Annotated in this window: 49 protein-coding genes (2 of these 49 cut by a window edge); 32 read left to right on the plus strand and 17 right to left on the minus strand. The window is 53.1% G+C overall.

What is annotated here, in order from left to right; genetic code table 11:
• From Q31b_RS11880 to Q31b_RS11910, 7 genes are all read left to right on the plus strand, one after another.
• A protein-coding gene (locus Q31b_RS11880; protein ID WP_146599876.1) for a hypothetical protein crosses the window boundary here: on the plus strand, positions 1-1061 show its 3' portion. 208 nt of this gene lie to the left of the window's left edge; 1061 of the gene's 1269 nt are visible here — the last part of the coding sequence; the start codon falls outside the window, past its left edge; its stop codon occupies positions 1059-1061.
• A gap of 84 nt (positions 1062-1145) precedes the next feature.
• The gene (locus Q31b_RS11885) at positions 1146-1505 is read left to right on the plus strand and encodes a hypothetical protein (protein WP_231617496.1); all 360 of its coding nucleotides are present in this window, start codon (positions 1146-1148) and stop codon (positions 1503-1505) included.
• Entirely contained in the window at positions 1495-2397 is a 903-nt protein-coding gene (locus tag Q31b_RS11890) for an SCO family protein (protein ID WP_231617497.1), read from the plus strand. The genes Q31b_RS11885 and Q31b_RS11890 overlap by 11 nt, the downstream gene beginning before the upstream one ends.
• 84 nt (positions 2398-2481) lie before the next feature.
• Entirely contained in the window at positions 2482-3570 is a 1089-nt protein-coding gene (locus tag Q31b_RS11895) for a cytochrome c oxidase subunit II (RefSeq protein WP_146599877.1), read from the plus strand.
• 95 nt (positions 3571-3665) lie between these two features.
• On the plus strand, positions 3666-5402 hold the full coding sequence (locus Q31b_RS11900) for a cytochrome c oxidase subunit I (RefSeq protein WP_146599878.1): 1737 nt from the start codon (positions 3666-3668) through the stop codon (positions 5400-5402).
• Between the two features lie 57 nt (positions 5403-5459).
• Positions 5460-6674 (plus strand): cytochrome c oxidase subunit 3, encoded by a 1215-nt coding sequence (locus Q31b_RS11905; protein ID WP_146599879.1) that lies wholly within the window; start codon positions 5460-5462, stop codon positions 6672-6674.
• 85 nt (positions 6675-6759) lie between these two features.
• Positions 6760-7134, plus strand: coding sequence for a cytochrome C oxidase subunit IV family protein (locus Q31b_RS11910; RefSeq protein ID WP_146599880.1), 375 nt, complete (start codon positions 6760-6762; stop codon positions 7132-7134).
• Between the two features lie 10 nt (positions 7135-7144).
• On the opposite strand, the gene Q31b_RS11915 is transcribed toward Q31b_RS11910, so the two are convergent.
• A complete protein-coding gene (locus Q31b_RS11915) occupies positions 7145-8257 on the minus strand; it encodes a DUF1624 domain-containing protein (RefSeq protein ID WP_146599881.1) in 1113 nt (370 codons plus the stop codon).
• 233 nt (positions 8258-8490) lie between these two features.
• Here Q31b_RS11915 and Q31b_RS11920 point away from each other — a divergent pair, with 233 nt between their 5' ends.
• The 3 genes from Q31b_RS11920 to Q31b_RS28175 all read left to right on the plus strand — a co-directional run bounded on the left by Q31b_RS11920 (position 8491) and on the right by Q31b_RS28175 (position 10654).
• Positions 8491-8949 carry a YraN family protein gene (locus Q31b_RS11920; protein ID WP_146599882.1) on the plus strand — a complete coding sequence of 153 codons (459 nt, stop codon included), beginning with the start codon at positions 8491-8493 and terminating at the stop codon, positions 8947-8949.
• Positions 8950-10023: 1074 nt separating this feature from the next.
• On the plus strand, positions 10024-10437 hold the full coding sequence (locus Q31b_RS11925) for a hypothetical protein (protein WP_146599883.1): 414 nt from the start codon (positions 10024-10026) through the stop codon (positions 10435-10437).
• A 61-nt stretch (positions 10438-10498) separates the two neighbouring features.
• Complete coding sequence (locus tag Q31b_RS28175; RefSeq protein WP_197171387.1) at positions 10499-10654, plus strand: hypothetical protein; 156 nt, start codon at positions 10499-10501, stop codon at positions 10652-10654.
• A gap of 42 nt (positions 10655-10696) precedes the next feature.
• On the opposite strand, the gene Q31b_RS11930 is transcribed toward Q31b_RS28175, so the two are convergent.
• Positions 10697-11488, minus strand: coding sequence for a tetratricopeptide repeat protein (locus Q31b_RS11930; protein ID WP_231617498.1), 792 nt, complete (start codon positions 11486-11488; stop codon positions 10697-10699).
• Between the two features lie 496 nt (positions 11489-11984).
• On the opposite strand from Q31b_RS11930, the gene Q31b_RS11935 reads away from it, so the two are divergent.
• The 3 genes from Q31b_RS11935 (at position 11985) to Q31b_RS11945 (ending at position 30851) form a co-directional block, all read left to right on the plus strand.
• Complete coding sequence (locus Q31b_RS11935) at positions 11985-28547, plus strand: beta strand repeat-containing protein (RefSeq protein ID WP_146599884.1); 16563 nt, start codon at positions 11985-11987, stop codon at positions 28545-28547.
• A gap of 744 nt (positions 28548-29291) precedes the next feature.
• On the plus strand, positions 29292-29471 hold the full coding sequence (locus tag Q31b_RS11940; RefSeq protein ID WP_146599885.1) for a hypothetical protein: 180 nt from the start codon (positions 29292-29294) through the stop codon (positions 29469-29471).
• Positions 29472-29549: 78 nt separating this feature from the next.
• The gene (locus Q31b_RS11945; protein WP_197171389.1) at positions 29550-30851 is read left to right on the plus strand and encodes a transposase; all 1302 of its coding nucleotides are present in this window, start codon (positions 29550-29552) and stop codon (positions 30849-30851) included.
• Between the two features lie 769 nt (positions 30852-31620).
• On the opposite strand, the gene Q31b_RS11950 is transcribed toward Q31b_RS11945, so the two are convergent.
• The 6 genes from Q31b_RS11950 to Q31b_RS28180 form a co-directional block, all read right to left on the minus strand.
• Positions 31621-31896, minus strand: coding sequence for a hypothetical protein (locus tag Q31b_RS11950; protein ID WP_146599887.1), 276 nt, complete (start codon positions 31894-31896; stop codon positions 31621-31623).
• A complete protein-coding gene (locus Q31b_RS11955; protein ID WP_146599888.1) occupies positions 31896-32441 on the minus strand; it encodes a DUF4405 domain-containing protein in 546 nt (181 codons plus the stop codon). Before Q31b_RS11955 ends, Q31b_RS11950 begins: the two co-directional genes overlap by 1 nt.
• Positions 32442-32520: 79 nt before the next feature.
• Complete coding sequence (locus Q31b_RS11960) at positions 32521-34302, minus strand: alkyl sulfatase dimerization domain-containing protein (RefSeq protein WP_146599889.1); 1782 nt, start codon at positions 34300-34302, stop codon at positions 32521-32523.
• A gap of 168 nt (positions 34303-34470) precedes the next feature.
• Positions 34471-34920: a MarR family winged helix-turn-helix transcriptional regulator gene (locus Q31b_RS11965; RefSeq protein ID WP_146599890.1), complete on the minus strand. Its 450-nt coding sequence runs from the start codon at positions 34918-34920 to the stop codon at positions 34471-34473.
• On the minus strand, positions 34910-35371 hold the full coding sequence (locus tag Q31b_RS11970) for a hypothetical protein (RefSeq protein WP_146599891.1): 462 nt from the start codon (positions 35369-35371) through the stop codon (positions 34910-34912). Before Q31b_RS11970 ends, Q31b_RS11965 begins: the two co-directional genes overlap by 11 nt.
• A 399-nt stretch (positions 35372-35770) precedes the next feature.
• Positions 35771-36289 carry a YybH family protein gene (locus Q31b_RS28180; RefSeq protein ID WP_197171391.1) on the minus strand — a complete coding sequence of 173 codons (519 nt, stop codon included), beginning with the start codon at positions 36287-36289 and terminating at the stop codon, positions 35771-35773.
• A 60-nt stretch (positions 36290-36349) separates the two neighbouring features.
• On the opposite strand from Q31b_RS28180, the gene Q31b_RS11985 reads away from it, so the two are divergent.
• The 4 genes from Q31b_RS11985 to Q31b_RS11995 are packed head-to-tail and all read left to right on the plus strand — an operon-like array spanning position 36350 to position 37207.
• Complete coding sequence (locus Q31b_RS11985; protein WP_146599893.1) at positions 36350-36580, plus strand: hypothetical protein; 231 nt, start codon at positions 36350-36352, stop codon at positions 36578-36580.
• A 20-nt stretch (positions 36581-36600) separates the two neighbouring features.
• Positions 36601-36678: a hypothetical protein gene (locus Q31b_RS29630; RefSeq protein ID WP_390622326.1), complete on the plus strand. Its 78-nt coding sequence runs from the start codon at positions 36601-36603 to the stop codon at positions 36676-36678.
• 44 nt (positions 36679-36722) lie between these two features.
• Complete coding sequence (locus Q31b_RS28190) at positions 36723-36863, plus strand: hypothetical protein (RefSeq protein WP_197171395.1); 141 nt, start codon at positions 36723-36725, stop codon at positions 36861-36863.
• Between the two features lie 5 nt (positions 36864-36868).
• Entirely contained in the window at positions 36869-37207 is a 339-nt protein-coding gene (locus Q31b_RS11995; protein ID WP_146600012.1) for a tRNA-binding protein, read from the plus strand.
• Between the two features lie 79 nt (positions 37208-37286).
• Here the strand turns inward: Q31b_RS11995 and Q31b_RS29490 are convergent, their stop codons facing one another.
• From Q31b_RS29490 to Q31b_RS12010, 3 genes are all read right to left on the minus strand, one after another.
• The gene (locus tag Q31b_RS29490; RefSeq protein WP_146599894.1) at positions 37287-37508 is read right to left on the minus strand and encodes a hypothetical protein; all 222 of its coding nucleotides are present in this window, start codon (positions 37506-37508) and stop codon (positions 37287-37289) included.
• Between the two features lie 163 nt (positions 37509-37671).
• Positions 37672-38322, minus strand: a complete 651-nt coding sequence (locus Q31b_RS12005) for a peroxiredoxin-like family protein (protein ID WP_146599895.1) — start codon at positions 38320-38322, stop codon at positions 37672-37674.
• Between the two features lie 206 nt (positions 38323-38528).
• The gene (locus tag Q31b_RS12010) at positions 38529-38861 is read right to left on the minus strand and encodes a zinc ribbon domain-containing protein YjdM (RefSeq protein WP_146599896.1); all 333 of its coding nucleotides are present in this window, start codon (positions 38859-38861) and stop codon (positions 38529-38531) included.
• 333 nt (positions 38862-39194) lie between these two features.
• Between Q31b_RS12010 and Q31b_RS12015 the strand changes: the two genes are divergently transcribed.
• The 3 genes from Q31b_RS12015 (at position 39195) to Q31b_RS28195 (ending at position 41675) form a co-directional block, all read left to right on the plus strand.
• Complete coding sequence (locus Q31b_RS12015) at positions 39195-39590, plus strand: CoA-binding protein (protein ID WP_146600013.1); 396 nt, start codon at positions 39195-39197, stop codon at positions 39588-39590.
• A gap of 464 nt (positions 39591-40054) precedes the next feature.
• A complete protein-coding gene (locus Q31b_RS12020) occupies positions 40055-41362 on the plus strand; it encodes a DUF1559 domain-containing protein (protein WP_146600014.1) in 1308 nt (435 codons plus the stop codon).
• A 145-nt stretch (positions 41363-41507) separates the two neighbouring features.
• Positions 41508-41675 (plus strand): hypothetical protein, encoded by a 168-nt coding sequence (locus Q31b_RS28195; RefSeq protein WP_197171397.1) that lies wholly within the window; start codon positions 41508-41510, stop codon positions 41673-41675.
• Here Q31b_RS28195 and Q31b_RS29635 read toward each other — a convergent pair.
• The 4 genes from Q31b_RS29635 to Q31b_RS12040 all read right to left on the minus strand — a co-directional run bounded on the left by Q31b_RS29635 (position 41665) and on the right by Q31b_RS12040 (position 45537).
• Entirely contained in the window at positions 41665-42585 is a 921-nt protein-coding gene (locus tag Q31b_RS29635; RefSeq protein WP_390622319.1) for a DUF1720 domain-containing protein, read from the minus strand. The two genes, Q31b_RS28195 and Q31b_RS29635, sit on opposite strands and share 11 nt — an antisense overlap.
• Positions 42527-42877, minus strand: coding sequence for a response regulator (locus Q31b_RS12030; protein ID WP_197171402.1), 351 nt, complete (start codon positions 42875-42877; stop codon positions 42527-42529). The genes Q31b_RS29635 and Q31b_RS12030 overlap by 59 nt, the downstream gene beginning before the upstream one ends.
• On the minus strand, positions 42867-44369 hold the full coding sequence (locus Q31b_RS12035) for a two-component system sensor histidine kinase NtrB (protein ID WP_197171405.1): 1503 nt from the start codon (positions 44367-44369) through the stop codon (positions 42867-42869). The genes Q31b_RS12030 and Q31b_RS12035 overlap by 11 nt, the downstream gene beginning before the upstream one ends.
• Before the next feature lie 139 nt (positions 44370-44508).
• On the minus strand, positions 44509-45537 hold the full coding sequence (locus Q31b_RS12040) for a MarC family protein (protein WP_231617500.1): 1029 nt from the start codon (positions 45535-45537) through the stop codon (positions 44509-44511).
• Positions 45538-45832: 295 nt separating this feature from the next.
• On the opposite strand from Q31b_RS12040, the gene Q31b_RS12045 reads away from it, so the two are divergent.
• The 5 genes from Q31b_RS12045 to Q31b_RS12065 all read left to right on the plus strand — a co-directional run bounded on the left by Q31b_RS12045 (position 45833) and on the right by Q31b_RS12065 (position 49252).
• Entirely contained in the window at positions 45833-46246 is a 414-nt protein-coding gene (locus Q31b_RS12045; protein WP_146599900.1) for a hypothetical protein, read from the plus strand.
• A gap of 211 nt (positions 46247-46457) precedes the next feature.
• On the plus strand, positions 46458-47594 hold the full coding sequence (locus Q31b_RS12050) for an alpha-hydroxy-acid oxidizing protein (protein ID WP_231617501.1): 1137 nt from the start codon (positions 46458-46460) through the stop codon (positions 47592-47594).
• Between the two features lie 182 nt (positions 47595-47776).
• Positions 47777-48205, plus strand: a complete 429-nt coding sequence (locus Q31b_RS12055) for an Hsp20/alpha crystallin family protein (RefSeq protein ID WP_146599901.1) — start codon at positions 47777-47779, stop codon at positions 48203-48205.
• 113 nt (positions 48206-48318) lie between these two features.
• The gene (locus tag Q31b_RS12060; protein WP_146599902.1) at positions 48319-48711 is read left to right on the plus strand and encodes an Hsp20/alpha crystallin family protein; all 393 of its coding nucleotides are present in this window, start codon (positions 48319-48321) and stop codon (positions 48709-48711) included.
• Between the two features lie 82 nt (positions 48712-48793).
• Positions 48794-49252, plus strand: a complete 459-nt coding sequence (locus Q31b_RS12065) for an Hsp20/alpha crystallin family protein (protein WP_146599903.1) — start codon at positions 48794-48796, stop codon at positions 49250-49252.
• A gap of 333 nt (positions 49253-49585) precedes the next feature.
• Here the strand turns inward: Q31b_RS12065 and Q31b_RS12070 are convergent, their stop codons facing one another.
• Both Q31b_RS12070 and Q31b_RS12075 read right to left on the minus strand, forming a co-directional pair.
• Positions 49586-50503, minus strand: a complete 918-nt coding sequence (locus Q31b_RS12070) for a DNA integrity scanning protein DisA nucleotide-binding domain protein (protein WP_197171409.1) — start codon at positions 50501-50503, stop codon at positions 49586-49588.
• Positions 50504-51724: 1221 nt separating this feature from the next.
• Positions 51725-52558: a metallophosphoesterase family protein gene (locus Q31b_RS12075; RefSeq protein ID WP_146599905.1), complete on the minus strand. Its 834-nt coding sequence runs from the start codon at positions 52556-52558 to the stop codon at positions 51725-51727.
• Between the two features lie 100 nt (positions 52559-52658).
• On the opposite strand from Q31b_RS12075, the gene Q31b_RS12080 reads away from it, so the two are divergent.
• The 7 genes from Q31b_RS12080 to Q31b_RS12110 all read left to right on the plus strand — a co-directional run.
• Complete coding sequence (locus tag Q31b_RS12080; RefSeq protein WP_146599906.1) at positions 52659-53537, plus strand: diacylglycerol/lipid kinase family protein; 879 nt, start codon at positions 52659-52661, stop codon at positions 53535-53537.
• An 89-nt stretch (positions 53538-53626) separates the two neighbouring features.
• On the plus strand, positions 53627-54046 hold the full coding sequence (locus tag Q31b_RS12085) for a TraR/DksA family transcriptional regulator (RefSeq protein WP_146599907.1): 420 nt from the start codon (positions 53627-53629) through the stop codon (positions 54044-54046).
• 23 nt (positions 54047-54069) lie between these two features.
• On the plus strand, positions 54070-54819 hold the full coding sequence (locus Q31b_RS12090) for a TVP38/TMEM64 family protein (protein ID WP_146599908.1): 750 nt from the start codon (positions 54070-54072) through the stop codon (positions 54817-54819).
• Entirely contained in the window at positions 54816-55754 is a 939-nt protein-coding gene (locus Q31b_RS12095) for a phosphatidate cytidylyltransferase (protein ID WP_146599909.1), read from the plus strand. Before Q31b_RS12090 ends, Q31b_RS12095 begins: the two co-directional genes overlap by 4 nt.
• On the plus strand, positions 55751-56350 hold the full coding sequence (locus tag Q31b_RS12100; RefSeq protein ID WP_146599910.1) for a CDP-alcohol phosphatidyltransferase family protein: 600 nt from the start codon (positions 55751-55753) through the stop codon (positions 56348-56350). Before Q31b_RS12095 ends, Q31b_RS12100 begins: the two co-directional genes overlap by 4 nt.
• Positions 56351-56466: 116 nt before the next feature.
• The gene (locus Q31b_RS12105; RefSeq protein WP_146599911.1) at positions 56467-56781 is read left to right on the plus strand and encodes a hypothetical protein; all 315 of its coding nucleotides are present in this window, start codon (positions 56467-56469) and stop codon (positions 56779-56781) included.
• A 188-nt stretch (positions 56782-56969) separates the two neighbouring features.
• Positions 56970-57671, plus strand: the 5' portion of a protein-coding gene (locus Q31b_RS12110) for a S1C family serine protease (RefSeq protein ID WP_146599912.1). It continues 165 nt past the right edge of the window; the window shows 702 of its 867 coding nt (coding positions 1-702); its start codon is at positions 56970-56972; its stop codon lies beyond the right edge, outside the window.

Here is a 57671-nt window from a genome sequence, read left to right on the forward strand (position 1 = left end):
GGGCGACCTTCTTTGTTTTGATCCAGCATCTGTGTCGGGCCGGGTGGAGCGTGGTGGTTCGCCGTGTTGCTGAATTGATAATGATCATGTTGGTTCCCTTGGCGTTCTTGTTCATTCCCATCTTGGCAACGCTTTGGATCGGTGAAGGAACGATCTATAAGTGGGACGATCCCGGATTTGCTGAGCACCATCATCTCAGTCCCGAGACGTGGGACAATAAGCTGATGTACCTGAACCCCGAATTTTTCACCGTTAGGTCGGCTGTCTATTTGTTGATTTGGGTTGGACTCGCGGTTTACTTTTTTCGATCCAGTGTTCGCCAGGATGAGACGGGTGAAATCAAGGCCACCGAACGGATGCAAAAATGGAGCGCTCCTGCGCTGATGTTGTTGTCGTTATCGATGTCGTTTGCGATGTTCGACTGGGTGATGACATTGGCTCCGATGTGGTTTTCGACCATGTTTGGTGTCTACATGTTCGCCGGTGGCATCTTAGCTGCACATTGTGCGATCGCCGCCGGGACCTTTGTGCTTCAAAAGACAGGCGCTTTGCGGGACGAGGTGACCGTGGAACATTATCATGACCTGGGCAAATACATCTTCGGCTTCGTCTTCTTTTGGGCCTACATCGGGTTTAGCCAATACTTGCTGATTTGGTACGCCAACATTCCTGAAGAAACGGTTTGGCTTTTCGATCGCCAAATTGGGGTTTGGGCCTGGGTGTCGTTGGCCTTAGTGTTCTTTCATTGGATTTTACCGTTTATCAGCACCATGAGCCGACACGTTCGCAGACGGCCGCCGTTGGTGTTTGGATGGGCCGTATACATTTTGATTTTGCACTACGTAGACATTTACTGGTGTGTGATGCCGGAATTATTCACCGGCGCGGATGGTGCCATGCAAGCGGTTGGCGGAGCAATAGGGATTTTTGCCAGCATATTAATGGCTGTCGGCATGGCGACATTGATGTTGGGCATGATGCTGAGAGTGGCTGGCCAGACTCGAGTGGCTGCGTCACGCGACCCACGTTTCCGAGAATCCTTGGCATTCGAAAATATCTAAATCAAGCAAACAAATCACATTTGTTCCTTGTTTCTATTCCTGTTTGACTACAATTCCAAATAACTAGCCTCCCAATCATTCGCTATGGCTCATTACGACGACCTCAACACGAAACGCATTTTCGCCATCGGCGCGATTTCGGTTCTCGTTACAGTGATGACCGCGCTCGCGGTTCAAGTACTGTACTTCGCCATGGCCAAGTGGCAGATTGAATCGATGAGCGACAATCAGTACCGACGCCAAAACCAATTCAACGCGGAGCAAGAAGCGCAAATCACCGCGTATGGCGTCGATGAAATGAACGGTAACATCACGATCCCGATTGATAAAGCGATCGAGTTGGTGGTCCAAAATAGTACATCAGACGATAAGGCAGAAGACAATGCTGCTAACAAAAATGCTGTGGAAGAAAACACCAATGACAAGAGCGAAGATGAAGCGTAACTTCGGCTCGGATCACTTTTCGCTCCCCATGCCGATCGTGGTTTGCATCATCGTGGGCTTGTCGTTTTCAGGGTTAAATAGGGCATCCGCCCAAACTCAACTGCAAGACGGAGCAGACGTACAGCTAAACAATTCGTTGCCACCCGAAGCGGTGGGCATCACGGTTGACCAGAACCTTGGGAATCGCATACCGCTCGACTTAGCATTGACGGATTCATTGGGGCGGCAGGTCACCACGGGCGATTTTTTCGATGGTAAAAAACCGACAATCGTCACGCTGAATTACAGCAGTTGTCCGATGCTTTGCAGTGTTCAGCTCAACGCGCTCACGACGTCGCTTAATGAACTGAAGCTAAAACTCGGTGAAGACTTTCGCATTTTGACGGTTAGCATTGATCCGGCCGAGACCCCGGAAATTGGAAAAAAGACAAAGAACAAGTATATCGAGCAATTGTCAGCTCAACCCGGGGCCGACGAAGGCTGGGAGTTTTGTACGGCGACGCAGCCAGTGATCACCCGTTTGGCAGACATCTTGGGTTTTCGATATCGCTATGATGAAAAAACGGGCGAGTACAACCACCCGGCGATGTTGGCGTTCGTTTCGCCTGAAGGAGTGATTTCTCGGTATTCCCTGAGTATTGATTTCCCGCCAGATCAATTGAAGTTGGCCTTGGTCGAAGCAGGCGAGGGGAGTGTGGGATCGCCAGTCGATCAGTTCATTTTATGGTGCTACAGCTACGATTCGAGCAGCAATAGTTATACGCCACAAGCTTGGCGAATGATGCGGGCCGGCGGAGCGCTCACCATCGTTGTCATGCTGGTTTGCTTGACCCCTTACTGGTTTGGGCGACTACGGGCACCGAAACAGGCGCGGACTGAACACTTGGCATGAAGTCCCGCGCCGAGCTTCGAGATTGTCAATCCTAGAATCCATTCCATTCCATTCAAATATCTTTCGAACGACTGAACATTGACTATGTTACCTGCCGCCTTTTCACTCTTAGCCGATTACACCGAGGACTATGCTTGGTTCCCTGATTCAGCATCGACGTTTTCCGAAGGAGTGGATTCGTTGTATTACTGGATCACAGGGATTGCGTTTTTCTTTTTCGTGATTGTGATCGTTGCGCTCTTTTTCTTTGCGTTGAAGTACCGCAAGGCAAAAGGGGAAAAGGCAACGAGTCAGGTATCGCATAACACGCCACTTGAATTGGCATGGTCGGTGATCCCTTCGATCTTCTTGGTCGGAATGTTCATTTTTGGTGCGAAGGTATATTTGGATATGCGGACGATTCCCGACGGATCGTACGAAGTCGGGGTCCAAGCTTTCAAATGGGGCTGGACGATGGATTATGGCAAGGGAACCTATCACCCTGAATTGCATCTTTTAGTGAACGAACCAACGAAGTTGACGATGCGCAGCAGCGACGTCATCCATAGTTTGTATGTTCCTGCCTTCCGAGCAAAGAAGGACGTGGTTCCTGGTCGCTACAATTACATGTGGTTCGAGCCGACCTTGGTAACGCCCAAGGTGAGTGATGAAGAGTTGGCCGAAGCAACGAAAGAAGTGGAAGAGAGTGGAGGCACGTGGGATTATGACAAATACCAATTCACACCCGATGGCTACAAGTTTTACGATTTGTACTGTGCCGAGTACTGCGGTGAAAACCATTCCGAAATGCAGACCGTGGTGGTGGTTCACGAAACCCGCGAAGACCTTGAGGCTTGGGTGAAGAAATACAGCAGTCGGGGCGATAACGTTTCCCTCGAAGCTTACGGTGAACAACTTTACGAGCGTCGCGGTTGCTCAAGCTGCCACAGTATCGATGGTTCCCAGCGAGTTGGCCCTTCCTATCAAGATGCTTTTGGATCGACGCGAGCGTTTGCGAGCGGCCCTTCGGCTATGATTGACGAAAACTACCTGCGAGAATCGATCTTGTATCCGAAAGAGAAAGTTGTAGCTGGCTACGCGCCCGTCATGCCGAGTTACAAAGGACAACTGAGTGATGACGATATCGATTCGTTGATCGCTTACATTAAATCTCTTTCGTCGGCGGGCCAGTAACGGTCGCGGCGAAGGCAGCAGCAGAGAAGAATTATTTACCAGCACAATCGTGGATCATTGACGCCGCCACCGCGTTAACTAAAGAGGTATTGAATATGTCAGCAGGAACAACGTTGCCAGCAGGAATCGTTCGCGATCCCGGCTTTCCGACTCAGAGTGAAAACTATCTAACAAACTCCAAGGGAGTGCTTTCTTGGATCTTTACGCTCGATCACAAGCGGATCGGTGTGATGTATCTAATCGGTGTATCACTCTCTTTCCTACTCGGTGGCTTGTTGGCACTTGCGCTGCGTTGGCATTTGGTTGATCCCGATGGCGCCTTGTTTAGTAACGCCATTTACAACCAAGTGTTCACGCTTCACGGCGCGATCATGGTCTTTTTGTTCATCATCCCGAGTATCCCTGCTGCACTCGGTAACTTTTTGGTGCCGGTCATGCTCGGTGCGAAAGATGTTGCCTTCCCAAGGTTGAACCTAAGCAGTTTTTACTTGTGGATTTTTGGTGCAATCTTCTTCGTTTTGGCTCTTTGCGGTAGCGGGCTTGATACGGGATGGACGTTCTACACGCCTTACAGTACGACCACCGATACATCGGTCATCCTGGCCACGCTCGGTGCTTTCATTCTCGGCTTTAGCTCCATCTTCACAGGGCTGAACTTTATCGTCACGATCAATACAATGCGTCCACCAGGAATGACGTGGTTCCGCATGCCGCTGTTCTTGTGGGCAACCTATGCGACCAGCATTATCCAGGTACTGGCGACTCCGGTACTCGGTATCACGCTACTATTGTTGATCGCGGAACGGACGATGCAGATTGGGATTTTCAATCCCGAGTTTAATGGCGACCCGGTCACCTACCAGCACTTTTTCTGGTTCTATAGCCACCCGGCTGTTTACATCATGATCTTGCCAGCATTTGGAATCATCAGCGAAATCATCAGCGTTCACAGCCACAAGCATATCTTCGGCTATCGCTTTATCGCATACTCTTCCATCGCGATTGCATTGCTCGGATTCTTGGTTTGGGGACACCACATGTTCACCGCCGGAATGAGCGACATGACAACCATCATCTTCAGTGCTTTGACGTTCACGGTTTCGATTCCGTCCGCGATCAAGGTGTTCAATTGGTTGGCGACGATGTACAAGGGATCGATCAGCTTGACGACGCCGATGTGTTACGCGATCTCGTTCATTTTCTTGTTCACGATCGGTGGTTTGACAGGACTGCACTTGGGCACATTGGCAACAGATCAACACCTTCACGACACCTACTTTGTCGTCGCTCACTTTCACTATGTGATGGTGGGAGGAACACTGGTGGCGTTTCTTGGCGGGTTGTTTCATTGGTGGCCGAAAATGTTTGGTCGGATGTATAACGAAACTGGCGGACGCATTTCCGCTTTGTTGGTATTCCTCGGTTTCAACTTGACATTCTTGCCACAATTTGTACTCGGTAGCCGTGGGATGCCACGCCGCTATGCAACCTACGATCCCGAGTTTGCATTCTTGCACACGATGAGTACGCATGGTGCGACGCTGCTCGGCTTCGGACTTCTTGTGGCGCTTATCGTCTTGTTGAGGTCGCTTTTCAGTGGTCGCCGAGCGGTAGCAAACCCATGGGGCGGAGCGACGTTGGAGTGGAATTGCACAAGTCCACCACCGTTCTATAATTTCGAGCGTGCTCCAATTGTCGGCGACCCATACGATTTCCACGATATCGAATGGGATGCAGAAAACGAACGTTATGTTACGATTGAGCCCGAGCGAAAATTGGCACCGGAGACAATACCGGACGAGGCTCCTGCTCATGCAGGCGGTCAAAACTAACGCTGCCTCGATCTCCTCTCAATTTACCATTTATTCATCTAAGCTGTTTCCAAACTCATGTCGACTATTGAAGCCAAACCTGCTGGGAATGATCCTGAGTCCGTCAATCACGGAAGCGATGCTCACGGGGACCATGACCACGATCATCCGTCTTTTTTGGCGCACCATTTCGAGACGCCGGAGCAGCAGTATGACAGTGGTAAGTTGGGGATTTGGATTTTCCTAGTAACGGAAGTCCTGTTCTTCAGCGGTATGTTTTGTGCCTACGCAATGTTCCGTATGCTTAGTCCTGAAGTCTTCGAAGGATGTAGCCAATTCTTGAATACAAAACTCGGTGCAATCAATACAGGCGTGTTGTTGTTCAGTTCACTTACGATGGCTTGGGCCGTTCGTTGTTCGCAAACCGAGGAGTACAAGAAGCTAACCGGAATGCTGGCCGCGACATTGTCATGTGCGATGGTCTTCTTGGGTGTCAAAGCCATTGAGTATTCCCATAAGTTCAATATGGGTATATTGCCAGCGGGCTTTTTCCAATACGACCCAGCCCATCCTCACATCGAAGACGGACCGAACTACTTGATGTGGCTTTGTCTACCATTCGCTTTGTTTCTAGTCGGAATTGTGGTTTGGTTAGCGGTCGCATTTTTCCAGGGCGATAAGTTCAAGGTTGCGGTACTCAAGCCGCTTACGGTCGTAGCACTTTGCTTCTTCGTCGGCGTTGGTTTAGGGATGTTCCTCGAAGACGGTTCAGGCGAAAGCCACGCAGCCTTGCATGATGAGATCGGCGAACATGCAGTGGATGATCACCTTTTGGACGAACCGATCGACGTGTTAGCATCCTCAGACCATCTGTCAGAGGAAGTGACCCTGGGCCAAACCGAGTATGGTGTCGTTGAACGTTTGGCTGGCGATACCACCAACAGTGGCTTGCTGGGCGAACTCAATGCTCGTGCCGCACAGGCCGAAATGGCCACCGGCTCTGTGATACTGAACAAAGATGGCGGGGTCGATGCAACGATTCACGCCACACCTCGCGACTTCCTGACCCCCAGTCGTGCGGGTGTGTTCTTCAGCATCTACTACTGCATGACGGGCGTTCACGCCATCCACATTTTGGCTGGTATCGGTGTCTTGATTTGGTTGTTGGTTCGCTCGGTTCGCAATGATTTCAATCGCCAGTACTTTGGTCCAGTTGACTATGTCGGTTTGTATTGGCACTTGGTCGACTTGATCTGGATTTACTTGTTCCCGCTTCTGTACTTGATCCGTTAGTCGTGCGTTTGGCATAGCGAACCAAACAGAGCCCGACATTGACAAACTTTTTCAATCACCACGCAATCCTTTTTAGATGCAAACCATGTCTGACCACGATCACTCTTCGACTGACGATCATCGCGAAGGTTACAACTTTGCACATCCGATGCCCGTTCCGATGCTTTTGACTGTCTTTTGCATTTTAGTCTTTTTGACAATCGTTACCGTTGCACAGGCCAGTTTCGATTTTGGCAGTATTGATGTTGCGATTGTGATGGGAATTGCGACGATCAAGGCGATCATCGTGGCCTTGTTCTTCATGCACTTGCTGTATGACAAACCGTTCAACTTAGCCATCTTCCTATCGGCATTTGTGTTCGTTGGTTTGTTCGTAAGCTTGACGCTAAGTGACAGTTGGCTGACGTCGAAAGATTTCATCCCCGTCGATGATGCTGTAATAACATCGACCGTCGAATAGGCGACGCCGCCTACATCATGCGAATAAAGTAGTTGCCACTTCGACTGCGAACGCCGTAGAACCATTTACAAAGTGGCAACATGATGCAAAGCAAGACGGCGGTTGCCAACAACGTTTCAAGGATACCACCATCACGATAGTGGAAATCAAAGCGTTTGATGAACACCCCTAAAAACGCCAAATGCACCGCATAGAAAAAAAGTGGCACTTTGCCTGGGATGCTAAACACCGATAAAACTTGCGGTGCGATCCGGCCCATTGCAATGAATAGGGTCACCATTGATACGACAGCTGCGAAAAACCATAGGCTCATAAACAAACTTGGCGGGTACTTCTGGTCCATAAAAAAGGTCCACGACCCCACTTCGCAATAGGGCAAAATGTTTCCGTAACCTTGCATCAGCCGAATCAGAATCGCAAGTAGGAAAGTGGAGACGGCAACCACCAAACTTTTGCGGATTCTTTCGGAGTCCGTCGTCCATCGCTGTAGCCAGCATGTCGCCATCACCGATCCCAGAATCGCCATCGCAAACCAAGGTAGCAACGGATACTTGTTGAACGTTCCTGAATCAATGAATGTCTGCATCAAGACACGTTCTAACGTTGATTCATGGTCATACGGGATTTTCAATAGAAACGGATGAACGGCGAGGATGAATGCTGCCAACAAAAGCCGATAGTACCACCGCCAATGGATAATCAGTGTGAGGCAGATCATGGAGAGCCCAATACACGAGATCACTCCAAGATGCCACGGCTTGAATACTCGGAATCCACCCCACGAAGAGTTGACCCACGTCATTTGAACGACGATTAGAAAAAGGCCTCGTTCGATGAGACTCACACCTGCCTGCCATCGGGATGTTCCCTTTGCAATCCGACGGTCATAAGACCACCAAACCATTGCCCCGTTCATCATCAAGAATCCAGGTGCGCAGAGATAACCGATATAGCGAAGTAGGCATTGGGCTTGAGAGTCGAAATGAGGGGCCAGAGGATCGAGATCAATCCAGACGGAATTGAAGTAGTAGGAACAATGTCCCAGCAGCATCAGCGTGCCGATAAAACCTCGAAATTGATCGATGAACTCAAAACGTTGCTTTTTGACCGGTTTATCGTTCATCAGCTTTCTCTGCGGAGAAGTGCGTGTCAGAGCTTGGAAAAGTCTCACTACTCTCGCTGAAAATCGGAAATGGCGATAGTGGACCTGACGACGTCTGGTGACCCATCGATTGGGCTAACATCCGCCACCGATTCTCGTATTCGTCAAATCGATGGGACACCTTCGACGTCCTTGATTTCGACACCCTTGTTCATTGGAAATCGGTTACAATTCGGGTGGAGGACTTGTTGGACATGAGTACCAAAGACTTGCTCACTGGTTTGCAAAACCGCTATCTTCAATGGCGATTCGGTGCGATCGATGACGATGGGCCAATTGGTAAACGTGGCGAACAGGCGGCAGCTCGTTATCTGCGTCAAAATGGATTGCTGGTATTGGCCGAGAGCGAATCGGATCGAGCAGGTGAGATTGATATCATTGCGGTTGAACCGAAGAAGCGACTCCTCGTCTTTGTTGAAGTCAAGACACTTGCGACAACGAAACCGGGACATCCGGCAGACCGTGTCGATGAAATGAAACAGGGACGGATTACTCGCGCGGCACTACGTTATTTGAAACGCAAAAACTTAGTCGGCAGCGCATGCCGATTTGATGTCATCGCCATTTGGTGGCCCAACGAATGGGAAGGCCCTCGGAAGATCGAACATTACGAATCGGCCTTCGAAGCAGTCGGCGACTTTCAGATGTATTGAGCCGTTAGCTTTGCCGTTTCGCGAGTCCGGCCTTGAGCATTGTGGCGGTTTGCAGATCGCCAATTCTTTCGAAACACGCGATACCATATTGGTCGATTGGGATGCAGTAGTGGGGATTGGTAATTTCCGCATTCTATGCAATTAGCATAGCGGGTCGATAGCATCGTCTAAGACTGTCTGCTGTAGGCGTCACTCCTATCTCCGAGCGGAATAAATTATTGGAATTATTTTGACCTCGTTCCGTCGCCTGCTCATACGTGGGCGTCGATGGAAACCAATCATCACAGGCTAGATGCCTATGCTACGTTCCGTCGCCTGCTCATACGCGGGCGTGGATTGAAACCAACCATCACAGGCTAGAAGCCTATGCCACGTTTCGTCGCCTGCTCATACGCGGGCGTGGATTGAAACCAACCATCACAGGCTAGAAGCCTATGCCACGTTTCGTCGCCTGCTCATACGTGGGCGTGGATGGAAACCAATCATCACAGGCTAGAAGCCTATGCCACGTTTCGTCGCCTGCTCATGCGCGGGCGTCGATGGAAACCAATCATCACAGGCTAGAAGCCTATGCTACGTTCCGTCGCCTGCTCATACGTGGGCGTCGATGGAAACCAATCATCACAGGCTAGATGCCTATGCCACGTTCCGTCGCCTGCTCATGCGCGGGCGTGGATGGAAACCAACCATCACAGGCTAGATGCCTATGCCACGTTCAGTCGCCTGCTCATACGTGGGCGTCGATGGAAACCAATCATCACAGGCTAGATGCCTATGCTACGTTCCGTCGCCCGCTCATACGTGGGCGTCGATGGAAACCAATCATCACAGGCTAGAAGCCTATGCCACGTTTCGTCGCCTGCTGATGCGCGGGCGTCGATGGAAACCAACCATCACAGGCTAGAAGCCTATGCCACGTTTCGTCGCCTGCTCATGCGCGGGCGTCGATGGAAACGGATAGCTGGCATGAACCTTTTTTATGCCACCAAGACGCGGCGGGTTGCAAAGTAGCATGGGTGGTAAACCGGCAGTATACTGACGGTTTACCGCCCTTTGCCTTATGGACCGATTGAGATGAGTTTCGGATCAACTCCCCCACATTCCTATCCTTACAGACCGCTGAATCAAGACGTTGGCAATCCAGGTTATGGCACCTATTCGGAAAGGTTGAAGCACTCGGGGCTTGGGATCGTTTCTTTCTTGACCGCGATTTGTATGGGCTTTGCATTGTTCGCATTGATCGCGGTCGCAGCGATCATCGAAGGCTCGAATCCAGGCGGGATGGACGAGGAATCTGCATCAGCGATCATCGTCGGGTTGTGCGTCTTTGCGATCATCGGGCTAACCTTTTTAGGGCTGGCACTCGGATTTGTGGGCATCTTCGCCGCGAATCGAAACCGGATATTCCCGATTCTCGGCGTCATGTTCAATGGACTTTTACTGTTGGCAATCACCGCATTGTTTCTTATCGGCATTGCGACTGGATAGCTTTCAGAATCTCGGCGAAGCCGACTCGAGTCTTCGGTTCCAATTCGATAGAATCAAGACGATGATGGATGCATTCAACGGATCACCGGGACCGCTGGGGATGAATCGACTGCGTTTGCGATCCTTACCGGATTCGGTCGCGACGGCGGAACGGGCGATGCGGATGGCGGTTGTGGGTGAAAGCGGCGGAACGCGGCCCGATCGGCACGCAGTCTAACGAAAGGAAGCGACGCAACTCCCAACTCCCAACTCCCAACTCCTACCTGCGAATAAATCCGCTATTGTAGCCAACGGACGGTTGGGTCGCGATTTGACTGGAGTTATCTAGCCCGTTTGGCAGCGATGGATCTGCCATCGGTTGGGCGTTCAGGGTTTGATTGATCGCGGCGATACGAGCGGCAGCGGCTGGCTGCATATTATTGATCGCCAGCGAATGCTGATAATTTTGTAATGCTTGACGCAGATCGCCCGATTGCTCTCGCATTCGGCCGAGGGCTAACCATGCTCGCGAGTTGTTGGCATCGATTTGCACGGAATCTTCTAAGTATTTTAGTGCCGTCGTCATGTCACCCGATTCTTCGTACAAGCGAGCCAATTCGACTCGTGGTTCGGCATAATTCGGGTTTTGGCTGGCCCAATTCTTCATCAGAGCAAATGCTCGATCGGTTCGGCCCGTATCCATCAACAAAACAGCCAATCCACGGTGACATTCGACGTGGTTCGGATCGTGGTCCAAACATTGGTTGTAAAGGGCTTCGGATTGCTCCAAGAGTTCGGCTTGCCCGCGCTGATTGCCCAATCGGTGCGTCGTGGCAGCCAAATTGTAGTAGCCGTCTGCATTTTGGGGGTCGGTTTCGATCACTTTCTGGAACTGCTGAAGGGCTCCGGTGTACTGTCCTTGCTCGTAAAGGCGGGCTCCTTGAGCGTTTTGGCCGCTCGCCGCCCATTGGCAACCCGAAAAAACGACAACAGGTAGACAGAAACACAGCATCACAGCCGGTCGGAAAATGCGGTGTGTGTTCGTTTGATAACGGCATTTTTGTCTAGTCATCTGACATGTCATCCTGACGCGAGAGGCATTTCGGCGCGAAACCGGGAAAATAGCTGGAGTAAACCGAACACACCATTCGGGTGGTTCCTTCCAAGCGACTTTGAGGTTGCTTTATAGAGGACGATAGCAAGGTAGCGATTCAGCACGCAATAGCGGAACTTTTGACTGTATCGATTCGTCAAAGGGGGCCGAGAGCAGGGGGAAACCGACTTTACGCATAAAAGTGACTGCAAAATCGATAAAGTCTCTACTACAGACGATTTTCGTTGCTTGCTGACAATCCACAATTAGAATCCGAAGCAGGCTCTGCCTACAAAACACCCAAAAGTCTTTTTTTACCCAAAGCACTTAGATTAACGCTCCGGGTAGTTTTAGTCGATTTCAGCTTCCATGCAGGAATCGCGTGAAAGCTTGCGAGAAGGTAATTGAAGTCGAGTTTGCAGAATCCCACGTCCCAACTTAGCCAGTCAATTGGCACTGAACACGAGGCTGTTTGATGACAAACCGTAAATCGAGCGTTCGAGACGGTATCCAGAAGAGCATTCGAAATATGACGGGTCGCTTGCGCGCCAAGCGTCGTCGCAGCGAACGCCGTTTGCTAACGGAAACCCTAGAATCGCGTCAATTATTGGCCGGTCCCGAGCTTATCGGGATTCAAAGTGACGTCGCGACGACCGAGGGGAGTCTTTTCAATGATTTTGAGACACTGCGTACCGATTCGTTGCCGTTGGGCAATGTGGTTTTATCTCAATCACCCAACGAATTAACCTTTCGGTTTGATGACAATGCCAACATCGACCCTGAATCGCTCGCTGGCATCACAATCACTCGCGCGGGTGCGGACGGTTATTTCGAAGCCGCCAGCGCTGTAAATGATTTGGGTACCGGTACGGAATTGCTTGAATACCGAGCGACTTCGAGCGGGTTGTCAGGAAACGGAACGACGATTTTGTATCGCCAGCAAAATCGCGGGAATACGGGCACCCCCGTCACGGCGACCGTCGATACGTCGGGCGCTGCTCCGATCATTACGCTCAGCCTCAACAGTGCCTCGGGACGGCCTGCGACGTTGGGGGATGTGGTTGGTTTCATCAACAACACCGCATCGGTGAATCGTTACATCACCGTCCAGCAGCTATCGCCTGCTTCGGCAACGGCAGTGGGAACGACGGTGGATACAACCCGGTCGGTCGTTTTGCAGGGTGCGAATGCGTCACAAGCGGTGACCGATTTAGGGACGGGTGGATCGGTCAGTGTTCGTTTGGTGGCCGCACAAACGGGTGCCACAGGAACCGGAACCACAGTCGTTGTCACACCGCAAGACTTTAACGGTCCGGGCTTACCGCGAGTCTTGGTCTCGGGCAAAACCGTCAGCATCACGGTCAACTCCAACGCGACCTTTGCAACCACGGTCGATCAGTTTATCGCTGCGATCAACTCGAACTCGCTGGCGAGTGAACTTGTAACCGCATCTCTCCAGATCGGTTCAGGTTCCACTTTGATGGGCAATCGAACCGTATTCTACTCGCCACTGGTCCTCTCCGGCGCCAGTGACGAAGTGCTGACACCGGGTTATGTCGGGTTGGGTGAATCGAACCGTGAAATCGTTTTCCGTTTTGCCGAAGCGCTTCCCGATGATACCTATCGGATCGACATCAGTGCATCGGGCACACTTGGGCTTCGCAACGAAGACGGCGAGTACTTTAACGACGGAACCAGTGTCACGGGACAATTCGTGGTTGATGGTGGCCCGAAGATTTTAGCGGTTGTCCCGCAACCAGTGACGCGAAATACGGATGGCACGCTCGCCGTCGCATCCAACGTTGTGGAAGTTCATGTCGACGGTGGTGATATCGATCAAGCGACCTTGACGAATCGGAATTACTATCGCTTGATCTACACGCGTGACACGTTGACCACTCGGGATGATTATGAATTGCTTCCCAGCGCGGTCACCTACAATCCAATCACCAAGATCGTTCGCCTCGAATTCGCAAATGCGCTTTCGCGTGTCGCTGATCCATTGAATCCTGGTCAATTTATCGACGGAGCGGCAAGGCTGAGGATCGGGTCGAGTGAACCGATCAACATTGCTCCTAAAGAGCTCAGTTTCCAAACCGATGCACCGGATAGTTTTTCGGACGCGTTCAATTTGAATAGCCAATGGGCGATCAGTTCAAATCCCAACGCGGGCATCCAATTGGCACAGATTTCGGGTGAGATCAGCAACACCTCCGCCTACGAATTGGAATTGCCCGGTGGGTCCGATGTACCGGGCATTCGCGACATCCGTCCTGATGATCCGTCACGATTAGAGCGAACGATTCCACTCGACGTATTGCGTCTCGGTGCGGACAACGAAGCGGGAATCACCGAATTCCAATACGATTTCGTCGACAATTGGCAGGGTGACGACCCGAACAAGCCGGGGATTGATGAATCCAAAACCTATTTCAATCTGATCACCGAACAACAGAAAGCTCGGGTTCGCGAAGTACTCTCACTGTTTAGCGAATACCTGGGCGTCCAGTTCATCGAAACCAGCGGTGGTTTGACCAGCCAGGCGTCGTTCTCGATCGCCGTGGGTGAATTGTATGGCGCCGATGCTAGCGTCAATAGTGCCGCCGCCCTTCGTGACGCCGACGGCAACGCGATTCTCAATACTCCCGAAGCCATTGTCCTAGCGACCCGCGACCGCAACCTTGATGGCGTCGACGATTTAGCAGTACTCGATTTCCAGGACTTCGATCCATCGACGATTGATCAAATCGGCGGGGAGTTTTTCCGCGGTGCTTTCCTGGCCGTTGGACAGTTGCTCGGATATGGCTACGCGGACAGTTTGCCACAACCCGTTACCCAAAGCACAGCTTCGGTATTGAATCCCGGGACCGACAATGAACCGGCCTTCCCGAGCGTGGCGGATATTGTCAACGGACAATACATGTACCGTCCCGAGAGCAATGACATCGACCTCTATTCGTTCACGCTCGATCAGCAGGGTACGATTAGCATTGAAACGTTGGCAGAGCGATTGCCGACGTCCAGCCTGCTCAACACCGCCCTGCGTTTGTATGCGGTCGATGGCGATGGCTATGTGGAGATCGCCGCGAACGACGATTACTTCAGCAACGATTCACTGATCGAACTCGAACTTGAAGCGGGCACCTATGCCATCGGCGTTAGCGCATCGGGCAACACCACCTACGATCCAACGACAGCGGGTAGTGGCTACGGCGGCTTAAGCGAAGGCACGTACCAATTGAACTTGGGATTTCGAGCCTCTGCTGCCGACGCGATTCGCGACACCGCCGGCAATGCGATTGACGGTGACCTTGATGGAACACCGGGCGGACTATTCAATTTCTGGTTCGTCCCCAATGATCCCAACACGACTCTCTATGTTGACAAAGCGGCGACGAATCCCGATTTAAACCGAGCGACCTCCAACCCGTATTTGAACATCGATGACGCCATCCGTGATGCCCGCCCTGGGGATACGATTCGTATCGTTGGAAACGGTGGTACCGATGGTGACCTGAGTACCGTGGCAGACAACTTGGCTTATGAAATCGGCCTTGACAACCGCGGTATCGCGCTCGCTGACGGTGAATCGTTGGTCGCGCCACAAGGCGTCAACATCGTTGTCGATGCTGGTGCGGTTTTCAAAATGCGTCGTAGCCGTGTGGGCATCGGCAGCACCTCACCGCAGGTCGACTTGAGTAACTCGTCTCTACAAATCCTCGGCACCCCGACGATCATCGATTCGTTCGGTCGTCCTGCGTTGGATGACGATGGAAACGAGATCCCCGGTAGCGTCATCTTTACGAGTTACAACGATGACTTGGATCCCGATCAACCCGACAGCGCCCGCGAAGGGGATTGGGGCGGTATCGACTTCCGAGGCGACATCGATTCAGCGGATGAATCGCGAGTGAACCTGGAAGACCAAGGGATTTTCCTGAACCATATTCAGTTCGCGGATCTTCGCTATGGTGGTGGACAAGTCTCGATCAACGGCCCGCAAGTCGCCATCAGCCCGATCGATATGGCAGTGACACGGCCCACGATCATTAACAGCAGCATTCGCTTGTCAGCGAATTCTGCGATGTCGGCGACTCCTGATACGTTCGCGGAATCGCGATTTACCCAAGAGCAATTGTCGGGTGTCGATTTCACCCCTGATATCAGCCGCGTGGGGCCGCACATCCGCGGTAATACGATTGCCGACAACTCGATCAACGGGTTGTTTATTCGTGTCGCCACGCGAACCGGAAGTGTCCTGCAACCGCTAACCGAAACCGCACGATTCGACGATACCGATATCGTCCATGTCTTGACCGAAAACCTTGTCATTCAAGGAACGGCTGGCGGTCCGATCCAGAGCATCGATGCTCCTTCGAGTCTGCTGATCCGCGTGAGTGATTCCGACACCGCAGGCATCCCGCTTGAAGGTGAAGTGTTGTCGGGTAGCTATCAGTATCGGGTTACGTTTGTTGACTCGTCAGGCCGCGAATCGGACCCAAGTTTGGCGACCGCCACGTTTGATCTTGAGGAAGACGGTGCGATGCGGCTGACGGGACTACCAACGGTTCCTGCAGGTTCGCTGTTCAGCGCTCGTCGACTCTATCGAGCCACGGTCGCTGCCGACGGAACCGTAGGCGAATTTCGACTCGTGGGATCATTGAACGCCAGTCAGACGAGTTACATCGACGCAGCCGTCGCGGGAACGGACTCACTTCCCGAAGCGGCGCAGAACATCACCGCACGTTTGAATCCAGGCTTGACGATCGATCCAGGCACGGTGTTGAAGATGAATCGGGCACGCATCGATGTGACGCTCGGTGCACACTTCTACGCCGAGGGAACCGAGCAACGGCCGGTCGTGATGACCAGTTTGTCGGATGATCGCTACGGTACCGGAGGAACGTTTGACAGCGACGACACAGCGAACTCGGAATTGACGGCCGGTGATTGGGCGGGGCTATATATCGGTTACGGGGCAACCGCCTCGATCGACCATGCCGTCATCGCGGGCGGAGGTGGAACCGCAACGATTCAAGGTGGCTTCGCTAGTTTCAATGCCATCGAAGTTCATCAAGCGGACCTGCGTTTGGCCAACAGTCGGTTGGAACAGAATGCGGACGGTCGTGGCTTCTACAACACGAACCTTCCCGACCGCGCCGGACACGGCGATAACGAAAGCGGTACGGTCTTCGTCCTGGCGTCTCAACCCGTTATTGTCAATAACGATTTCATCGACGGCCTAGGGCCAATGGCCTCGTTCGATGTCAATAGTTTCTCGTTCAATGAGGTCACCGACTACGGACGTTCGACCTACACGTCAATGAGTTACAGCGACAATGACGATTCGGACCCAATCAGCTCTGTCTCATCCATCGGTAACAGTGGTCCTTTGGTACAAGACAACCGGATCTCCGGTATCGTGGATGAATCGGATGACGATGATGACGACGATGATGAGGATGACGACGATGATATCGTCGCTGCCACGTTCGGGCTTAACGGGATGGAAGTCCGTGCTGGGCAAGTGACGACCGAAGTGGTTTTTGACGATGTCGACATCGTCCACATCGTTCGCGGCTCGATCGAGGTTCCGAACCAATACATTTATGGCGGACTTCGTCTCGAATCCGATGCACGCGGCAGTTTGGTAATGAAATTCGAAGGATCCGATGCCGGCATCGTCGCTGGGGGCACGTTGGCCACCGCTGAAGATCAGTTCGTCGACATCGCCGACCGCATCGGCGGCAGTCTGCAAATCGTCGGCCATCCCGACTTCCCCGTCGTCTTGACCGCATTGGTCGATGACACGATCGGCGCGGGCTTTACCCCCGAAGGACTGCCTGCTCTTGACACCAACAACGATGGGATTCGCACTTCGATTCTGACAAGCGAAACCGCTGGCGAAGCGACACCAGCCGGTCTTCCCGTTGGACCTCAATATGATCGTACCGATATTGAAGTCGACAACGGAACCACCATCGATAATGACATCGATCAAAATGTGGTTGGATTCTTTGAAGCCACCGTTGAAAGCGGATCCGCAGTCACTGACATTTTGGTGACGGGTATCGATCAAGCAACCGCCACGCAACTCGATCAACAAAACTATGCTTTCTTGGCAACCACGATTGTGGACATCGATCTTGACTCTGGGTTCGCCAATCCCGCTCCGTTTACGTTGGCGGAAACGACCATCACTCGCCCAGCGACTTTGGTGAGTCCAGACCGAGTGGTCAGCGAGGGATTGTTTACCGACTTATCAGAAGAGGAGGATGGCGAACGACAATTCCAGTGGATCGCGTCGACGTTTATTCTTGACAATCGTTCGATGATGTACACGACCATCGATATCATTTCCGTCGATGGACGCGATATTAATGCGGGTGCGGTCCGTAGCATTCAAGTGACTAGCTACTTCACTCACGGTGCAGGTGCAGGCGGTCAAGACACGCTGTATTCGGTCGGTGACCCAGGCGAATTCAATTTCCGCGCCTACACAATCGATGGTCAAGATCGCCTCGGTTTCTCGCATGGCGGTATTTATGAAGACGACGGCTACAACCAACTCAATGCAACCTTTGATGGATGGGCCGCGGACAACGCAGACCAGTTGTTGACGACGATCAACGCCGAGAACAACACCCCCTCGGTCAGCGGGTCGATCGGTACCGGTTTGCCGGAAATCACAACCGATCCACTGTTCCCCAACGCCAATGCCGCTTACGGAGTCGATGACATTGGAACGGCGTTCACGTGGTCGTTGGTCGCCAACGAAGATCGTGCTCGATTTACCAGTTTTATCGAATGGATTCCCAGCGATCCAGCCGATCCGTTTGTTCCTGAATTGCCGATCAATATAGACGGCAGCGGTTCATGGGACGGTGTGACCATCCGTGAAGCTGCCGACGACCGAAACGTCGCTAGTACAAGCGAAAATGAACCCAACAACGTCGGCTCGTCGGATACCAACCCCACGCCCGGCCGATCGCAATACCTCGGTGAATTAGCCCCCAACGAATCGTCCGGCGATGAAAACCGCCGGCTTGGTTTCATCGTCGATGGATCGATCAGCAGTACGGGCGATGTCGATGTTTATTCATTCATCGGCGAAGCCGGTACACTGGTTTGGCTTGATATCGACCGCACCGATTTGAAGCTCGACACGGTGATTGAGTTGATCGATGCGAATGGCAATACGTTGGTTTTATCGGACGACTCCTTAGCAGAATCCATCGGCACCAAGAGCCGGCTGACATCGTCGGATGGACGGTTCGATGCAAATAATGCTGGCAGTTTGAACCGACTCGTCAACGATGATCCCAGTTTGACGACTGCGGATCACCAAGATTTGTACTCGGTCAACCCCAAGGACGCCGGAATGCGGCTGGTGTTGCCTGGCGAAGCGGGACAACGCAACCTTTATCACATTCGCGTTCGCAGCAGCAGTGTCGCATCAGGTGCCAATGGTTCACTCGTTGTTTCCGGGCAAGTCCAAAGCGAGCAACTTAGTTCACTGCGCCGCGGATTGACCTCCGGCGGCTACCAATTGCAAGTCCGTCTGAGTGAGACCGATGAACACGCGGGAACTCAAGTTCGTTTCAGTGACATTCGCTATGCCGTTAACGGTGTCCAAATCATCGGCGGACCGTTGCACAGTCCGTTGGCTGGCGACGAGTACGAAGTCGAGGCTCCAAACGACACTCTCGGTAATGCGCAAATCATAGGACTCTACTCGACCACCGTGGACAACGCAGGCACCGGAGTCGACACAGGAACCGATGACGAAGATATCGACGACGAAGACATCGACGACGAAGATATCGATGACGAAGATATCGACGACGAAGACATCGATGACGAAGATATCGATGACGAAGATATCGACGATGAAGACATCGACGATGAAGACATCGACGACGAAGACATCGACGACGAAGACATCGATGACGAAGACATCGACGATGAAGATGCCGACGACGAAGATGCCGGGGACGATGCAGCCGCGGCGGGCGACACATTGACAGCCGCTGGACCTTTACAAAGTGATCGACTTAGTAAATCAATTGGCGGTTCACTTAGCGGAATTGACGATGTCGACTGGTATCAGTTCGATGTGAATTACACGAACTTGACGCGTGATAATGCCGCGTTGTATTTAGCGACCGCGTTCGACTTGGATTACTCTGACGGACTTGCTCGCGCCGATACCGGCATTTATGTGTTCAACGAAGCAGGCGAATTGATCTTGATTGGTTCGGACAGCAACATTGCCGACGATCAACCGATTGGCAGTGCGGACGCCTCTGATTTATCGCGAGGTTCGTTCGGTTCGGGCGACCCCTATATTGGAGCAAGCGAACTCGCTGAAGGAACGTACTTTATCGCTGTAGCGAACCAGCAACGTATACCGGCGCAGCTCGATCAATTCACCAACCGCGACACCACGAACCCGCTGCTTCGGCTTGAGCCCATCGACTCGGTCACTCGAATTGTCGAGCAGAATTTCGACAATTTCTATCCTGGAACCGCAACGCTGCCGGACGTCGAAGTTCTATTCGACCAAGACTCGATCATCGATTATACGTTCGACGATGTGTTGCTCTATGTGAACACGGGAACGAGTTTGATCATTGTCAATCCGTTTACCGGCGTTCAGTACGGAACGGTCGGCAACTTTGGTGACGAGATTCGCGACATCGCGTTCCAAGCCAACGGGGAATTGTTCGCTTACACGGGATTTGACGATCGTGCTCCCGCAGACGACGCTTGGTCGTACGTCCGCATCAACACGGAGGATGCGACGCTAAGTGATGCAATAAGCGTGGGTGCTGGGATTGTGACCTACCATGACCAAGCGGTTGAACAAGACGCAGGCGGCGATGCTGGACCGGTGATCTTGCAACAGATTCTCGATGTCGAAAGTAACGACGGGATCGAGGTTGAGGCGATTACGATTCGATCGCTGTTCGGCACCGAAACGGGCTTCTTTGTCGGCAACCGTCCGCAAGATCGCCAAGGTTTGGCCTACACAACGAACATTCTTTATCAATTCAACGAGGACACCGGAGAAGCGGTTGGAACGACTTTCGACCTGTCTCTCGAAGACGCTGGTTCAGGAACGGCACCTCGTGAAATCGGGCAAATCAATACGGAAGCTCCTGTCGGTGCTCGCTCGACTCAGCTGGGCTTTACCGATGCGACAGAAATCAATGCGTTTGGCTTGAATGCTCCGAGCATTGTCGACGGCGATCGGTTCACGATTACCAATACCGTCGAAACGGTCACATTCGAGTTCGACCAAGGTTACACCGTTGTGGTCGGAGACGCAGGGAATGTATTGATTGGCGATCGAGTTTCGATCTCCATGCCGGGTGAATCGGCACAGACCTTCGAATTCGTCACCGACGCAGCCAATGTCACCGTTGGCAACATCCCCGTCGTCATTGACGCTACCCTCGGAGCCGAAGCGTTGGCAGGACGTCTTGCCGATGCGATTCGCAGCGAAGGTATTTCGATTTCAGCCGAAGGCACTCAAATGTCGCTGCCGGACGCTGAGAACGTCACCGTCCTGGCAGACATGACCTCGAGCCTTGTCCTGCAGGGGACACCGGGTGTTGAGGACGACAACTATGCGATCACGCTGTATCCGACCGATACCTCCGCCACAATCGCAAACCGAATCGTTGCCGCGGTCGAGCAAGCAAACGCGTCTGGGGATTTGCCAGACATTCAGGCCATTGTGCCAACCGGTTCGGCCAATGCACGTTCGGTGCTCATCACCGGTGGTTTCTTAGGCGATATCGCCAATAGCCAAGCGAGCCAACCGACCGGCAACCTAACCGCTGGCGGCGTTCCAAATGGTGGGCTAATCACCGGGATCGAATTGGTTGACGGTAACCTTTACGCCGTGTCCAACACCGGTGGATTGTATGTCGTTGGCAGCGGATTCCTTGGTGCCGGCACCGGCAACAATAACACGATTGCCAACTATGTGACCACCGCAACCGACTTGATCGGCATTAACTTTACCGGTCTGCGAGCAGGACCGGCCAGCGTGCAAGATGGCGAACTCAGCCAAACACTGTTCGGCATCACGGCAGACGGAACCATCTATGCATTCAACACACAGGGCGAACTGCAACCCGTGTTTGCGGGCGGACGATCGTCGATTCGCACCAACGTCAGCGGTTCATTAGGGCTTGACTTCAGCACGCTCGACTACAACCTGTGGCACGTTACGTCTACCGAACCGAGTACCACGGGTGAAGGACATGGCACCAATGCAATCCATAGCGGAACGCGTGATGATTACTCCGGCGGAAATTCATTGGCGTTTAACTACGAAAACGCTGCCTTCGCAGGCAACTACGCGCCCGGTGAGGTTCCGGTGCAATTGGGTGTCAACAGCAATCCGCGACAAGACGGCCAGGGTGTTGATGGAACCTACAATTTCCCCGGTGGTGCTAAAGGCGTTATTGAGAGCAATGCCATCGACCTGAGCGGCGTTTCAAGCAAGGACTTGCCGACGCTGTACTTTAGCTACTTCCTCGAAAACGACGGATTCGATGATGACGATACAACGGTAGGGTTGTTTGGCGATGACCGTGACTCGCTACGTGTCTACGTCATCGATCAATACGGCGTCGAGCATCTTGTTGCGACGAACAACGAAGGACGGGGTGAATCGAGTTTTGATGACGAGTTCGACGACCCGGCCGAACTCGGCATCTACGATGATGACATCGATACCGAGGTCCAACAGCTATTCGACAATGCTGACGGTAATTGGCGTCAAGCTCGTGTACCGCTCGGAGCGTTCGCTGGACAATCAGGACTTCGCCTACGCGTCGAGTTCGCCAGCGCCGGAACGACGCAAACAACAACCAACGTGCTCCAAGCGGTTTCCGCCGAACAGTTGGTCGAGAATGAGCAAATGGTGATCAATGGAGAAGTGTTCTCCATTGACTTCGCTCCCGCAGTAAGCACACCGTCGGGCCGAAATTTGGCGAAAGCATACGCAGCCGATAGTGCAGCGGTCGCCGTGATTACAGTCGATGGGCAAGACTATGTTCTCAACGATGGGCAAAGACCGGTCGCCGACGGGCAAATCAGCGTCGATCTGTTGGCATCACAACCAGCCGGAACCACGCTTGATACTCTGAGTGCAGCAGCGATCGCTTCGCTCGTAGCCGACACAATTGACATGACTCGTTTGGTTCCGACCGGAATCGAGTTAGCCGTGCAATACTCCGATCCGGATGCATTGTATGTGATCGAATACTCCGGCCAAGAGTATGCTCTCAACGATGGCACTCGTGTCATCGGCATTGAACAGGTTCCTGTCGATCTGACAACGTTCAACCAACCGATTTTCACATTGACGAAAACGCAAATTGCGGAATCGCTGAGAATCGCCGCGGGGGTTGCCGAAGCTCAGTTCAATGTCGCTGAAAACGTCAATTTCTCGGATGCATCCGATGCGGCAGGGGTCACCACGGGACGCAATGACGTGTTGTTCAGTGCGACGCAGTTGCCTTATTCGGGCGGCAATTCAACCATCTTTGGAAACGGACGTTTCGGCTCCTTCGATTCGGGAGGCAACCTCACGAATTTGAATGATGTGGACATGCTTCGCGCGGAAGTGACTGCGGGAACGACGATCACGGTCGACGTCGACTTGACTACCAACCCCTTAATCGGAGCGAACGTTCGATTTTTCGATTCAGCAGGCTATGAACTCGATTCGGTCACGGATGTCGTTAACGGCACCGTCCAAATCACAGCTACCAGCAATGATGCGGTGTATATTGGCTTGAGCGGTTTTGGAAACGAAACCTATGACCCTAACATCGCGGACAGTGGGACGGTTGGCCAAACCGATGCCTATACGGCAACGGTGAAATTCACCCTTCCGATCGGCGTCGTAACCGACGGCAACCTGATCGAAATAGCTGGTGCATCGTCGATCGCAACATCATCCGACACCCTTCTACCAACGAGCGGTCAGGAAACACTCGACGGAAACTCGATTCGAATTAGCCGATCCGCTAACGCAGACGAAGTGGCGACGGCCATGGGAACGGCCATCGCAGATCGATTCACTGGCGGTGACCCGTCGATGGTGCCGGTCTCCGGATCAAGCATTCGTATCGCTGGATTGACGATCGATGACTTCGGTCCATTCTTCAATGCCAATGATCGCTATGGTGATTTGTTTGGTGCGGGCGGCATCAGCGGCGGAATCGAAAATGATTTCCGTGGTGCATTCCTTGACGATTTCATCATCGGTTTCGCCGAGCGTGGCGAATTGGTCACCGACGCGAATCCAATCGGTGCGAACGAAGCCTTTGTCCCCAACGGGTCGGTCAACTTGACCTCGCCCGTCCAACCGACGCAGCCAACGGTAACAGGCTCCTATCAATTGGAAATTCGTGATGCAAGTGAGTACGTCGACAGCGCTGCCGCAGCGACATTCCGCACCTTTGCAACGAACGATCGATTGACGAGTGGATACACGTTGACGGCAATGCCTGGCAGTATGGTTGTCGACGGTGCGACCTTTACCGTATCGGGTCTTGGTTCACCGCTCACGTTCGAGTTCGATATTTTTGATGCGTTCGGCGTCAGCGATGGACTCAATAGCGGGACTTCACAAACCGCGATTCGGATCAGCGAATCGGCAACGGCAAACGAAGTCGCCAACGCCGTCCTCAATGCTCTGCGCAGCAGTACGGTCAGCCAAATTGTCGATATCTCAGCAACGGGAGCGAACGGCAACCTTGGTTTCCAACAATCGCAACCCGATACCATCGCCTTGATGGGAGATAGCCGCGTCAATGTCTATGGCGACGTCATCATCACCGCAAACGATGGAGCATTTGCGGAAGTCGAGCTATTCGACCTTCGCGGGGACGAAAACCGTGACCGTAGTGACCAGGGTGTTATCATTATCGAAAACAGCCGCTTCGTGTTTAACTCCGATGCTGGCATCGATTTGAATCGTAGTTCGGGAACGAGTGTGACTGGCGTCGACGAAACCGATCTGAGCGCCTCGGCAATCGTTTATCCTCGAAACCTAGTCGTTCTGAACAGCGAAAACTTATTGCCAGGCGTCGTGGTACAAAGCAACGTGTTGGCCTTTAATGCCAATGCGGGTATCCGCATGACCGGACTTGGCGATGCCGGCGGAACACAGCGTGATCCAATCTGGTTCGATCGCATTGTGAACAACACCATCGTCGGAGGAAACGTGAACGAAGCAGCCGAGTCGTTCCCGGATGTGTACAACGATACGGTCTTTGATCACGGTGAAATCTCCTTCGCCGATTCGGTGATCAGCTTTACGGCTGGAGCCAATGTCACCCCAGGGTTTGATGATCCCACCCGAGCACTCGGTGTACCCGATGCAGGTGGCAGCGGGGTTGAACCGACCGATGGTGAGTTCACCACGTCACTTGGGCGACGCGGGACAATTACCGTTGCATTTACCGACAACTATTTGACCGGTAGCGGCGACGCGCGGCCTGACTTGATCGTGTTTGAAACCGGCTCGATTGAAGGAGTCATGGTCGAGGTCAGCCGCGACGGCAGCACCTTCATCAACGTGGGTATCATCGGCGGTATCGACTCGACCATCGATTTGGACTCAGCTGGCTTCGGTGCTCATGACCGCTTCGGATTCGTTCGCTTGACGGACCTAGCCCAAGGCACACTGACGACCGGAGCCGTCGGTGCGGACATCGACGCCGTCGGCGCACTTTCAACCGTTGCTGCGGACATCTACATCCCCGGTAGCCAAGGTGTTGTGGTCCAAGATGGTGCGGCACCGACGATTTTGAACAACGTCATTGCGAACACCCAAACCGGGCTAGCAGTTGATGACGCGAGTTCAAAAACGGTCATTGGTGGAACCAGCTATTATCGCAACGCAACCAATGCCAGCAACAACCAAGTACAAGAGAACGGTTTTGATGCTCAATTGATTCCTTCGGCTCAAGAAGTCTTTATCGATCCAGTACAATTGGTGTTCACACCGCGTGCCAGCACGCCCGTCATTGACAGCTCGATCGACTCGCTTGAAGATCGCCAATCATTGATTTCCGTGAAGGGAGCGATTGGACTTTCGCCGAGCCCGATCATCGCACCTCGGTTTGATGTGAACGGTCAATTGCGAGTGGATGACCCCAGCGTCGATACGTCGACCGGTTCAGGCGAAAGCGTGTTCAAGGATCGTGGTGCCGAAGATCGTGCCGATCAAGTTGGACCACGTGCGGTTCTCGTGACGCCACGAGCCCCGGATATTGGAATCGATGGCGGACTTGCTGTTACCGCGATTGGTGACATCTACACCTCGTTCGATATTCAATTGATCGATGGTATCGCACCGGCCGACCCAACACCGGGCGTTGGAATCGATGATTCAAGCGTGACCGGGGACGCGATCCTGGTCACACGTGACGGCGAGACGCTCGTCGAAGGCGAAGACTATCGATTCGGTTACGATCCATCGAACAATGTCATTCGTTTGACACCGCTCGCCGGTGTTTGGATGAGCGACTCGGTCTACGTGATCCGTCTACTCGATTCAAGCGATGCCGTCCTCCGCGTCAGCGAAGGATCGACCTATAGCGATGGTGGTTTAACGACCGTGATCGGACTCGACAACTCGTTCACAACGCTTGAAACCGACACCGGAATCAGCATTGTTGTTTCTCCTGACTTGTTCGGCGAGGACATCGAAGGGCAGTCGATCGAGATTTTCGATGGTTCCCGAACGGTTACCTTCGAGTTGATTACCGAAGGTGAGGTGTTTGGCGACACCGTTGGTGTCTTGGTTCCTGAGACGTTTAACGTCGAGCAAATCACGACCGCGTTGTCCGATGCGATCAACAATGCCGGCCTAAACGTGACGGCGAACTCGCTTGACAATCGCATTCAGTTGCTCGGCTCATCGACATTGACAACAGCGGTGCCGCTAACCGATGCGTTCACCGTGACAGTCACCACTACCGACATCCTGATGTCCTCTGACTTGGTTGGCTTGGCCGACGGCGAAACGGTCTTGATCAGTGACGGCGTCGATTCGGTGACTTTTGAATTCGATGACGATGGTGTTCAATTGATCGCCGATAGCACTTTGGTGCCTGTGTTGATTACCGATTCGACGCGTCAATTGGCTGAAGCCCTCAATACAGCGATCGCAACGACCACTTTGAATGTGACCGCGACGACGACGGACAACCGAGTTACCTTGTTGGCCGATTCGCCGTTCGCGATCGCGACGGCCAGCAGCGAGGCCATTCGCATTGTCACCACCATCGACGGCCCGACAATCGGCACGTCGGTTGGCTTCGGCATTCGCGTGCCTAACGACGGAGCGGCTCTTGATGCCTCGGTTGTCGATGGTCAAACCTTTACGATCCAAGCCGGTGCAGATCTCGTCAAAACGTTTGAACTCGATTTCGGCGGCGGTGTGGTTAACAGCGGAGCGACCCCTGTGGTCATTTCCGCCCGAACACTTGACGCTGTCGTCCTTGGGCTCAACAACGCAATCGGCGGTGCGGGTCTCGGACTCAATCCAGAAGACGCAGGTGATGGGCGAATCACGCTTGGCGGAAACGCAAACTACTCACTCGACTTGAGTGGCTCGACGTTGATTCAAATCGCATCACCGGGGCAAAACAAAAACGTCCCGGTCGTCATACCGATCGATGCAACGACGGCTGAAGTCGCAGAACTTTACAAGGCCGCGATCGATTCAATCCCCCTCGCGGACACAACCGTCGAAATCGTCGGCGACCGTTTGGTCATCGACGGAATCGCCACCATCACCGGAACCGGAGCATTGATTCAGCCGATCATCAGCGACGATGTCGGCAACCAAATGCAAAGCAATAATGACGGAGGAACCACCGAACTGGTTATCTTTGTCGGCGGTAGCTCTGACTATGCCGACGCGCCCGGCAGCAATTATCAATCGGACGCGACAGCACACAACATCATCGACAACTTGTATCTCGGTCGCGGCGTCACACCCGATACCGAAGCCAAGCTATCCAACGCAGATCGCTTGGATGATGGCGTACGCTTCACCTCGGCCATCCAGCCTGGATTCTCGACCAACTTGTCGGTCGATATCAATTTACCTGCTGATTCCAGCGACAACGTTGGCATCGCAGCACCAGGGGTGTTCTACTTGGACGCCTGGTTCGATTGGAACCAAGACGGAATCTTTGCTGCGAACGAGGCTTATCAATTCGGTTCGAATGGCTCAGGACGACTTGAAGTCGGTGTGGGGGCCGGTAACTCGATCTCGATCGCGGTCCCAAATACCGCTCTATCCGGAACCACCTACGCACGTTTCCGAATCAGCGAGGATGCGACAATCGACTCGACCGGGTTTGCAACCAGCGGTGAAGTCGAAGACTATTCGATCTACGTCGGGAACAACCCGTATCGCAATCCAACCAACCGTAACGATGTCAACAACAGCGGCGAAGTCACCCCGCTTGATGCTCTCCAGATCATCAATGCACTCGGCCGAGCTGGCTCGGCAAGTATCAACTTGTCTCAAACACCGCTTCCAGCTGACCTGCCATTGTTCCCCGACACCAACGGCGACGGATTGATCACGGCATCGGATGCACTCAATGTCATCAATTACTTGAATGACACTCGAAACACGTTCGAAGGCGAAATGGCTGGACAGGGTGAACAGATTGCACCGCAATCCACTGCCTCCTCGTCACGCTACGTCCCGATGGGTGAGGGTGTGTTTGCATCAGGTGCGACGGCTTATGGTGATTTGCTAATCGAAGAAGCCTCTAAATCGACCAAGACAAACGCCGTCGAATCCTCCGAACCGATGGCCGAGTTGAGCCAAGGTCAAAACCCAAGCCAAAGTGTGTTCGATTCTTCGGCTGTCATGAGCGTCGATTCGGTGGTCGATTTGATCGCCGAAGACACCGCATCGACAAAGGAAGATGAAGACGCTGTATCGGTTCTCGACCGACTGTTCGCAGGGCTTGAGCAATAATCAGCAAATGTAGGCTCGGTCTCGTCGCCGCTCTCGGGCGACGACGACCCGGCAAGAAAACGGGACAACGATGATTGTCGCTTAGTGGATCTTGTTTTTGACGTGGCTGGGGCTTCCAGCCCCAGTTGAGAAGTACGCTGCGGCTGGAAGCCACAGCCACGAAACACGCAGCCTACGGCTTTTTGCAAAATGCTCTAGTGGATCTTGTTTTTGACGTGGCTGGGGCTTCCAGCCACGGTTCAGAAGTACGCTGCGGCTGGAAGCCACAGCCACGAATCACGCAGCCTACGGCTTGTTGCAAAATGCTCTAGTGGATCTTGTTTTTGACGTGGCTGGGGCTTCCAGCCCCGGTTCAGAAGAATGCTGCGGCTGGAAGCCACAGCCACGAATCACGCAGCCTACGGCTTGTTGAAAAATGCTCTAGTGGATCTTGTTTTTGACGTGGCTGGGGCTTCCAGCCCCAGTTCAGAAGTATGCTGCGGCTAGAAGCCACAGCCACGAAACACGCAGCCTACGGCTTGTTGAAAAATGCTCTAGTGGATCTTGTTTTTGACGTGGCTGGGGCTTCCAGCCCCAGTTCAGAAGTATGCTGCGGCTAGAAGCCACAGCCACGAAACACGCAGCCTACGGCTTGTTGAAAAATGCTCTAGCCCGGATTATTCACGAGACACCAAACAAAAAGGGCCTTTCTTGCGTCTAAGTGTTTAACAACAAAGCACTTTCGACAAACAAGGAAGACCCTTCATGAGTTTACAGTCTGCGCAGCAATTTGTCTTCGGCTTTTGGGACAATAAACCGATCGAATTTGAGCAAGTCGAGGAGAATCTATCCTCCGATGGCGGACTGATCGCCTTCTATCAGCTCGATCAAAAACTCGGTGTAATAAACGAGCTGAATCACGAGGATTCGCTCACTTGGTGTTAATGGTCGTAACCAACAATTTGGACATCGTGGTTCGACAATACATGCGAAAGAAGCCTCATGAATTCTACTGCAATCTCAATGTCAAAATCAATTCTTTTAGATCAACAAAACCAAAATACATCTGATGCCGTCAGAATCGTTAACGTCGCCTTCGATGTTGGCAGTGATTCGCTGTTTTGGGCCATGGAATTCTCGGGGAAATCAATCAGTGGCGAGTGTGAGAACAACAGTTCCGAAATACGCACAACGCTCGAAGGTATCCGCAACGAAGTCCAACAACACGGTGACTGTCAACTTCGCGTCCTCTGTGAGTCAACGGGCATCTATCATCGACGACTCTTGCAGCTGGCCGATGAACTCGGCATGCGAACCGCGTTAGTCCATGGAGAAGCGGTCGCCAAGTACCGCACCATTCAATTCGCCGATCATGGCAAGACCGACCAACGAGATCCGAAAGCGGCTTTGACGGTTGCCAAATTTGGCAAACTGATCAAAGACCGTAAGCTTGGGAAACACTACGCGCAGCTGCGAGAACTTCATCGGTTGGTACTCCGCTGTGAAGCCCGCATCAAGGTTGCTAAATGCGAACTGCACGCCGACTTGAGAACTCTGTTTGCTGATCTTCGATTGGACAAGTCGGTGTTGTACGGACCGACCGGCCGTGCGCTGATTGAACAGTTCGCTGGCAACCCGCACGCGATTGTTGCGGTGGGCGAGGAAGTCTTCTACGCACGAATGAAGTCTTGCAGTAAGAACACCAAAACGGCGACTCTGAAAAAACTTTGGCAAGCCGCTAACGATACGGCAAGCAATCAAAAGGATCACTTGTCCGCCACACTTGCCGAAATCCGAGCCACCGCCGTTCGGCAACTTTATGCGGAAATCACGGCATTTTCGCAGCGGCAACGAAAAATCGAAGGTCAAATGCAGGAGCTTTACCTGACGCTTCAAACTTCCGATCCGCGGCTTCCAGGTCCACGCAAGGGAGTCGTCACGCTTCGGATGCTCTCGCGTTTGGTCGCCGAGACCGGACCGCCGGATGATTTCCGCAGGCTCTCGCAGTTGATGCGTTATGCAGGGTTGAACTTGTGTGAACGTCAAAGTGGCAAATGGCGTGGGCGGACGACGATCAGCCGTCGCGGCCGCAGTGAACTACGTTACGTGTTGAACTTGATGGCGATTCCGCTGGTCGGTCGGCAGAAGCTTTTTGGCGACTACTACTGGAAGAAGAAGGACGCTGACAAAATGCCGGGGCAGAAGGCGAATGTTTGCGTGATGCGAAAGATCTTGAAAATGTTTTACGGTTGGTACAAGAGTGGCGAGCCATTCGATCCGGAGCGTGTCTTTGTGATGGCAAGCGAGCACGCTAAAGCGGCCTAGACGAAACGACCAGCAGCAATCACTTTTAAGAAAACGAAAACCTAGGGAGGAACCTCTTCGACCCAAACACTGAACCTTGGCGACCGGTGATGACCACCATGGCATTATCAGTTGGCATCTGCCCAACATGATCGGTGCACATTGACCAGGCGAGCGAGCCTGAGTCCCGTCACACCGGTCGCTTTTATCCTTCGACATGGCCAATGAGTAAGATCAAGTGATTGCTCCAAACGAGAGCCCAAACGCGAACTTTGCCAGTCTAGGATTTGGTTCAATGTGTGAGCCGAAGCAACGAATCAGCGAAGTGCACACACTAAAAATCAACACAAAGTTGCGCGCAAAAAGGGGAGGAGTCAACTCCAAGTTCAAGCATGGTCCGGGCTTCAGCGGCTTAACGCGAGCTCGAAGTATCGGCTCGCTTGCCGCTAGGGCGCTTGACAAGCAAGCGTAAAGCGATCTTTTGGTTCTCTTTTCTTGGTTTGAAGCGAAAGTGTAAAGCGGTTTAGTAGGACACCGCCACTTAAGTATCGGTGGCATCCTGCCGCCGGAATCCGGAACGTTAAACAATATGTCGGCGGAATCCGGAACGTTAAACAATATGCCGCCGGAATCCGGAACGTTAAACAATATGCCGCCGGAATTCGGAACGTTAAACAATATGTCGGCGGCAGGATGCCGCCGCTACGTGCTAAGTGGCGCTGTCGTATTAGACGACCTGAGCGGCATCTCGTTTCTAGGTCATCCGTGTCTGCTCCTTGGCAATGCTGGTTTACTTTGTGCGAAATCGGCTGATCAAGCCACGAATTCCTAGCGTGACCAGCGCGGGGACACCCATAAGGATTGAAATTTTCAGGAAGGGTCCGATGAAGCGGATTGCTCCACGGGGACCATCGCCCTCGAAACCGCCACCGCCCGATTCCGAAATTCTCGCCCTCATCCCGGCGGCCCATTGAGTCTGATCAAGCGGAGCTATCAGAAAGATGACAAACGCCGAGGCGAGCATGATGATTAAAATCGGCCGAATCGACTCACGTAACGTTGGCATTACAAGTCACTCCCTTGCACAACACTGGCTCGTGTGGGTCTGCGTAAAACGTACCTCCTAAAGTTCGTCACAATCCACTTCCAGTGCATTGCTAAATGAACGCCAATCACAAGCATCAGAAGATTGGCACTGATGTCATGGAGAGCTGACCAAAATGGGTCGATCGTGAGATGTATGCCCAGTGCGGGTAGTGCAGCTTCTGAAATGACCACACCTGTAAAGGTCGCTGTCACAAAGAGAAAAAACAAAAGCCAGTCCAGTAGATAGTTAAAGCGTACGTCACCCGGAATCCGCGTCAGAAAGCGTCGAGTAATGCTGACAATCCACTTCCAAGCGAAGATGAGATGCAGGAATAACGGAATGATAATCAGGAAGCTCGCCCATTCATGGATCGCAATGCCGGTCGCCTGCGGGGCGAGTACCAGCACCATGCCAATAAACATGCAGAGATCAAGCCAAACACGTAGCTGCGTGCCGCTTGCTTTTCTCTTGCGAGTCGTTTTGGGTCCCGTAGCGTTGATTCTGTTGTTCCTTACTTGTTGCATCCGTTATGGTTCCACGAGGTATTTCCGCAAGGAGCTCGCAGGATGGTTTTCATCTTGTCTATTTCCTTTGCCAATCAGGTTAAAACAGTGGATGTTTGCTTACGCTGTCCTTCAGTTTTACGGACTGAACGATGGTCCAGTGTTCGTCGATCTTTCCAGCGTCGTTGAAACGGAAGACGTGAACAACGATCTGGCGCGCGGGGAAGCCGTCGTCCGCCTTGATCTCCCTATGGGTTTGCAGATAGACGAGGTCGCCGTCGGCCGCCACGTTCTTGAATTCGACTGTTGATTTGGGACGGTTTTTCCACGGGGGATAGGTTTCCAATGCCTCGACCAGGGCATCAAAGCCATCACCGATCCGCGGATCATGCTGGATGTATTCGCCCGCAAATTTGCGGGCGGCTTCATAATCGCGGTCGCCCATCACGAGTTGGATGAAGTCCATCGCCGCCTTCTTGTTGGCCTCGCTTTTTTCGACGGCTTTCACAGGCATCTTTGCCTTGCTGGCGGGACCGGCTTCCGCACGCAACTCGCGGGCGACGGTGAGGTAGTAGTTTCTGGCGGTCGCGTTGACCATGTCGCTGGCGAGTTTGGTCAATGCGTCTGCTTTGATTTGCTTCGCGTCCTTGTCATCTTTGTTGATGGCAAGCAGGTGATCGGCGAGTTGTGCAGCCCATTGATTGTCGTCGGCGGCCAGCGCGTCGCGAGCGGATTCCAATAGCTTGTCGGTTCCCCCGGCCAGTTTCGCAACACGGTCCGCTTCAGCCTTGGGAGGTAACGGGAACAAGTTGGATGCGTTGCCGTCGAACCAGCCAAGGTAGTTGCTAAACGTCTGGCGGACGCCCCATTCAGGATGCCCGTAAAACGGCTGCAAGTAATCATTGCTCGCCAGGTGTTCGGGAAGCTGCACGTACTCAACCAATTCATCCGGTGTCAGACCTTTGTTGATGCCTTCGACCGTCTTGTCGTGCACGAACTGAACCGCGTCGCGATAGTCGTTCAGAACCCGTTTGACTTCATCGGCTCCCACGACCGGAAGGGTGTGTCCACCGACCAGGGCGTCGGCGTTATGGTCAGCCAACTTTGAAAGCGTTTGTGCCCACCGTCGAGTGATGCGATTGGGTGTACCTCGAATGGCATACAAATTCGGAAAGGATCGGTAGAAGGTGTCTCCAGCGAACAGAACCTTGCCGTCCGGATACCAGACGGACACTCCGTCGTTGGTTTCGCCGGGTGACGAGATGAGTTCCAGTTCCACGCCCGCAACGTTGATCGTCTGCCGGTCGACTTCAAGAAAGTGGGTCGGATTCGTTCCTTCACCGGATGAGAAAACGGCACCGCCGCGTTTCGGATAGCGAACGGGCGCGACACCGTTGTTGATTCGTAGCTCCGGCGGCAGCTTAAATCCCGCTTGTCTTGCACCTCGCACGTTTTGATAGGTCAGTCCGCCCGCTTTCCACGGTCTCGCTTCGCTACCAAAATTGATGTGTGCCCAAATCTGAGGCCGTTCGTCGCCGAGAAACGCCGGTGCTCCGCCAGTGTGGTCTCCGTGCGAGTGCGTGTAGATGATGGCCTTGACTGGTTTGTCGGTAATCTCGCGAAACTTCGTCGCGATTTTTTCCGCCGCTTCACCCATCATCCCCGTATCAACAATGATCACCCCGTCATCGCCGACAATCATCGAAACGTTGGAAACACTGTACCCGACCGCGACGTAGACATCATCAGCAACCTTGACGATCTGCTCAGTGAATTGTGCGTTTTGGTTTCTAAGTCGCTGCGTTGCGTCGTTCGCTTCCTGTGCTTGAATTGAACTCGCACCAAGTAACAAAAGGCAGAGCGTACGGATAAGTTTTTTCACGAGATTGGTCCTTCGAGAAAGTTCTAGCGGAACAACGCAAGCAAATCGGTTTGACTCGACTGATTGTTTAACGCCAAGCCATAGGCGACCGCTTATGGAAAAGCTGACGCCTTCGGCTAAGCGTTAAACGATTCAATCGACAGCCCGCTTGCGCCCTTCCGCTACAGGTTATTTGATTCGTTCGTTTGTTAGGTTCTTCTGCATCTTTCGCAGAACGTTTTGCGTCGTTTCTAGTTCCGACTTCGAGACGCCCTTGAGCGTGGTTTTTCGCAAGTCGTCCAACAGGGGCAGGACGGTTTGAAGTTTCTGCTCGCCTCGTCGAGTCAATCCGACCTTCACGATACGAGCGTCTTCGCTCGATTCGCTCCGCTCAACGAACTTCTGCTCAACGAGTCGATCCAGCTGGCGTTTCACCGTCGTGGGATCACGAATCATCAACAACGCCAACTCGCTCATGCTCAGCGGCTGGCCGGCATCTGACAGAGTGATAAGCGTTTGGGTTTCCTCCGGCGAAAACGGCCAACCCGCGTTCTTCAACACCGCCGCCATTCCCGCACGAATCTGATATGCAACTCGCCCGATCGCGAACCCTGGCGACGATTCAGCATCAAAGTGCATCTTCGCCTCCAGCCAACTCGGTGGTTGCGGTACTGGTTGGTCCGGCAAAGATTGGGCGATACCAGTCAAAGTAGCAGTAGAGCAGAAACACGCATGCTGCAAAGTCGGGAAGCCCGACGACGACGTACTTGTGAGCGAAAAAGGTCACATACAGCAAGATATTGAACGCATAGGGCAGCGACATCAGGACCGCTAGCGGAGCAGTCCGCGGGAAGAACATCAGTCCGCCAGCGACCGTTTTAAACAAGCCTACCCAGAAAATCAGATAGCCTGTCTTCTCGATCGCAATCATGAATTGGCCAACCTCATCCGGTGTCTGACCCACGGGATAGCCGCGCATGGCGAACCCCATCGTCATGATCCCTGTCCCGAACAGGAACAGTGCGAAGAGTATCCGTACGACGAAGGCGAGGCGTGGAAGTCGAACGCTGCGTGTTTCAGATGGAGCCATATCACTTGGTTGATGTGAGTTAAAGTTGCACGTTTGTTTTTATCACTCACGGGGATAGACCACGTAAGTCTAGTGCCTGTATTCTACAGCTAAATATCGACTAGTCAATGCTGGCGGAGAAAAAGTTGGGCGTGGCCTCACTCGTTCCAGTATTTCGGGTCGTCTAAGGCACTAGAGCAACGGACGGTTTCTTGGCAATTCTCAATCGTGCCGGGCGTCCGTTCCGCCACCATCCACGCGACTGCGTTTTGAGGTGAGATCGGGTAGGTTGCTTGAAGACCTTGGACACAGGCGGGCTTGAACCCGAAGCGAGAATCCTGTCCTTTGAAACGCCGAAAGATCTCGGCCGGTGGTTCAAGGTGAATCACGCCACCGAAAGTGAACGGTGGGTGAAGGTATTCAAGAAGAAGTCTGGGATTCCGAGGGTGACTTGGGACGCTCTTCCGTTTGATGTAAAAATCCCACATCGTAGAGAATTTTCCAGGATCCGTCATTCTGCTTTTCCCAAATATGCAACGCTTTAAATCGGTCGGTCGTGAATATATCGTAGGCGATATTGCCCTCCACTCTTATCTCAAGATACTCTCTGTCTTTCTTCCAGTCGTTATTGGCAACCGGCGTGAGATTCCCATCACTTTGAGCCGCTCTTTCCCGGCAAAATTCCGTAATATCCTCACGATCCCACACATACGGTTCCGTATGCAAGCGCTTGGCATTGTCAGCAAAGAAGCTATCAACTTTCAAGAAGTCACCCGCCGCCCAAGCCGTTTCATAGCCTTCAATCGAAGTCATCAGCAAGTCCATCTCCGCATCAGCGTCCATCTCCGCATCAGGGGATGAATCATGGCAACCGCTATCCAATAGTGTGGTCAGTGCTAGGATCATTGATAACGCTGCCATCATTTTTTTTGTCTTCACTTTTTGTCTCCAATTCAATGACTTTCATACCCTTTCCATTCGGCCACCAAAACGCCGCAATTGCGAAATATACAAACATTATCCGTCTGGGGGCAGTGCCATTCGTCTCGCTACCCGCACGAGAATGACACACGTGGCAAGGGAGAAAGCGGAATGGGGCGTCGGCTACCTCGCACAGCGGTCCATCGCGTATCGCTGGCGAATATCAAGAACGACGCGTCCGAGGAAATCCTCGAGCTTTCCGAGCGTCGGTTGGATGATGGGCACGACCTGATGAACGGCACGAATTGATGAACAAGGCAATCGGATGGATGCTTCGCGAAATCGGCAAGCGTGATCCGTCTCGATTGGAAAATTTATTGGGTTCTTCAGAAGCATTTGTGGGTTAAAATGAAGTTGCGGAAGCCCGTTTTTGAAGAAACATGCCAAAACGATGCCGCGTTACTCAATTGAAAAGCTATCGAGGGAAAACCGAACGAAATGGATAAATCATTGCCCCGCCTACAATCCCTACACCATGGTTGAGCGTCGCGTCGAAGGAGTGCTCGGCACCTTGATGGAGGAATCGAAGTGAACGAGATGGGAATCATTACTTGGCAAGAGTTTGAAAACGTTGATCTGCGAGCCGGCACAGTCACGGCGGTCGAAGATTTTCCGCAGGCTCGCAAACCAGCCTACAAGGTCACGGTCGACTTTGGCCCTGAGATTGGCGTGAAACGCACGAGTGCGCAAATCACAGTGAACTACACCAAAGAGGAACTGGTCGGCCGGCAAGTGATTGGCGTCGTGAACTTTCCACGCAAGCAGATCGGTCCAATCATGTCCGAGTTCCTAATCGTCGGATTCTATCGCGATGACGGATCGGTCATCCTAGCGGTCCCAGACAAGTCAATCTCCAACGGTGCAAAGTTGGCGTGAACGAAAAGCTGAGTGGTGCAGGCGATGGGCAAGCAACCGGATCGTCTATGGCGAATTGGGCGAAGAGCACGCGATGGATTTAGTCGCCAATCGTGACGTTGGTTAGCGGCCGGGCGCAAGCCCTCCGGTTTTGAAATGCTCTACCATGTGGGATTGGACGGCTAAGCGTATCGACGATAATAACGCCGTCATCGCCAACAATCATCGACATATTGGCTCCGTGCAACCCAACGGCGGTGAAAATGTTGTCGGTAACTTTGCTTACTTTTTTCTCGAGCGGATGGTGCTGTGCATTGAGCATTCGGAAGCGCCCTCTCGAGCTCCAGTTGCGTCTGCCTACCCGCGATTCAGGTGGTTAGCACCGTACGGACCAAAAGAACAATGGTTCTTCAACTTGTGTTCATTGCATTGTTCTTCTGTATGTCCGAATTTGAATGTGTCGCGTCAAGGAAAGACCGGGCGGGTCATGCAAGATCACGCAAGGCGGTGACGATCTCATCGGGCTCGGCTCGTTTCCGATAGTCGACGTCAACGAAACGCCATGTCACGACACCTTGCCGATTAATCACGAAGGTTGCGGGGATTGGCAAAACGCTTCCGTTTCCGCCGTTGATGTCGGCCAAGTCCAGCTTCCGATCATTCCGCATGTGATTGAGAATCATGTCGGGGACTTTCCACGCAACTCCATACTCAGCCGCAACGCGAGCGTTCAAATCCGAAAGCACGGGGAACGCTAAAGCCTCTTGTTCGGCCTGCGAAAGCGATTCATCAGGCACCTGCGGACTGATCGCGACAAGCTCTGCTCCCAACGACTGAATGTCGGGTAATCGCTGCTGCATCGCTCGCAGTTGCAAGCTGCAATACGGGCACCAGCTACCTCGGTAAAATGTTACAACAACCGGCCCGTTGGCCAGCAACGTTGACAACGATACGGATTCACCGCGAGGGCTCGGCAGTTCGAAGTCAGGAGCTTTTCTTCCGACCTCGATCGCGTTGTCACCCGCCTGAAACGCATCGGCAGATGACAACAGTTCGTCGACTCGTTTCGCAAACTCTGGATTGTTCTTCCGCGTGTTGGCGAACTTCTCTTCGGTTTGTTCTCGTAGAGTGGTCATTGGTATTTCCTTGAGGGACTCTCAGGATGGTTTTCATCTTGTTTATCTCCTCTCCAATTGGTTTCGAGTCGTGGGTGTTTGCCAACGCTGTCTTTCTATGCCGCTGGGCTGCATCATTCGCTTCCTGGGCTTGGATTTGAACGCGCACCCAGTACTAAGAAGCTGAGAGTCGTGCTAGGTGGTCCCGTCACCTGAAGGCGATAACATCAGGCCTTCTTGACAAACTCGGATTTCAGCGACATCGCTCCGATACCGTCGATTTTACAGTCGATGTCGTGATCGCCGTCGACGATGCGGATGTTCTTCACTTTCGTGCCACCTTTCACGACGCCACCATTGAACTTCAGGTCTTTGATGACGATGACAGAGTCGCCGTTTTCAAGCACATTGCCGTTCGCATCGCGAGTCGCCTCCTCTTCCGCGGCAGCCGCTTCGTCGGCCGGCGACCATTCGTGGGCGCATGTTGGGCAGACAAGGAGTGGCCCATCTTCGTAGGTGTATTCGCCGTCACATTGCGGGCAGTTGGGTAGATCGCTCATTCGTTCGTTGCTGGAGGATGTTCAATGAAATGTTGCGATGATTATCCCTTTTCGCGGTCGTTTGACAAGGCGATTGAATCCGAGGCGAAGGCGTGAGCGTTTATCCGATTGGTTCAATCCAATGGATCGTGTTCTCAAGCATTTTCGTGTTCTCAAGCATTTTCGGGGCCGTTGTGGGACAAGCTTCTAGCTTGTTAGCGGTTTGATATCAGGCAAGGGTGCCTGTTCCACGCGGGGCGCACCAAAAATCGGACTGTTCAAAACGTTCTTTTCGGCAACAATAGCTTGCCTACAAACAGAACTCCGCTCAATCCAGAGAGTCCTCCTGAAATGATGAATAACCGTTTGCAACGTTTCCTCGCCGCAAAAACATATGCCGTCGCCGGCGCATCGAATCGGCAACACAAATACGGCAACCAAGTCTTCCGTGCCCTGATCGCCGCTGGCCGCGAGACCTACCCGCTCAATCCCGCCCAAGATGAAATCGAAGGGCACCGAGCGTATCCGTCGATCGCCGATCTGCCGCTTGTCCCCGAAGCGATCTCGATCATAACGCCGCCGGAGGTCACACGGCGAGTGATCGCCGACGCGATCGCCGCTGGCGTGCAACACATCTGGATGCAACCTGGAGCCGAAGACGAGCAGGCCAGCGAATCGGCACGCGCGGCCGGCATCAACGTCATCGACGACGGCAGCTGCATTCTCGTGCTATTGGCTCGTCAATCATGACGGGCGACACTGTAACTCCTCTCTGCGACGATCGTTCTTGAAACCGGAGCCGTGCGTTGGCTGTCGACCGTCGGTTTTATCTGTTTGATGATTTCGCATTTTTGGCCGCGGACATTTGCCTCGGAAATTAGACGATGACCGCTTGGCACCCGCACCCAAACGCCGGCGACGATTTAACCCACTGCGGTAGCGGGCAGCATGAGGTCGGGCATTGGTAGCAGCCGAAAGTTTGTCAAACCTTGTGTTTTAGGCGTCTGTGTGTGATATGCGGGCGTTGCGTGCCTGTTATTCAAGCAGTTGTTTAGCAGGACAATCCCTAGAATTGCTGCAAAGGGAAATCGCTTACCGTTGTCAAAGTGGCCCAGTATCTGCTTAAGGGAAGACGTGACAAAAATTACCTCATGCCTCGTTCGATGCATGGGAACCCTTCCTTCCAAACTGGAAAAACTCTAAAGATGTTTAGTATGTACTGCCCTGCGGCACTGGTACCCTCCCCCGCGACCATCGATCGGATACCGGGGCGGGAAGTCAAAGTCCGTCGCGGTTTTACCCTTGTTGAATTGCTTGTCGTGATTGCCATTATTGGCGTTCTGGTCGGCTTGCTGCTGCCAGCTGTGCAGGCTGCTCGTGAGGCGGCGAGACGCATGAGCTGCAGCAACAATGTGAAGCAACTTGGCTTAGCCGTTCACAACTACCATTCCACCTACAACCAGCTGCCTCGCCAGCTCGGTGGTACGAATGGCTATTTTGATAAGGGCAGCTCTGGGGGAAACAACCTCCGACGCTATGCTCCTGGAAACAACGGTGGCGAACTTTCGGCTTTGGTTGCATTGACTCCGTTCTTCGAGCAGCAAGCGTTATGGGAGCAAATTTCCAACCCATATCAGGTCAGCGAAGGAACGGGTGCTGGGAACGTTTACCAGCCGATGGGTCCTTGGCCCAACCGGACTCTCATCGAATCGGTGAATGCTGCCAGTGGTCTTTACGATCCTTGGATTACCAATATCCCCACGTTGAGATGCCCGAGCGACCCAGGCATTGGTCTCCCTGGCCAAGGTCGTTCCAACTACGGCATTTGCATGGGCGATTCGATTGATCAGACGATCGGCAATCTCTACCACCCTTACAACGGTTCGTTCTACGCAAGTTCGACGACGATCAGTAAGAATCAGGCATCGACTCGCGGTATGTGGCAGCCTGAAATTGACAACAAATTCAGGGACATGATGGATGGCTTGTCCAACACGATTGCCATGGGTGAATTCGTGACGGACAATGGTGATAACGATAAACGAACCGCAGGTGTCAAAGGTGTTTCGGTCAAGTTGGCCGGTGGCGTACGAGGCTGCGAATCTTACGTGGATGCGAATCGTCCTCGTTTTTGGGCGAATACGACATCGATTCTCAACAGTGGCAACGTCGAATGGAGACGGGGTTTGCGTTGGGCGTCTGGGTACGCAATCTTCTCCGGCATCTTCACGATTCTGCCACCAAACCGCGAGATTTGCTACGCAACGGGCTATGTTCAAGGCGATGGTATCCTGCCACCCAGTAGCAACCACCAAGGTGGCTGTCATGTCTTGATGGGCGATGGTGCCGTTCGTTTTATCACCGACTCGATCGACTCCGGCGATCAGAGTCGAGCGATGGTTGCTCTAAGCAGCGTCAATGGCGATGCAACTCTCTCTGTCCCCGGTGCTGCCAGCCCCTTTGGTGTCTGGGGTGCACTCGGAACTCGTTCTGCAAGAGAAGTTATCTCCACGGACTTTTAGTCTCTGTGGTTCAGCTTCGCAGCGACTTGAAACAGGTCTTGTTTTCGCGAGCCGAAGTTTCTTGTCCCTTGTCTTTGTCCTCTCTTCAGGTGCCAGCCGATATGTGGCTGGCACCATTCCCTTTTCAATCGAAAGAATTGATCGTATGAGATTTGTTATCGCATCCATAATGTTGATTGCGTCGGTCAGCGTGATGGGCTGCCAAGAAAAAAAGCCCGAGGTTTCTTATGATTCATCGGACGTCGAAAGGTATTTGGACGACCACCCTGAGTTGAAAGAGGAGCCAGCGAACTACGATCCTGCTAACAGTTAACAGTCGCTTCACGGAAACAATCGGGGCTCGCGACGATGGGAACGACACCGATGCTACCCCTTTGGCGAACTTGTCGAGTGCCTTGCCAACGCTTGACTTTCGTCTTGACAAGAGAGTGGCTGGGGCATCTTGCCCCAGTATGCTGCGGCTGGAAGCCACAGACACGAAAGATGCCTGTCCCAGTATGCTGCGGCTGGGAGCCACAGACACGAAAGATGCTTGCCCCAGTAAGCTGCGGCTGGAAGCCACAGACACGAAAGATGCTTGCCCCAGTATGCTGCGGCTGGAAGCCACAGATACGAAAGATGCTTTCCCTAGTATGCTGCGGCTGGAAGCCACAGACACGAAAGATGCTTGCCCCAGTAAGCTGCGGCTGGAAGCCACAGACACGAAAGATGCTTGCCCTAGTATGCTGCGGCTGGAAGCCACAGACACGAAAGATGCTTTCCCTAGTATGCTGCGGCTGGAAGCCACAGACACGAAAGATGCTTGCCCCAGTAAGCTGCGGCTGGAAGCCACAGACACGAAAGATGCTTGCCCCAGTAAGCTGCGGCTGGAAGCCACAGACACGAAAGATGCTTGCCCCAGTATGCTGCGGCTGGAAGCCACAGACACGAAAGATGCTTGCCCCAGTATGCTGCGGCTGGAAGCCACAGACACGAAAGATGCTTGCCCTAGTATGCTGCGGCTGGGAGCCACAGACACGAAAGATGCTTGCCCCAGTAAGCTGCGACTGGAAGCCACAGACACGAAAGATGCTTTCCCCAGTATGCTGCGGCTGGAAGCCACAGACACGAAAGATGCTTCGTTGTGACAAGACGCTCGTTCGTTGGTCCGACACCAAGAGAACCTCATTCACGGTGGGGGGGCGACGCGCTACGCTTGATCGCAGCGTCGAGCTCCGCTGCACCAAAGGGTTTCACTAGATAGTCGATGATGAATTGGTTTGGCAGAGCGGATGGTCGATCAAGCGATGAAATCATGATGATGGGAACCGAGTATTGCTTGGCAATCTTTTCGACCGCTTGTATCCCGTCGAGTCTCGGCATCATAACATCGGTGATAATCAAGTCGGGTGGGTCTCGCTCGACAAGTTCAAGCAACTCGACTCCATCAGCCGCTTGACCGATTAGATGGTGCCCCAATCGTGGCAAGAGTCGTTCGAAGTATTCACGGATGTCTTGCTCGTCATCAGCGATCAAGATTCTTAGTGAGCAAGTGGTTGGCAACATGATGTTTGCGTGGCAGCGAAATGAGAAACTCAGCCCCCCCGCCCTCACCGTGTCCAACGGTGATACGCCCGCGGTGGGCTTTAAGAATACGTTGGGCAATCGCCATGCCTAAACCGGTACCCTTGGGTTTGGTCGTAAAAAAAGGCTCAAATATTCGGTTTTTTTGATCCACGGTCAGTCCAGGCCCATCGTCTTGGACACGGACGCACAATCCAGGCGCCCCATCGACGTCCCCATCAGCACACTGGATCGTGATACAAACGGGATCGCAACAAGCGAAAAGCGTATTTTCAAACAGGTTGCGAAAGACTTGTTCCATTCGAAACGTGTCCAGCTCGCAGTTCAAGCTATCGCAGTGGATCTCCTCGACGATCGTTGCCTCTCGGCCCGATCGAAGTGGTTCCAAATTGGCCCATGCGTTTCGCCAGGTCTGTGCGATACTGCACACACACGGTTCGAGCGGTAGTGGCGCAGCGAAGCTGCGCAGTTCCTCGAACAGATGTTGTAAATCATTCTTGGCGCGGTCGATTCGATCGAGCTCCTTTGCACCTTCCGAACCAGCTTGGATCTCAAACCCCAGCATATCCACACCGACTTGGATACGTTGCAGTGCATTGCGACTCTCGTGAGCGATTGCGGAAACCATTTGCCCCATCGCCGCGAGTCGTTCGGTTTGCAACAGTTTTAGGCGTGCGTTGGATAGTTCCGAAATATCCTTCGTAATGGCTGAGGTCCCAATGACGTTTCCGTCAAGGTCGCGGATAGGAGATACGGTGAGTGAAATGGAGATGCGTCGCCCGTCCTTGGTTAAACGCTCCGTCTCGAAGTGATCGACTCTTTCTCCGCGGCAAACCCGATCAAGAATATCAGCAAATTCGTCAACATGGTCGGGTGGAATGACGATCGAAGCGGGTTGCCCAATGGCCTCTTCTTCGCTGAAACCGTAGATCCGTGTACTGCCTCGATTCCACGTTTCGATAATGCCGTCAATCGACGTTCGGATGACGCCATCCTCCGTCGAATCAACGATTTCGGCGAGTCGCTTAATGGATGCGACATCTTGAAAGCGTTCGATCGCAATGGCAGCTAAGTCAACGCAGTCGGACATAAACGCATGGTCACAGCTCGCTGTCGCTTGAGGATCACAGGCATACATCGCAAACGTGCCTAGAATCTGACCTTTGCTTGAAACGATCGGTGCAGACCAACTCGCACGCAGGCCAGCCGTTTGTGCAAGACGCGGATGGGCGACGCTTGAATTGACCAACTCGATTGAGGCGAGCATGTCTGGGGACAGCTCTTCCGCGAACTCGATCAGCGTGTCAAGGATCGTGTCTAGCGAGGCTCCGCCAGCGAGCTGTTTTAGCACCCGCGTATGACCCTGAAGTTGCTTCTGGGTCCGAAATGGCTCGACCGTTGGGGACCAGGTTTCCGAGGCATGCAGGTCATCGATTTGCGGCATCACGTATACCTCCCTAGAGTAACCACGAAAAGTAACCACGAATGAACGCATGTCGTTGAAAGCGTGATGAGCCCATTGTTACATGGTGTGTGGATAATGCAAGGCCAACTCAGGGCCAGCGAACGAGGCGAGACGGTTCCTATGGGTCTGATTCTGCCAAAGGAAATTTGGATCGAAAGATTGCCGGTGGCAACCGTTCGACGCTTGCCGACGCGGCGGGGATCGCCGGGTCACGATTTTCGTTCCACAATGCATGCGTTCCATCAAAAATAAACTGAACGGCGATGGCTGCCAATACCAAGCCCATCAATCGCGTCCCGATATTGATCCCCGTACGACCAAGTAAAAGTCCGATTGGATCGGCTAAGCGTAGCGATATCCAGACGCACAGTCCAAGCGCGACACAAACACCAATCATGGCTAAATGATCAAACATCGTATCATTGCGATGCGCAAAGATGATCACGGTACTGATGGCACCAGGACCGGCGATGAGTGGGATCCCCAACGGTACAGCTCCAATGCAATCTTTGTCAGCCGCTTCAACCGTCTCTTCCTGCGTGTGCTTCATCGAGCTTTGCTGTGCCTTCAGCATCGAGACGGCGATCAACAAGATCATGATACCGCCACCAACTTGAAACGCGGGTATGCTGATTCCAAAGAAATTCAAAATGCGTTCACCCACAATAATGTTAACCGACAAGACGGCAGCAACCGTGACCGACGCCAGTAGAGCCGCGCGTCGTCGTTCATGAGACGTATACTCTTTGGTTAGAGAGAGAAACAACGGAATTGCGCCAACTGGATTGGAAATGACAAAGATGGCTGCGATGAATTTGACTATTTCGATTTGCATGATTTCTCCGTAGCACCGTGCTCCCTCTTTGACTGTGTTGCTGTCGCGGTCAAGGTCCACCGTGCAACGTTGCCAACAAGCGGTAGTCGATCGGCCAACTCGTTGCCGTTCCGTCGTCGTTGGTCCAGCGGCAGCGGCCAAGGAAACCCAAACCAAGGTGGGCGGATTTGGGCATTTAGCGCAAGGGACTGCGACATTATGCACACGGTCCATCTCGGTTCGTTCAAAGTCAGGTTCTCGTAAGCCCGTTGTCGCAACCGCCAAATGAACCCCGACATCGACCGAGCCGCAGACTCGATCAAAGAATACCACATCAAAATCTCACCGATCAGAAACCTAGGGTGACACGGTGTGAGTCGACGGCCACCGAGCCCACGCGTTTCCGTAACCAAAGGGTATGCCACGTTGTCTCTCTTCGAATTGCTCGTTTTTTGTCGTTCCGTTGCCCACCGGTTATCCCTTGGAAGTCTCGTAAAATGCCAGGACCGAATGCGGGTGAGAACCGGTGCTGCGAATGTTGCAAACAATATGCCGACCGCGGTACGCAGCTTGCTGTGAATGAGATTCCGAAACAATTCTCTTCCCAACGACTTATGGAATACGCACGATGACCACTATCACATCAGCCATTGCCCAATCCCATGCCGATCATCGTTACTGGCAAAACGATTTAGACACATGGGCCGACGACGTTGCCAACTGGAAGTCGGAACAGTCCGACGCATTGAAAGAGTTGAAGAAGATCGCAGATGAGATTTACGAACACGGCGAGTCTCTGGACGAGCACAATGAAAAGATCGCGACGCTGGCAAGTGCGCTGCACGCACACGAGAAAGCGCTTGCCGAGTGTTTGAAATCAGGCATCGAAGGAGATATGGACGCGGATTTGAACGCTCACCATGAAAAACAAGCCGTCGACCATGCTCATCAACGCGAGGCGCACGAGCGCATCAAAAAACATCACCACCAAGCGATGGCTCAAGTGGCGATCTTGAGAGCCGCCATGGAAGCGGCGATGTGATGCGGAGACGGTAAAGACTCCGCCAATGAAAATCCTCGTTGTCCCTGGCTGTTCGAGCCGCGGTTTGCGTGGTTACGGTTGCGATGGTCTTTGTGAGCTGGTTGTGAGCTGGTTGTGAGCTGGTTGTGAGCTGGTTGCGAGCACATCGCTGGTTTCCACGACCATCTGCCTTTCGTCGCATCGAAGAAAGCGTCAACCGTATGCGGAGCACATGGCGGAGCGTATCGCGGGTATTTTCGATGTGGATGGGCTGATCGGTTCGGTTCCCTTCCTCTCAATGGAACAAGGTTTGGCAAACATCATGAATACGGGCTTGAACATCACCTTCCTTGGCATCGAGCTGACGTCACCTGTGATTGTCGGCTCCTGCCCGCTAACAATCGAACCGGAAGCGGTTCGCCAACTCGCCTGCGCTGGGGCCGGTGCGATCGTGTTGCCGTCGATCTTGCAGGAACAGATCGTCTACTCCGCCTTGAAGACAACGGCCCCGAATGGCGCGATGGACCATAGCGGCTATCAACCGCAGCAAGACGAATACAATGGCGGCATTGACAACTACCTCACCACGATTCGCACACTGAAGCGACAAGAGAAAATCCCGATCCTCGGCAGCATCAATGGTTCGGATGTCGGCATTTGGATCGAGTTTGCCAAGGAAATCCAAGACAGTGGTGCGGATGCGCTGCAGTTGACCTGGCCACCGATCTTGTCGCCCCCCGACGTATCCGCTGACGCGGTGGAAGCGATCCTCGTTGATGCCGTCCGTCATTTACGAAAGAGCATTTCGATCCCGATCGCGGTCAAGCTGAATCAACGGTTTACCAACATCGCTTCGGTTGCGCACCAGCTGCATGATGCCGGTGCCGATGGACTAATACTTTTCACTCATGTCCCCGAATGGGATGTCACCGTCAACCGAATGCACTGGACCGTTCGCTGGGAACTTTCCCCGATCCATTCCTTAGGCCAAACGCTTGAGGGAATCGTCCATGCACGGATTGGTGGACTCCGTATTCCAATTGCCGCCAGTGGCGGAGTGCGGACCGGGGAAGACGCAATCAAGACAATGATCGCTGGTGCGGATGTGGTCATGGTGACCTCCGAGATCTATCGGGAAGGTCCCGATGTGGTTTGCAAAATCAACCAAGGCATCCGACAGTTTCTAACGAATAGTCCGCACCATTCGCTTCGTGCGTTCCAGCAAGCACGCCCGAGCGTTGAACTTGGACCCATGCGTAAGATGCGGCTGGAATATGTTGAACCGCTTACGCGAACGACCCACTATTTCGACCCGACGCCGAATGCCACCACGAATACGGGAAACGGCTACGGGCATAAAGCTACGTAGCACGTTGTTCCTTCATATGCGTTTTTCGGCGAATCGAAGCAGGAAAAGGGAATGACAAGATTCTGCAAACCATTTCGCACCGTGGTGGATATTCGGTACAAAAATTGCATTTTACGAAATGATGTTTCGGAACATGTCCGTCCGAAAAACATGTTACCTCTTTTAGATCGAAGGTAGAAAAGATGAGATTCAACATTCCATGGGCAAGTGAACTAAACCGCTTGCAAGAAGAGATGGAGCGAGTGTTTGGTGACGGAGCAAGAGAGAGTCTACTACGTCCTCGCGCCTATCCGCCCGTCAATATCTGGGAAGACGACGACAACCTGTATGTCGAGAGCGAGATCCCGGGCATGGAACTCGACGAATTTGAATTGTTATCCAGTGACGAGAATTCGCTGACCATCCAAGGTGAACGCAAGAAGCCCGCCAATGGATCAAGCTCCGCCCATCGGCAAGAACGTAGCTTCGGGCGGTTCTCGCGAATCATACAGCTACCCGCCAGTGTTGATGCGGACAAGACCTCAGCGCAATACAAGGCCGGCGTTCTGAAAATCATGCTGGCAAAGAAAGAAGAAGCCAAACCACGGCACATCACCGTGACGGCTGGTTAACACACATTGTCGAACATGGCCGCTAGAAACATGGCCGCTAAAAACATGGCCGCTAAAAACATGGCCGCTAGAAACATGGCCTTACAAGTCCCTAAATCATTGGAGAATCAAAAATGACAGACACAACACTTACCCCTCCCAAGCCAGCTCAAGTCGAGGCAGAGCGAACAAGTCAAACGCCAGTGTACCGACCTGGATTTGACATCCTTGAGTCAGAGAACGAGTTGACACTCTATGGCGATATGCCAGGCGTCGAGGACAAAGACCTCGACATCCGGTACGAAAACGAACGATTGACGATCCAGGGCAAGGTTCCAGCTCGGAATGAGTCGGAAACCATGTTACGTCAGGAATACGGCATTGGCGATTATGAGCGCACGTTCATGATCGGCGAATCGATCGATGCCGAAAAGATCAGTGCCGAAATTCACAACGGTGTCTTGATTGTCCACTTGCCCAAGACGGAAGCCGTCAAACCGAAACGCATCGAAGTCAAGGCAACCTAGCGTGGTGCATGCTTACTGTGAATTTGCTTTTTCCCCTCACTCACGCTGGTCTCCAGCGTGTCAATCATAAGGAAACGTTACCATGTTCAAAAGCTTAGTTCCGCAGCGAAAAACGGGAGAGACCGAACTCGCCAAAACTCGACCGACGAGCGAACTCGCCCGTTTCCGTACAACCTTCGACCGGATGCTCAGTGACTTTTGGAACTCCGACACCGACGACCTTTGGGATTCTCAATGGGGCTATGATGTCCAAGACAGCGAGAATGAGCTTGTCGTACGAGCTGAAGCCCCCGGTTTCGAACCAGAGGAAATCGATGTGCAGTTATCGGGCAACCGTTTGGTGGTGCAAGCCTCTCACAGGTCAGAGAGCAAGAGCGACACGGGCACGTCTTCTTCGTACGGAAGAGTCTATCGTAGCATGACCGTGCCCGATGGTATCGAAGCGGACAATATCCAGGCCACTTACAAGAACGGGGTGCTGGAAGTGCATTTGCCCAAAGGCGAGCAAGCCAAGGCAAAACGAATCGCTGTTCATTCGTAGTAGCGGTTTCACCGTTTCGGCGGCGACGTAAACGCGTTTGAGCCGGTGGCGTGTCGGGCTGTCGATTGAATCGTTTAACGCTTAGCCGAAGGCGTCAGCTTTTCCGTAAGCGGTCGCCTATAGCTTGTCGTTAAACAATCAGTCGAGTCAAACCGATTAAATCGACAGGCCGGTGTGCCACCGGCAAGGGCGTGTCGACCGGCTGGCGGTGATTTCTTAGCCGTCTGTTTGAAGCGTGCAAAGAGACAAAGCAACCATCCAATAGATCAGGCAACGCGTCGCCGGTTGCTATTCGTTTGGTCCATTCTTGCCAACGGCTGTTCCCATTTCGTATCAGCGGGGTGTCCCGGCGCGAAGCTTTTCCAGTTCGGTCACGATTTTTCCATTGGCAAAGATCGTCACGGTGCCCGTTGACTCGCTGACCGCAACTGCGACGGAATTGGTGACTGCAGTGACACCGGCTGCGGAGTGATGTCGCGCGCCAAGCCCGCGTGGTAGCGAGTATTCCTCCTCATCCCGGAGCGACGTCTTCAAATAGGCTCCACACGTTTCGATGATTCCGTCGCCCCGCAGGATAAACGCGCCGTCGATGGTGGAAAGCTCTTTGACGGTCTCCTCGAGTGCTGGATCCAGTACGTTTCTCTCCTCTCCGGAGTATCCGCGAAACGGATTGATAATCAATTGTTTCGACAATGAGACGACTCGCTCAGCGTCGCCAATCACAAACAATGCACCGACCGCCTTGCCCTCACGACCTTCACTGCCGAGTTCCGCTGCAATCGCGACAATCCGATCGATCACTTCAGCCGAAACGCCCTCCGGCAAGTATTCACTCGTTCCAATGGCTGCCATACTGTCAAACTCATCGCCAACTTTGGTAACGAAAAGCGTATCAATCGAATGTTTCTCCGAAGAGCCTGTGAGGCACACGACCGTGTCATCCCGCTGGATCAAATTGCTAGAGAGAGCCAAGAACATCGCAATTTTGACCTGGCCAAAACGACTCAGATTCACGTCCGGAACACGGATATAGCGTTGTCGGTGATTCGATAATCGATGGTTATCCGCCGATGATTTTGTAATGTAGATCAACCGACAGTCATGATCCGCATCGAGCTCAATCTGTTGGTTCTCTAACGCGTCGGAGTAGACGAAAATCGCATTGGCGTGACAGTCGCGTGCGACTGAAACGGCATGGCGTAGCAACGATTGCGTGGTGTTGGTTTGCGATGTCGAATCGTCAGAAGTCATCGATTTCAATACTGTAGCTGATGGGAAAGCCGAGAGGTGTCCAGGGCATGTCTTTGGCAAAGCGAACGATCCGTGAACGATCCGTGAACTCACTGCAACGGTCGTGCCAGAGCCTACCTTGGTGGGGCAACTTCCAACCGAGACGCCGAGTCCCACCGCCGCAGACGCCGCTTTGGCATTCTTAGCCCGGCTAATGCGCAGACTGTTTTTCGACCAATGAACGTAAACGCTTTGCTGCATGGGAGTTATCGAAACATTATGCGAACCCATGAATCATCCGGGTTAGTGCTTTGTCACCACGAAGAATACGGGTAAGCATCTTTCGTGTCTGTGGCTTCCAGCCGCAGCTTACAGGAGCAAAGATGGCCCAGCCACTCTTTGGTCAAGCCTAAAACCAAGATGTGGATTCGTGTCTGTGGCTTCCAGCCGCAGCATACTGGGGCAAAGATGCCCCAGCCACTCTTTGGCCTAGCCTAAAACCAAGATGTGGATTCGTGTCTGTGGCTTCCAGCCGCAGCTTACAGGAGCAAAGATGGCCCAGCCATTCTTTGGCCGAGCCTAAAACCAAGATGTGGATTCGTGGCTGTGGCTTCCAGCCGCAGCATACTGGGGCAATATGGCCCAGCCACTCTTTGGCCAAGCCTAAAACCAAGATGTGGATTCGTGTCTGTGGCTTCCAGCCGCAGCTTACGGGAGCAAAGATGGCCCAGCCACTCTTTGGCCAAGCCTAAAACCAAGATGTGGATTCGTGTCTGTGGCTTCCAGCCGCAGCTTACGGGAGCAAAGATGGCCCAGCCACTCTTTGGCCGAGCCTAAAACCAAGATGTGGATTCGTGTCTGTGGCTTCCAGCCGCAGCTTACAGGAGCAAAGATGGCCCAGCCACTCTTTGGCCGAGCCTAAAACCAAGATGTGGATTCGTGGCTGTGGCTTCCAGCCGCAGCATACAGGAGCAAGATGGCCCAGCCACTCTTTGGCCTAGCCTAAAACCAAGATGTGGATTCGTGGCTGTGGCTTCCAGCCGCAGCTTACAGGAGCAAAGATGGCCCAGCCACTCTTTGGCCGAGCCTAAAACCAAGATGTGGATTCGTGGCTGTGGCTTCCAGCCGCAGCATACTGGGGCAAGATGCCCCAGCCACTCTTTGGCCTAGCCTAGAACCAAGATGTGGAAAAAGACGAGGGACAGATTGGCACTCTCCGGTGGTAAGGGGGGGCCATTGCGATCACCCCTGGCTCTGGAATCGCTTTCCCAACCGTGGAAACTGATGCCGACTTAGCGGAGCAAATTGCTGGTCGTCATCGAAATACATTTGATGCGTGATGGTGATTAGATTGGCATCGAAGTCGATCACGTTAAAGGAGTTCTTTTCGCGTTCGGATCCACGTCCACGTCGTGAAGTCGTCGTACCACACTGGACGATCACAATCCCCCGATCGCGATGGTGACCAGGGTAGAAGTTGAGAGAGTTTCCGATATAGGCACGGTGCAAGTGTCCGCCTAGGATCATTTCGACACCTAGTTCGACGAATTGATTGATCGCACGCTTTGCCTTGGGCATCGTTTGATCATGTAGGTAGTCAGGAGCCGGCGCAAAGTGGTGATGTGCGACGATCATCCTCGCGGCCTCAGGCGGCGTATCCGCAAAGACTTTTCGACAATGCTCTAGTTGTTTTATGCCAATGCGTCCATTTGAGATCGCCCGGTGAGGTGCCGTCGAGTCGATGCCGACCAGTACCGCCTGACCGAGTCTTAGGACTGGATTCAGATCGGGCGAGATGATTTCTTTGTACAACCCGAGTGGATCGCACCACCGTTCTTTCACTCGGTAGAGCGGAATATCGTGATTGCCGGGAATCACCAGTGTCGGTCGGTCAGGAAGGCGGTCGAGAAAATCGCGAGCTCGTAGAAACTGTCCTCGCTTTGCACGCTGGGTCAGATCGCCGCTGACGACAATCACATCTGGCTGAAGCGTGGGAGCTAACTGCAGAAACGCCTCGCCGATTTCGGGCACGTAGGGCGGACCGAAGTGCAGATCGGATAGATGTAGAATTCTCATGTTTGCGTTGGCACGGGATTTTCACGTCGAGGGTAATCTTCTGTGATTGTTTAACAATCCACATACAAACCGCCTACAGCCCGCACAAAGCGTACCAATCATGAAAACTTACCTGCTCGCAAATTCAAAGTCTGGCGGGTGGGACCGCGTGAAAACCCAACTGGCAACGTTGGCCGATGCGACGGGAATCGAGATTATCCACATGGACCAAGGTGCTTTGGAGCACTCGTTGCCCGATTCCGGCCGATTGGTCGTCGCTGGCGGCGATGGGACGCTATCTCGTGTTGTCAACGCCGTTGCTGAAAAGCTTGACCGGTTTGAATTTGCACTTCTGCCGACCGGTACGGGAAACGACCTTGCTCGATCACTCGATTTGTATGGAGCACCGATCGAGGACGATTGGCAGCGTGCCATTTCATCGCCGACGACCACGATTGACGTTATCCGTGTCACCAACGGTCGTTCGCTCTATCTGCTCAACGCCGCGACCGGCGGTTTCGGAGGGATGGTCAGCACCGATGTGACCACAGACGACAAACGGCGTTGGGGAGCCATGGCATACTGGCTTACCGCATTCTCCAAATTGACGTCACTGGAGGAATCGAGTATCCGATTGGAGTTGGATAGCGAAACCATTGAACTGAAAACGTTGGGTTTGGGGATCGCGAACGGATGCTATGTCGGGGGGGGATTCCCGGTCGCTCCCAAGGCGAAGTTGGATGACGGACTTTTGGATATCACAACGGTTCCGAATCTGCCGACGATCGAGTTGCTTGCGGCGGGAGTCGATTTCATGCTGGGGCGTGAGCATGACCCCAATCTCGTCCGCATGTTTCAATCCTCGCGAGTTCGAGTGATCGCTGACCCAACGATGCCCTACAGCCTTGATGGAGAAACGATGCAAGGGTTGGATGCGTTGTTCGAGGTCGTCAGCGGTGCCTTGCAGATCGTGGCAGGAGAGAATCCGGTGGCCTTGTAACCGACACGATTGGCATTGGGCCTGCGATTGGCACGCGACTTGCGGAAAAGATCGATACCGCACGCAAATTCATCCAAGGAGACCGTCCCATGACAAGACACGAATCGATCCAAAGACTGAAACGTCAACTGATCCAACGACGCCGCCAATTGCTGGATCTGATGTCTGGCGAACTGTCCCAGCACCATAACTCGGACGATCCGATCGGTGGCGATCTGGTCGACTTGGCGGTGGAAGCGGATTATGTGACAGTCAATTCCGCGTTGGCGGCGACCGAGTGTCAAGAGCTCGAGCAGATCCATGACGCACTACGCCGGTTCGACGATGGTACTTTTGGCTTCTGCTGTGACTGCGGCAAACCAATTTCCATCGCAAGACTCCGCGCGATCCCGTATGCCGTCAATTGCGTCGCTTGCAAGATAAGGGATGAGTCGGAGCAACAATGGTTCAAGCTAAGTTGCGAGACGGATACGGAGACGCCTGACACTCGTACGAGTTTGTACGTATAGAAACGTGGCTAGTGAGAGGAACCATGCGTGTTCGCGTGATTTTGCTAATTGTTCTGTTGGCGTCGGTCACTCTCGGCTGGTGGATGTACCGTGATGTCGTAAGCTGGGAATGGATCGCTGCACAGGAGAGTCGATTTCACGCGTCGGTTGCAGAACATCCGATCGTCTCGTTTGTTTACGGGTTCTTCGTTTATGTTGCTCTGTCTCTCGTGCCTGGAACCACAGGCAAGTCGATTGTGTATGGCTGGCTATACGGGTTCTGGCTCGCCCTACTGATCGCAAGCACGGCTTTGACGATCGCGGCGGTGATTAGTCTCATGGCGATTCGGTTTCTGTTTCGCGACTTTGTTGAAGCTAAACTTGCCCCCTGGTGCCGCCTTATCGACGATGCCGTGATGCGCAACGGTCCTACATGGTTGGTCACCATCCGGCTGCTGCATGCACCCTACACATTGACGAATTACGCATCCGGGGCCACGGCGATTCCAGTCACCACATTCGCGTGGACAACACAACTTGGAATGTTACCAGGGACGATCGCGTTCGTGCTGGCTGGTTCGAGTATTCCATCGTTGCGAACGATTTCCGAACAAGGAATTTGGGGTGTCGTTGACGTGCAACTCTTGATGCTGTTGTCGTTGCTGGCATTCTTGCCCTTCTTTGGACGCTGGGTGCGGCGACGGCATCGTGACTCACATCAGGTGGGGCCTGGATCGACAGGGATGGCGACCGGCCGACCGCCCAGCGAGTCCACACTTGAAACGAAACAATGAGCCAACTGATCGTCTCACCGAATGTCGCCTGGACCGCGGTTGCCGCCCTCTGCTTTCTCGGGGCCAGTACGTTGATTCGACTCGCCACGATACGTCACCAACCCCGTGATATCGCGAACCGTCGGATCCAGAGCTTGAAAACTTGGTGGATCGTTTCAGTACTCGTGATTGGTGCTGCCGTTGTCGGACCGCCAGCGATCATCGGATTGCTCGCCATCGTTAGCTTGCTCGCTCTACAAGAGTTCGCGGCACTTCCGTTCCACCCGCCGCTCTCGCGAAACGCTTTGTACGCAAGCTACCCATTCATCGTTGTTGGCTATGTTTTGCTACTCACTGGTCGAAGCGAAACCTTCATCACAACATTTCCACTGATCGCCGTACTTTTGCCCAGCATCCTGTTGCTGTTTTCTGGCAACCCAGCGCACTTCACGACTCAGGTCGGGCGGATCACGTTTGGTTTGCTGGTGACGACCTATGGTCTTGGGCACCTTGGATTGCTTGTCGCGTTGCCACCGGAATCGAATCCCGACTCCGGCTTGATCGGTCTCTTTTTGATGGTGGTCGCAATCACAGAACTCAATGACATCGCCGGAGCCTTGGTCGGACGTAAAATTGGGCGGCGTAGACTGACTGTGATCTCGCCTCGAAAAACCTGGGAAGGATTCCTCGGCGGGATGATGACGTCAACAATCGCTTCGGTTGTTCTTGGCAACTGGCTGACAACGATGACGCTGGGACAGTTGATGGTGGCTGGGCTACTGATATCCGTAGCCGGCACACTTGGCGACTTAAACATGTCGGCAGTGAAACGCGAAGTCGGTACGAAGGACAGTGGGAATTTGATGCCTGGACAAGGTGGCATCCTCGATCGGATCGACAGCCTTACCTTTACCGCTCCGATGTTTTACTACTACTGGACGTGGTGCTACCAATGAGCCGATCATCCTCACCCGATCTCGGGCGTCTCAATCGGTGGCTAACCGTGCCAAACGTTCTTTGCATTGTGCGGTTCCTCGGATCGTGGGTAATGTTGTGGTTCGCCATTCACGAGCAACCGCAATGGGTTGTCGGCATCTTTCTGTTTCTTACAGCAACCGATTGGATAGACGGAAAAGTCGCTCGGTTCCTAGACCAACGCTCGTTGATCGGCCCCAAACTTGACACAATCGCGGACGTCACGATGTACGGCTGCTTGCTGATTTCGATGCTGCGGTTGCAACACGCGGTACTGATCGCCGAGGTCGAATACTTCATTGCCGCAATCGCCAGCTACGCGGGATCGTGTTTGTTCAGTATTTTCAAATTTCATCGCATCCCGAGTTACCATACCCGAGCAGCAAAAACATGCTGGCTGCTAATGATCTTCGCTGTCTGCGCGCTGTTTGTTGGATGGTCGATCTGGCCGCTTCGAATCGCGATGGTGGGAGTGACGCTAACCAACTTGGAGGCGATCCTGATCACGTACCGCTCCGACGAATCACTCTCGGACATCAAGCACGCAGAGTGGTTCAAGCCACGACAGCGGCGATGATAGACCCTACCAAGCGAAAGACTGAATCGTTTGGCATATCATTTGGCATATCGTTTGCAAAGTTAGACCATCGTCAAAGAATTTCCGAATTCGCAATTCACTCATCGGAGGTTGTTATGAACGATCGTCGTTGTTTGGCATGTGGTGGTCCACTTCGGCGAGGCTTTACGTTGGATCGAAGCGGAGCCCATCACCGTGATTCAACTTTCTGGGCGAGCGGAGAGTACTGGTCGTACATGCTTGGCCATGAACAAGTTTTGCCAATCGAATCGTGGAAATGCGACAGATGTGGATTGTTGCACAACTTCGCGGTAGATCCGCTCAATACCGGCGACCACTGCGTCCAGTCACAGCAGGAAGCCGAGGGCTCACGCAACGGTAACTTACAGAAAGAATCCACGCCCGAGCCCTTGGTCGGTGCGGAGAAATAGCTCACTTCCGGCCACGCAGGGACTCTCGCCAAGTCAAGTTGGCACGGCAATGCCATCTTGGCGAGGGCGGCCTCTGAGTTGTCCGGTTGCTTTCGTCCTGGTCATCGAACTAGCAATTGGCACGATTGCTGCAATGGCTAGGATTTTCAGTCCGACACGAGTTTTCAATTTTTGAAGGAGGCTATTCAATGAAAAAACGCAAGCAAACTCTTCGTCCAATGTTGGTTGGGTCCGCCCTGCTTTTTACCCCTCTGCTCGTCGACCGAGCCAATGCGGATGACACCCAACCATCCAACGAAATCCAATCGACAGTGACAGAGACGAAAGCCACTCAGGCGGAACTTGGAATTAGTGTCTCGCCACTGCCGCCTGTGTTGACGAGTCATCTACCCGAAGTGATTGGGAAGGGGCGAGGGGTTTTGGTCTCGGATGTCCGCCATGGTTCACCGGCTGAAAAGGCGGGGTTAAGAATGAACGATGTGTTGATTCGCTATGACGACCAAGATCTGTATTCACCCGAACAACTGGTCAAACGCGTTCGCAATGACGAACCGGGCAAAGAGATCGAACTGGAGTTTGTTCGAGCGGGCAAGCTAAATACGGTGAAAGTGACACTTGGCGAGAAACCCATTGTTGTTCCGATCGAGAATAACTGGCCAGGTTTCACAAGACGGTTTGACGTTCCTCTTCCATCTCGACCCGACTTTTTGACCGAAGATGAGGATCTGCTGGGCGACGGCAACGAATGGACTCACTTCGAGTCGATAAGCGTGGTGAAGGACGAAGACGGTACGTATCGAGCGAAGGTAACGTATAAGGATGAGAACGGTGCCTCGATTGATCGTGAGTACACTGGCACTCGGCAGGAAGTTCGTGACGCGATCAATCAT

Source organism: Novipirellula aureliae (assembly GCF_007860185.1).
GTDB classification, from domain to species: Bacteria; Planctomycetota; Planctomycetia; order Pirellulales; family Pirellulaceae; genus Novipirellula_A; species Novipirellula_A aureliae.

Bases quoted from the DNA above. Each gene is read 5' to 3' on its own strand.
- Q31b_RS11885 (WP_231617496.1), top strand. From the start codon at position 1,146: ATGGCTCATTACGACGACCTCAACACGAAACGCATTTTCGCCATCGGC.
- Q31b_RS11890 (WP_231617497.1), top strand. From the start codon at position 1,495: ATGAAGCGTAACTTCGGCTCGGATCACTTTTCGCTCCCCATGCCGATC.
- Q31b_RS11895 (WP_146599877.1), top strand. From the start codon at position 2,482: ATGTTACCTGCCGCCTTTTCACTCTTAGCCGATTACACCGAGGACTAT.
- Q31b_RS11900 (WP_146599878.1), top strand. From the start codon at position 3,666: ATGTCAGCAGGAACAACGTTGCCAGCAGGAATCGTTCGCGATCCCGGC.
- Q31b_RS11905 (WP_146599879.1), top strand. From the start codon at position 5,460: ATGTCGACTATTGAAGCCAAACCTGCTGGGAATGATCCTGAGTCCGTC.
- Q31b_RS11910 (WP_146599880.1), top strand. From the start codon at position 6,760: ATGTCTGACCACGATCACTCTTCGACTGACGATCATCGCGAAGGTTAC.
- Q31b_RS11915 (WP_146599881.1), bottom strand. From the start codon at position 8,257: ATGAACGATAAACCGGTCAAAAAGCAACGTTTTGAGTTCATCGATCAA.
- Q31b_RS11920 (WP_146599882.1), top strand. From the start codon at position 8,491: ATGAGTACCAAAGACTTGCTCACTGGTTTGCAAAACCGCTATCTTCAA.
- Q31b_RS11925 (WP_146599883.1), top strand. From the start codon at position 10,024: ATGAGTTTCGGATCAACTCCCCCACATTCCTATCCTTACAGACCGCTG.
- Q31b_RS28175 (WP_197171387.1), top strand. From the start codon at position 10,499: ATGATGGATGCATTCAACGGATCACCGGGACCGCTGGGGATGAATCGA.
- Q31b_RS11930 (WP_231617498.1), bottom strand. From the start codon at position 11,488: ATGACTAGACAAAAATGCCGTTATCAAACGAACACACACCGCATTTTC.
- Q31b_RS11935 (WP_146599884.1), top strand. From the start codon at position 11,985: ATGACAAACCGTAAATCGAGCGTTCGAGACGGTATCCAGAAGAGCATT.
- Q31b_RS11940 (WP_146599885.1), top strand. From the start codon at position 29,292: ATGAGTTTACAGTCTGCGCAGCAATTTGTCTTCGGCTTTTGGGACAAT.
- Q31b_RS11945 (WP_197171389.1), top strand. From the start codon at position 29,550: ATGTCAAAATCAATTCTTTTAGATCAACAAAACCAAAATACATCTGAT.
- Q31b_RS11950 (WP_146599887.1), bottom strand. From the start codon at position 31,896: ATGCCAACGTTACGTGAGTCGATTCGGCCGATTTTAATCATCATGCTC.
- Q31b_RS11955 (WP_146599888.1), bottom strand. From the start codon at position 32,441: ATGCAACAAGTAAGGAACAACAGAATCAACGCTACGGGACCCAAAACG.
- Q31b_RS11965 (WP_146599890.1), bottom strand. From the start codon at position 34,920: ATGCACTTTGATGCTGAATCGTCGCCAGGGTTCGCGATCGGGCGAGTT.
- Q31b_RS11970 (WP_146599891.1), bottom strand. From the start codon at position 35,371: ATGGCTCCATCTGAAACACGCAGCGTTCGACTTCCACGCCTCGCCTTC.
- Q31b_RS29630 (WP_390622326.1), top strand. From the start codon at position 36,601: ATGCTTCGCGAAATCGGCAAGCGTGATCCGTCTCGATTGGAAAATTTA.
- Q31b_RS28190 (WP_197171395.1), top strand. From the start codon at position 36,723: ATGCCGCGTTACTCAATTGAAAAGCTATCGAGGGAAAACCGAACGAAA.
- Q31b_RS11995 (WP_146600012.1), top strand. From the start codon at position 36,869: ATGGGAATCATTACTTGGCAAGAGTTTGAAAACGTTGATCTGCGAGCC.
- Q31b_RS29490 (WP_146599894.1), bottom strand. From the start codon at position 37,508: ATGCTCAATGCACAGCACCATCCGCTCGAGAAAAAAGTAAGCAAAGTT.
- Q31b_RS12005 (WP_146599895.1), bottom strand. From the start codon at position 38,322: ATGACCACTCTACGAGAACAAACCGAAGAGAAGTTCGCCAACACGCGG.
- Q31b_RS12010 (WP_146599896.1), bottom strand. From the start codon at position 38,861: ATGAGCGATCTACCCAACTGCCCGCAATGTGACGGCGAATACACCTAC.
- Q31b_RS12015 (WP_146600013.1), top strand. From the start codon at position 39,195: ATGAATAACCGTTTGCAACGTTTCCTCGCCGCAAAAACATATGCCGTC.
- Q31b_RS12020 (WP_146600014.1), top strand. From the start codon at position 40,055: ATGTACTGCCCTGCGGCACTGGTACCCTCCCCCGCGACCATCGATCGG.
- Q31b_RS28195 (WP_197171397.1), top strand. From the start codon at position 41,508: ATGAGATTTGTTATCGCATCCATAATGTTGATTGCGTCGGTCAGCGTG.
- Q31b_RS12035 (WP_197171405.1), bottom strand. From the start codon at position 44,369: ATGCCGCAAATCGATGACCTGCATGCCTCGGAAACCTGGTCCCCAACG.
- Q31b_RS12045 (WP_146599900.1), top strand. From the start codon at position 45,833: ATGACCACTATCACATCAGCCATTGCCCAATCCCATGCCGATCATCGT.
- Q31b_RS12050 (WP_231617501.1), top strand. From the start codon at position 46,458: ATGGCGGAGCGTATCGCGGGTATTTTCGATGTGGATGGGCTGATCGGT.
- Q31b_RS12055 (WP_146599901.1), top strand. From the start codon at position 47,777: ATGAGATTCAACATTCCATGGGCAAGTGAACTAAACCGCTTGCAAGAA.
- Q31b_RS12060 (WP_146599902.1), top strand. From the start codon at position 48,319: ATGACAGACACAACACTTACCCCTCCCAAGCCAGCTCAAGTCGAGGCA.
- Q31b_RS12065 (WP_146599903.1), top strand. From the start codon at position 48,794: ATGTTCAAAAGCTTAGTTCCGCAGCGAAAAACGGGAGAGACCGAACTC.
- Q31b_RS12070 (WP_197171409.1), bottom strand. From the start codon at position 50,503: ATGACTTCTGACGATTCGACATCGCAAACCAACACCACGCAATCGTTG.
- Q31b_RS12075 (WP_146599905.1), bottom strand. From the start codon at position 52,558: ATGAGAATTCTACATCTATCCGATCTGCACTTCGGTCCGCCCTACGTG.
- Q31b_RS12080 (WP_146599906.1), top strand. From the start codon at position 52,659: ATGAAAACTTACCTGCTCGCAAATTCAAAGTCTGGCGGGTGGGACCGC.
- Q31b_RS12085 (WP_146599907.1), top strand. From the start codon at position 53,627: ATGACAAGACACGAATCGATCCAAAGACTGAAACGTCAACTGATCCAA.
- Q31b_RS12090 (WP_146599908.1), top strand. From the start codon at position 54,070: ATGCGTGTTCGCGTGATTTTGCTAATTGTTCTGTTGGCGTCGGTCACT.
- Q31b_RS12095 (WP_146599909.1), top strand. From the start codon at position 54,816: ATGAGCCAACTGATCGTCTCACCGAATGTCGCCTGGACCGCGGTTGCC.
- Q31b_RS12100 (WP_146599910.1), top strand. From the start codon at position 55,751: ATGAGCCGATCATCCTCACCCGATCTCGGGCGTCTCAATCGGTGGCTA.
- Q31b_RS12105 (WP_146599911.1), top strand. From the start codon at position 56,467: ATGAACGATCGTCGTTGTTTGGCATGTGGTGGTCCACTTCGGCGAGGC.